The following is a 55,680-nucleotide window of genomic DNA, read 5'->3' on the forward strand; positions in this document are numbered from 1 at the left end:
AGGAGCGGGCCACGCCCGCGAGCCGGCCGACAGGCCGGTGTTGTTGAATGGCACCGCTATCGCGGTGATCGCGGGCATGGCCCGCTCCTACAGGGGGCGGATCGGCGCGTAGCGTCGATCAGAACGAATAATCCGCACTCAGCACCGCGCCGCGGCCCGCGCCCGGCACGCCGTAGCCGCGGCCGTTGTACTGGCTCCAGTAGTGCTTGTCGAACAGGTTGTTGACGTTCAGGCGCAGTTGCACGTCCTGGGTCGCCTGCCAGCTGAGCATGGCGTCATGCACCACGTAGCCGGGCACGGTGGTCTGGCCGGCGCGGGTCATGGTCGAGCCGAGGCCGGGGTAGATTTTCACGTCGTCCACGTACTGCACGCCATAGCTCAGCGCCAGGTCGTCCGGCAGCTGCCAGGTGCTCCACAGGCTCAGGGCGTTCTGCGGGGTGTTGGCCAGTTGCACGCCCTTGTCCGAGCCGTTGTAGGGCTTCACCAGCTTGCTGTTCTGGTGCACGTAGGCGGCGTACAGCGACCAGTTGCGAGTGATGTTGCCGCTGGCGGACAGCTCGATGCCGCGCACGCGCTCCTCGCCGCCGGTGTAGGCGGAAAGCTCCTCGTCGTCGATGTAGGTCAACTGGCGCTTGGTCTCGAACACGTCGCCGTTGAGGGCCAGCTGGCCGTCGAGGAATTCCCATTTGCTGCCCACTTCATAGGTCTTGCCGCGGTCGCCCTGGGTCGAAGCGATGCTGCCGGTCTGCGCCACCGCGAGCACGCCCGAAGGTTGCTTGGCGTTGGCGTAACTGACGTAGAGGCTGCCGTTCTCCACCGGCTTGTAGGTCAGCGCGGTGTGCACGCTGGTGAGCTTCTCGTTCTGCGAGGAGCTGCCCTTGTCGACCCAGGCGGCGCTCTGGCTGGCGCGGGTTTCGCTGTCCAGCACGCGGGTGTCGAAATGGTCCTGGCGGACGGCCAGGTGCAGCTGCCAGTGCTCGTCGAACTTCAGGGTGTCGAGCAGGTAGAAGGCCTTGTCGACCTGCTCCACCGACTGCTTGGCGGAGGTGTAGGTGTCCAGCGCATAGGGGTACTTCGACCAGTCGTTGCTGGCCACCGGCAGGTTGCCCATGGCGGTGCGGCTGGCGGCGGTGAGCGCGCCGGTCTTCGAGTCCAGCGTCTGCTTGCTCAGGTCGACGCCGCCGACCAGGGTATGGCCGATGCCGAAGGTATCGACGCGCCAGGTCAGGTTGGTCTGGTTGCTGTAGGTGTCGTTGGTCTGCTCGCGCAGCGGCGTGTTGATGTTGCGCCGGTAGATGCCCTTGCCGGCCTGGATGCCCGGCGCGCCGGCGTTCGCATCGCCACCGGGGGTGGTGACGAAGAAGTCGTGATCGAGGTGGAACCAGGTGAAGCGGCTGTCCAGGCTCAGGGCATCGTTGAAGTCGTGGGCGAACTTCAGGTTCACGCGGTGCGATTCGTTGTTCTCGTAATCGAGGTTGCGCCAGCCCCAGTAGCTGCTCCAGCTGGCGCCGCCGGCGCGGTGCGGCGAGCTGCCGTTGCTGCCGTTGACGGTGGGGATGCCGTAGTCCGGCGTGGCGTTGTCGTGCAGGTATTCGTAGGCCAGGGTGACGCGGGTGTCGGTGCCCAGGCCCAGTGCCAGGGACGGGGCGAAGCCGTAGCGTTCGTCGCCGACCCAGTCGCGGCCGTCGGTGCCGGTATTGGCGCCCATCACGTTGACACGGAACGCCGCGCCTTCGCCGAGGCCGTCGATGCGGTGGTTGACGTCCAGCGTGCCGCGCTTGAAGTTGGCCGTGCCGACGCCGCCGCTGAGCAGGTTGAAGTCATCCAGCTGCGGGGTCTTGGTCACCAGGTTGACTGCGCCGCCGACGGCGCCGACGCCCCAGACCGCGGTGCTGGAGCCCTTGAAGACCTCCACGCCCTCGGTGTTGAAGAAGTCGTCGCGGGAGTACTTGGCCGGGTCGCGCACGCCGTCGCGGTAGATGTTGCCGTCGGCGTTGAAGCCGCGGATGGTCAGGCTGTCGCCCACGCCACCGCCGCCCTCGCCGGAGTTGAAGGTGATGCCCGGCACGTTGCGCAGGGCGTCCTTCAGGCTCTGGGCGTTCTGCTCCTTGAGCAGCGATTCGGACAGCACGGTCACGCTCTGCGGGGTATCGCGCAGCGGTTCGCTGTACTTCGCCGAACTGGCGCGGTCGACCTTGTAGGGCGATTCCCGGGTGGCCTGCACGGTGCTGTCGGGCAGGGCCAGGGCGTCCTGGTCATCGGCAATGGACGGTTGGTCGGCCCAGGCGCTCAGTGGGATCGCCATGAAGGTGGCGAGGCCGACGATGGGAGCAAGGGTGAGAGGTGCATCGGAACGGATAACGGGAGTGAGGTTCAAGCGGGACGACATGGACGGAAAGCCCTCCGGCAAATGCGAGTTATTTGCATTGCGGAAAGGCTAACAGTGATGGCCCGTGGCCCAGGCGGCGCAAATGTATCGCCGGCGAGGCTCGGGGCGCTTTACAACAATCCATTACATTTGCCCGCGCACGAACGGCCGGGCGAAGGGTCTGCCGCCGGCTCGGGGCCGGCGGCAGCGGTCGGTCAGGCCTTCTTCGCGGCCGGCTTTGTCGACGGCAGCAGGATGGTGATGCAGCCCATCAGGGGCAGGAACGAGCACAGCGTGTAGACGTACTCGATGCCGTGGATGTCGGCCAGGTGGCCGAGGAAGGCCGCGCCGATGCCGCCGAAGCCGAACATCAGGCCGAAGAACACCCCGGCGATCATGCCGACGTTGCCCGGTACCAGTTCCTGGGCGTAGACCACGATGGCGGAGAACGCCGAGGCGAGGATGAAGCCGATCACCAGGCTCAGCACGCTGGTCCAGAACAGGTCGACGTAGGGCAGCGCCAGGGTGAAGGGCGCGACGCCGAGGATGGAGAACCAGATCACCGCCTTGCGGCCGATGCGATCGCCCACCGGGCCGCCGAAGAAGGTGCCGGCGGCCACCGCGCCGAGGAAGCCGAACAGGTAGAGCTGCGAGCTGGCCACCGAGAGGTCGAACTTCTCGATCAGGTAGAAGGTGTAGTAGCTGGTGAAGCTGGCCATGTAGAAGTACTTGGAGAACACCAGCAGCGCCAGCACCACCAGCGAGGCGGTTACCCGGCCCTTGGACAGGCCATGGGTGGCCACGCCGCCGGCCTTGAGCTTGAACAGGCTGAGGTGGTTGCGGTACCAGCGGCTCAGGCCCCAGAGCACGCCGACCAGGAACACCGCGAACAGGCCGAAGTACGCCACGTTGCCCTGGCCGTACGGAATGATGATGGCCGCTGCCAATAGCGGGCCGAAGGCGCTGCCGGCATTGCCGCCGACCTGGAAGGTGGACTGCGCCAGCCCGTAGCGCCCGCCGGAGGCCAGGCGTGCGATGCGCGAGGTTTCCGGGTGGAAGGTCGAGGAGCCGATGCCCACCAGCGCCGAGGCCAGCAGGATGGCGTGGAAGCTGCCGACGAAGGCCAGCATGAGGATGCCGATCAGCGTGCAGACGCTGCCCAGCGGCGCGAGCCAGGGCTTGGGATGGCGGTCGGTGTGGTAGCCGACCCAGGGCTGCAGCAGCGAGGCGGTGAGCTGGAAGGTCAGGGTGATCAGGCCGACCTGGGTGAAGCTCAGGCCGTAGTTGGCCTTCAGCACCGGGTAGATCGACGGCAGCACGGCCTGGATCAGGTCGTTGGTCAGGTGGGCGAGGGCGCACGCGCCGATCACGCGCATGACCAGCGGGCTGGCCTGGCTGGCCACGGACGGCGTGGCCAGGGGGGAAGCGGTGGTAGACATGGGACTCCGGGGCAGCAGGGTGTGGCGCGCGGGCAGGGCGCGCCGGGTTCTAAGTATTGGGAGGCCTATGCTAGGCGCGCTGCTGGCAGCTGTCTCACGCGATCCGGACGACGAATATCGCGAAACGGCCAAATCGGCCCGCCGCGCGCCGGATCGGCTATGCTCGCAGCCCTTCCGGAAATCCATCCCTGCGGGTCTGTTGCATGTCGCCAAGCGTCGCTTTACGCGTGCCCTTCGAGGGGCGCGAACTCCAGGCCGATACCCTGCGGGGCGACTCGCCCCTGCACCTGTTCGGCATCCACGGTGGCGGTGCCAGCAACCGTTCGGTGTGGGATGGCCTGCGTCAGTCGTTGTGGCAACGCGGCGTGGGTTCGACGGCGCTGGACTGCGTCGGCCACGGCGAGACCGGCGGGGTCTTCGCCGAGTCCTCCCTGCAGCGTCGCAGCCACCAGACCCGCTCGGTCATCGAGAGCGCCGGGGTACGTCCCACTGCGCTGGCCGGCATCAGCATGGGCGCCTACAACGCCCTGCGCCTGAGCGAGGAACTGGACGTGCAGGCGCTGATCCTCATCGTCCCCGGCATCTACACCCCCGAAGCGCACGAGGTGCCGTTCGGGCCGGACTTCTCGGCGATCATCCGTCGACCGCGCAGCTGGGTGGACAGCGACGCCTGGGACATCCTCGGGCGCTTCCGTGGCCGCCTGCTGGTGGTCGCCGGTGCCGCGGACAGCGTGATTCCCCTGGAAATCCCCGAGCGCCTGCACGCCGCCGCGACCCATGCCAGCCGGCGCGAGCTGCTGGTGGTGCCGGGCGCCGGCCACAGCGGCTTGCTGCCGGTGCTGCTGGACAACCCGCAATGGCATGCTTCACTGCTGGCCTGCGTCGGTCTGGAGGACTGAACGCCCCGCGGATGACAGCGTCACAATCATCCCAGCCTTGCGAGGAGGTGCAGCATGGACAAGGTTACCGGCGGTTGCCTGTGCGGCAATCTGCGGATCGAAGCCACGGGCCAGCCCTATCGGGTCGGCATCTGCCATTGCCTGGATTGCCGCAAGCACCATGGCGCGCTGTTTCATTCGTCGGCGATCTTCCCCGAGCGCGCGGTGAGGATCGACGGTGAGTCCCGTGAGTACGCCGGGCGCTGCTTCTGCCCGCGCTGCGGCTCCTCGGTGTTCGGTCGCAGCGGCGACGAAGTGGAAGTGAGCCTCGGCGCGCTGGACGAGCCAGACCGCTTCCAGCCCACCTATGAGCTGTGGACCTGCCGCCGCGAAGCCTGGCTTCCGGCATTCCCCCTGCGCCATCGTTATGAGCGCGACCGCGAGTCCGGCGGGCGCAGCGAAGACTAGCCGCACGGACAGAAAACGCAGCTCACGGACAGATCGCGCGCCCATTTGCGCCGGGCGCGGAACTGTCACATTCGAGTCCCGAGCGCCCCCGATAGTAGCCCCGCCAACAAAGCTCAAAGAGGCTACACCGTGTTCCATCGCGCTCTGCTTTCCGCATCCACCCTCGGCCTGTCCCTGCTCAGTCTGTCCATCGCCTGCGCCAATGCGGCCGAGACCTATACCCTGGACACTCCGCACCTGGCCGGCATCGACAACTTCCGTGATATCGCCGGCACCACCACCGCGTACTTGACCAGTACAGCGGGCACGTCCAATGACGGTGTGATGCGCTCCGGGGTGTTCTACCGCTCCAACGCGCTGACCCCCAAGGGCACGGACCTGGCGGTACTCGACAGCCTGGGCATCAGCAATGTGTTCGACCTGCGCACCCCGAGCGAAATCGCCGGCACGCCGGACACCCTGCCGGCCGGCGCGACCTACCAGAACATCGACATCATCGGCAGTACCACCTCCGGCGCCAACGTCACCAACATCTCCTTCACCAGCGCCGCCCAGGCCATCGAGATGATGGAGGAGACCAACCGCGCCTTCGTCAACGACGCCGGCATGCGCGGCCAGTTCACCACGCTGTTCAACGAACTGGCTGCCGCCGACGGCGCCGCGCTGTTCCACTGCACCGCGGGCAAGGACCGCACCGGCTGGACCGCCGCGGTGCTGCTGAGCATCGCCGGGGTGGACAGCCAGACCATCATGGAAAACTACCTGGCCACCAACGACTACACCGCCGCGCGGGTCAAGGCGACCCTGGCGATGCTGCCGGCGAGCATGGCGGCCATCTACGAACCGTTGCTGGGCGTGCAGGCCAGCTACCTGCAGGCCGGTCTGGACGAGGTGACCGCCGAGTACGGCACGATGGACAACTACCTGAAGGAAGGCCTCGGCCTGTCCCAGGAAACCATCTACGTGCTGCGCGGCAAGATGGTCTACTACAGCACCCTGCCGGGCGTTGCAGGCCTCTCCGGCAACGCGGCCGCCGGCGCGCAGCTGCTGACCCAGTTGCAGAACAGCAGCCTTTCCGGCGACTACACCGCCTACAACTACTACCTGCAATCGGCCATCGACGCCGGCACCCTCGGCGGCGTCGAGTCCACCGTGGGCGGCCAGGTGCATGCCGATGCGGCCAGCTACCTGCTGCGCCAGGATGCGCTGATCGACAAGGCCGCCGCGCCCTATGCCAGCGGCGTCGACCTGAAGACCGGGCAGGCCCGTCTGTGGACCACCGCGCTGGCCGGCTACCAGGGCAACTCCTCGACATCGAACGCCGAAAGCAGCAACGAGCACACCCAGGGCATGATGATCGGCGTCACCCAGCGCTTCTCCGAGCAGCTCAGCGGCAACGCCGGCTTCGGCTACAGCAAGGGCAGCGTCGGCGGTGCCGGTGGTGACGTGGACACCGACCTGACCTTCGTCCGTGGCGGTGCGCGTTTCGCCCTCGACAGCCTGCAGCAGGGCCTGTTCGTCGATGCCGACCTCAGCTACGGCTGGCTCGACTACGACAGCAAGCGCGACATCGGCGGCGGCCTGGGCAAAGCCAAGGGCGACACCAGCGGCAACCTCAGTGGTGGAAGCATCGCGCTGGGCTATCGCACGGCAGTGTCCACGGTCAACCTGGAACCGAGCATCGGCCTGCGCTACAGCCACCTGGACCTGGACGGCTTCCAGGAGAAGGGCAGCGAGCTCGCGCTGGACGTCGACGATATCAGCGAGAACCGCCGCAGCGCCTACGCCAACCTCAAGGCTTCCTTCGCTCCCGTGGCGCTGGGCAGCGGCTGGCAGATGGTGCCGGGCCTGGAAGTGGGCTACGACCACGCGCTGGGCGACTACAAGGTCGACAGCGAAGGCCACCTGCTGGGCCTGGACGTTTCCCAGCGCGCCGCCTTCGACAACCGCGACCAGTTCAGCGGCGCGTTCAGCCTGACCGCCAGCCAGGGTGACTTCAGTGTCGGCGCCGAAGTCGGTGCACTGGGCGGCAGCGGCAGCCATGGCGCCAGTGGCAGCCTGAAGGCCAGCTATCAGTTCTGATCGCACCGCCATGTGCAGACGGCCCGCCGCGTTCCGCGCGCCGGGCCGTCTGCTTTCAGAGCGCAGGCCGTGGTGGCGCGGAAATAGGACGTTTCGTAGGAGCGGACTCTGTCCGCGATGTGTCACCGGCCAGCTCGGAGCCGCCGGAAATCGATCGCGGACGGAGTCCGCTCCCACGCCGCTGGATGCTTGGGAGCTGTCTTGTAGGAGCGAGCTTGCTCGCGAACCGAGCTGCCTGGAAACTTGCCGGCGAGCGTTGAGAGCAGGGTGCGGTGGCTTCCCTACGCAGGCGTCGACAGGTTCCTGCGCAGGTCCGCCGGGCTCATGCCATAGGCGTTCTGGAAGTACTGGCAGAAGCGGCCGACGTTGCTGAAGCCCAGGGCCAGGGAGATTTCGCTGACCGACAGTGCGTTGTCCTGCTGCAGCGCGTCGTAGGCACGCTGCAGGCGCACTTCGCGCTGGTAGGCGACGATGGAGCTGCCGACGAAACGGCGGAAGCCCTCCTGCAGGGCTCGCAGGCTGACGTTGGTCAGTTCGGCCAGGTCGCTGCCGCTGACCAGGGCGTCCGGATGCTCCTGGATATAGTCCATGGCCAGTTTCACGTGGCGCGGGGCAATCTGCGGGGCAGGGCGCCTGAGCGCATCGCTGTAGTTGTGCGGCCAGATTTCCAGCACCGAATCCACCAGCATTTCCTGCAGGCGGGCCGGCATCAGCGCGCTGGAATGGATCAGCAGGTCGAACTCGTTGCCGGTGGCCATGGCGACGATGGCCTTGATACCCTGGAAGGCTTCGTTGCTCAGGTCCACCCGTGGCTGGAAACGCACCTTGTGGTTGATCGGCCGGCCGAGCAGGGTCGCCAGGCGGCGGGCGAACAGCGAGCGGCGCACCGACAGACCGTGGTGCGCGTGGCCGTCGATGAAACCGACCGAGCGCACCGAGGCCTTCTCCATGGCCAGGCCGACGCTGGGCAGGCCGACGCTGTCGCTGCACTGGTTGAAGACCACGCGGCCGGCGCTGGGGAAGATGAAGGTGATCTCGTCGTCCAGGTCCGGCATCTCGGCCAGCAGGTCGCCGCGAAAGCTCAGGCGGCGGAAGCTCACGCCTTCGTAGCGGCCGTAGACCCCGCCGATGGCGATGGGCTTTTCGGGCCGTGGCATCCCCGAATAAAGGTTGCCGAACATCCGCGTGTACAGCTCGCCGAAATCGTCGGCGGTCATGTTCTCGGAACGGATCAGGAACTGCTTGCGGGAGGTGCTCGTGTCTACCGTCATGGTCCGTCTTCTGGCAGCGCCGTGGGAGCCGCTCCGGCCTGGGGCCGGCGTGCGGAATGTGGGCGAGCAAGTTAGCGGCCGCGGGTTACAAATCCGTGATGCCGGTGCGGTGCCCGCCCGCCGTTTCCACCGAGGGACGTTATCCGCCCCAAGGGGCGTGCCTGTGTCACTCGGGCAGGCCCGCCTTGCGGAAGCCTTCGACGAAGTGCTCGCGCACGGCCACGTCCCGCAGTGGCTCGGTCGCCACCCAGTGACGGATGCTGAAGTCGGGGTTGGTGACCAGGAAGAACGCGGTTTCCGCGCGGGCTTCGTCCAGCCGCCCCAGCTGCGCGAGGCTGGCGGCGAGGAAACGCCGCGAGCTGCTGCGGTAGGTCTCGTCGCGGCGCAGGGTCTGGATCGCGCCCTGGTAATCGCGCGCCGCGTACTGCGCCTGGCCCAGCGTCAGGTAGTACCAGCCGGCGGGGAAAGGGTTGAGGCGAAAGGCCCGGCGGATGTGCTCCAGGCCTTCGTCGATGCGCCCGGCCAACACCGCGACATCGGACCGTGCGGTCCAGGCGTCGGCATCGTTGGGGTCCAGTTCGAGCGCGAGCTGGAACTGTGCGTCCGCTTCGGCGTACTGGCGCTCGTAGCTCAGCAGGTAGGCCAGGCTCCAGCGGCAGCCGGCATCGTTGGGGTCGATGGCCACTGCCTCGCGCGCCTGCGCCAGGGCGGTTTCGCGCTCCAGCGGGGTCGGGCCGCCGCTGTGTATCCAGCCCATCCAGTGGTTCATCGCCAGCCAGCGTCGCGCCTCGGCGTACTGCGGGTCGAGGGCGATGGCGCGGCTCAGCATCAAGTGTGCTTCCCTCGCGGCCAGCGGCGAATCGTCCATCAGTTGGCGGGCGCGCACGCAGAGTTCGTAGGCTTCCAGGCTCCGGGGCCGGTTGCGCGGCAGCGGCGTGCGCAGGTGGCCGAGCAGGGCCTGGATGATCTGCCCGGTGAGCTGGTCCTGCAGGTCGAAGAGGTCTTCCACGCGGCTCTCGAAGCGTTCGGCCCAGACATGTTCGCCGGTGCTGGCGTCCACCAGTTGGGCGTTGATCCGCACGCGCGCGTCGGCGCGCCGGGCGCTGCCTTCGAGCAGGTAGCGCACGCCGAGTTCGCGGGCGATCTCGCGCACGTCCATGGCCTTGCCCTTGTAGGCGAAGGCCGAGGTGCGGGCGATGACGAACAGCCCGCCGACCCGCGAAAGCTCGGTGGTCAGGTCTTCGCTGAGGCCGTCGGCAAAGAGCGCCTGCTGCGGGTCGTCGCCGAGGTTGACGAAGGGCAGCACGGCTATGGACGGCTCCTCCGGCAGGGCTGGCAGCGCGCGAGGCGCGTCTGCGAGGCGTTGCACGGCAGCGCTGAAGCGGTAGCCGACACGGGGCACGGTGGTGATCCACGGGGTGCCGTCCGGCGCGGCGCCGAGCACCTTGCGCAGTTGCGCGATCTGCACCGTGAGGTTGCCTTCCTCGACCACCAGGCCCGGCCAGGTAGCGTCCATCAGCTCGGCCTTGGTGCGAATCTCGCCCGGCCGCTCCAGCAGCGTCAGCAGCAGGTTGAAGGCACGGAAGCCGATGGCGATGGGCCGGTCGTCGCGCTTGAGCAGGCCGGCAGGGCCATCGAGTACGAAGGGGCCGAAAGCCAGACGCGATTGCAGCATGACGCCCCCTTTGCAAGTTTTTGGAAGTGTTTGGCGCCGCTTGAGGACGGCGCTGCGGGTGACCGCCATGCTCGGCCCCATGAGGCACGAGTCGAACGGAGGCTGTCATGAACGATACTCCCCGCCTGCTGCTGTCGGAAGCTTTCCCCCGGTCGTTCAGCCTGCCGGCCTTGGTGCAATTGCTTTCGCTCTGGCAAGGGCGATCCCGGCTGCGCCGCCAGCTCGCCGACATGGCCAGGGCCAATCCACACCTGATCGAGGATATCGGCCTGACGCGCCGCCAGGTGGCGCAGGAGATCGCCAAGCCGTTCTGGCGTGCCTGACGCTCACGGCGCCAGGCCGAGCCGCTGATGCCACTGGGCGATGGACTCCTGCGGGTAGTCGTCGAATTGCAGGTCGCGCGGCCCGGCCTGCACCTCGACCCAGCCGGCCTTCGAGCGCAGCAGCAGATGGGTGTGTTCGGGCGGCACCGGCAGCGGTGTGTCGATGGCCGAGGCGAAAGGGTGGATCAGCTCCGGCCAGCGTGAATCGTAGAGCCACAGCCCGCTGCCGCACTGGCTGCAGAAATGCCGTTCGGCGCCGCTGGTGTGGGTGCGCTGGCCTTCCTCGCGGATCTTCGCGTGGTAGATGCTGATGTGCTTGCGCCCTCGCACCTTGAGGCTGGCCGCTTCTCCGCCGAGGTTGATCGCATAGCCACCGCCACCCTGGGTCTTGCGGCAGATCGAGCAGTAGCAGCGCTGATAAGGATAGGGATGGGCGCTATGCAGGCTGAAGTGCACGGCGCCGCAGTGGCAGGAACCTTCGAGCAGCATGGCGTCTCTCCATCAGGAATGCCTGAACAGGGACTCGCGGGCGCGCCGGGGATTCCATCGGATCGCACCTGCGGGACTGGCCCTGCCCTGTGCAGTAGACTAGCCGCCCGCCCAGCGCCGGACTCTGCCCATGCTCAGGAATTTCACCGACCTGGATCTGCGCCTGCTGCGTATCTTCGCCTCCGTGGTGAAGTGCGGCGGCTTCACGGCGGCGCAGGCCGAGCTGAACATGAGCCAGTCGAACATCAGCATGCACATCGGCAGCCTGGAAAAGCGCCTGGGCTATCGGTTGTGCGAGCGCGGCAAGGGCGGCTTCCGCCTGACGGCGAAAGGGCAGCGGATTCTCGAAGCGTCCCAGGCGATGTTCGACGCCATCGGCCTGTTCCGCGACCAGGCCCAGGCGCTCTCCGGCCAACTGGTCGGTGAGCTGTACCTGGGGTTGGCGGACAACGTCACGACCCTGCCGCAGGCACGCTTCGACGAGACCCTGGCGGCCTTCCACAGCCGCGAGCAGGACGTGCAGCTGAACCTCTACGTGAACTCGCCGACCGAGCTGGAACTCGCGGTGATCGACGGCCAGCTGGACCTGGCGATCTCCTACTTCAGCCGCACGCGGCCAACCCTGGATTACCTGCCGCTGTACACCGAGGAGATCGGCGTGTTCTGTGGCGAGCGGCACCCACTGTTCAGCGCGCGCAAGCCAACGCTGAAGCAGATCGCCGATTACAACTGGGTGCGCCATGGCTTCCTGCCGGCGGACCAGGAACTGCCGTTCCGCCCCGAACGCAGCAGCGCCACCGCGCACCACATGGAGGCGGTGGCGCATTCGGTGCTGGCCGGCACGCACCTGGGCTACCTGCCGACCCACTACGCGAATATCTGGGTCGAGCGCGGGCGGATGAAGCCGCTGCTACCGGAAAGGCTCTGCTACGAGGTGACCCACAGCATGATCACCTACGCCGGGCGGCCCCGCAGCGAGGCCGCCCGTGCCTTCATCGAGGACCTGTTGAGCGTGCACGGCCTGTCGGCTTAGGCCATGATTCGCTTATTTCGTCCGATGCGTCTTTTTTGGGAAATGGAAGGCGGGGTCGCTCATCTTTCTGTTCGTCGGCCCGTTTCGACAGATTGTCCAGCATGTGAGGGACGAGACGCTCGAAGAAGCCCGCGATGAAAGACCAAACCAGCAACTTCGCAAAAGCAGGCGGGGAGTAGACGATGGTGTAGAAAGGGTCCCAGCTTGGAAAGATGGAGCCGGCTATCAGATTGCCCATGAAAATCAGCGAAAGCACCAGCGCAAAAACAGCGCCAATGGTTTGCACCGATATCAGTTCGTGCACCGTTACGACGGGAAGCAAGGCCTCGCCGTTGCGTACTCTGGAAATCAGGCTGATTGCCGAGCCCAGTGCTCCAAAGCATAAGACTGCACTGAATAACGCCAGCCGGACGATGACTACATAGGTCGTTTCCGACAGCCATCCCGGGATGGTCTTTTCTCCCTGCGGGCCGCTGCTCAATGCTTGTATCAGCAGGAAGATAATGAATGGTAGTGAGATTAACAGGCAGTATCCCAGGGCAACTGATATGAAAGGTGCGGTATTTCCGTTGCCTAGAATGGATGATGGACTGGCTTCGTTGTTAGTCATGGCTGATCTCCCTGTCGAAAACCCGGTCGCTGTTACTGAATGTTGTTCCTGATGTGCACGAGCCATTCAGCAGGGTTCGCAACCAGCCCCTCGGGAGTGAGCTTCACTTCGACCTTGCCCACCGATTGGCCGACGTTGCCACCGATAACGAATGCCTTGCCCTCGCCAGCGTCGACCTCGACGACGACATCCGAATGGCTTTCAAACCAGCCAACATCGAGCACGTTGTCATAGGCAATTCCAGTGGTTCTCGACTTGCCCAGCAGATCGCCGGGTTTCAAGGGGAGTTCCGCGGGACGGTAGCCAACCAGATTTGCAGAGAGCTTGTTGCTTTTTCTGTTCTTGATGGAGCTGTATATCCAGCGGTAGTGCCCTGGCGAGTAAGGAAAGGACGCACCGGCACCGGCCATTTGCATGCAATAGGAAATAAAAGCCGCCGACCAGGCAATGTCGATGGTTCCGTCAAGCCTGCCCTTGTCCTTTGCATAGGTCTTGACCAGGTTCTTGTAATCCTTGCTCTCCACTGCCAGCCAGTAATCGGCGATCCGGCTGGAATAGGGCTCGAAAGTTTCCTTTCTCGGGTTGAGCTTTCCGCCGGTTGACTTCTCTGTGGTCGTGGATTTGTCCGGGGCTATGTATTTATCTTTGCGGCCGGTGTCCTTTCCGAATCTTTCCCATTCAGAAGTTGTACGTTCCAGTAATTCTTCTGTGAACATGCTGGTTTCCTGACGTTGTTTTCATGACAGGGCCGATTGCGTCTTCTGGCTGTTGTGCGGTTACTTCCGAGGGACCGGTTTGTAATTTAATCGAGTCATTCGGAGTGGGTCCTGCAATTTGGATATCGTCATTATTTCCATTGGCGAGCATGGCGCCTGGGGCGACGCGACCGCGCGGTTCCGGCGACGAGCAGGCTTCACTGCTCATCATCCGGAGCCCGAGCGCAGTGCGTCGGTTATCTTCCGCCGTCGTCGATCCAGCGTGGAGGGTTACGCAAGCCGCCCGGCTACCGCATTGAGATAAATGCGCGAGTAGTCCTCGGCCAGCAGCGGCAGGGCGTTGGTCTCGGAGGATGAAATGTCTGCGACTGCCTGCTCGCCGACCCACTGGGCGTCCTCGCCGTCCAGGCCCAGTTCCTTGAGCGTGTGGGGAATGCCCACCGCCGAACGCAGCTCCAGCACCCAGCCAAGCAGACCGTCGAAGCTCGCTTCCGGCAGCTCCAGGTAACGCGCCAGGCGCGTGGCGTCGGCTTCGATGGCGGTGCGGTTGGCCACCAGCAGGTAAGGCAGCAGCACCGCGTTGAGCAGGCCGTGGTGCTTGTGATGCCTGGCGCCCAGCGGGTGGGCCAGCGCGTGCACGCCGCCCAGCCCCTTCTGGAACGCCACGGCGGCGCTGGCGGAGGCCACCAGCATGCCCTCGCGGGCGGCGAGGTTGGTGCCGTTGTGCACGGCGCGCTGCAGGTGCTCCTTGACCAGGCGCACGCCTTCGACGGCGACGCCGGCCGACATGGGGTGATAGAGCGGCGAGAACAGCGACTCCAGGTGGTGGGTCAGGGCGTCCATGCCGGTGGCGGCGGTGAGCGACTTCGGCAGGCCGACGGTCAGCACCGGGTCGAGGATCACCGAGTGGGCCAGCAACTCGCGATGGCCGACGACGATCTTGATGCCGCGCGCCGTATCGGTCAGCACCGCCTCGCGGCCCAGCTCGGAACCGGTGCCGGCGGTGGTGGGAATGGCGATCAGTGGTGGCAGGTCGAGGGCGGGATGGTCGCCCAGGGTCGGGTAACGCTCGATCAGCTGCGACCATTCGAAGTTGCGCAGGCCGTTCGCATCACGGCTGAGCAGGGCAATGCCCTTCGCCGCGTCCAGCGCGCTGCCGCCGCCCAGGGCGATCAGCGAGTCGTGATCGCCTTCGGCCAGGGCCAGGGCGCCGGCGGTGACTTCCTCCAGCGCGGGGTTGCTGGAAAAACCGTGGAACAGCGCGTAGTCGATGCCGGCGGCCTCCAGGCGGTTGCGCACTTCGTGCAGCGGCGGCAATTCGAGCATGCCGGGGTCGGTCACCAGCAGCGGCTTGCGCATGCCGGCGAGGCGACAGCGCTCGGCCAACTGGTCGAGGGCGCCGACGCCGCAGAGGATTTCCGTGGGGTAGTTCCAGTAGTTCAGGGTGGACATGAAAAACTCCGGATTTCAGGCATGACCTGCCCGTGCCGGCTCTTCATGAAGCCAGCGGTGGGAAGGAGGGAAAGGCGGGCGCCGGTCTGGACCGGCGCCGCTGATTCAGCCGAGCTGGATCAGCCGACCGCGCGGCCGGCGAAGCTCAGGCTGGTGGCGATGCGGCGGTGCGGCTTGGCGATGAACAGGTAGGCCAGGCCGAACAGGGCGAGGGCGGAGAACACCACGACCACGGCCCAGACCTGGAACCAGGGCGCGCCGGGCGGAGCGAGCATCTCCCGCGGCCAGGCCACGTTGATTGCCTCGAACACCAGCCAGACCACGGCGATGACGTTGACCAGCAAGCCCTTGCGGCCGAGCTTCAGCGCGCCCTTGTCCGGGTCCCAGCGGCCGGTCAGGCGGGCGTACAGCGCGCTGGCGGCGACGATCAGGAAGACGAAGAAGAAGCCGCCGCTGCCGAAGGCGATCAGTGTGCCGACCGCCGTGGCGTTCAGCCCCAGCGCCAGGCCGAGGCTGGCCAGCAGGGTGCTGCAGACCATCGCCGCCATCGGCACCTTGCGCTTGTCGACGCGGCGCAGCAGGGCGGAGCCGGGAAGGATTTCATCGCGGGCCATGCCGAAGATGGCGCGGCCGATGTAGGTCTGCACCGAGACCACGCAGGCGACGAAGGCGACCAGCACGATGGCCACGAACGGCTGCTCGGCCCAGGCGCCAAAGGCGTCCACCACGGCGGGTGTCACCGGGTCGATGATCTGCCCGCTGACCACGGCGGCCGGGTCCTTGTACGACAGGGTGACGGCGAAGGCGGTGAGCATCACGGTCAGCCCCACCACCAGCATCGAACGCAGGATGGCGCGCGGCGTGGAGACGCGGGCGTCGGTGGTTTCCTCGGAAATCTGCGAGCAGGCATCGAAGCCGAGGAAGGCCCAGCCGCCCACGGCCAGCGCGGTCAGGAAGCCGCTCCAGTAGGTACCGCCGGAGACTTCCAGGGCATTGAGGCTGCTGAACAGCAGCTCGAAGGAGTGGTTGCGGAAGAACAGCAGCAACAGCACGCCGATGCCGATGGAGGCGATGGCTTCGGCGAAGATGCCGGCGTTGACGAAGTACTTCAGCGGGTTGATGCCCAGCAGGTTCACTCCCAGCCCCAGGGCCAGCAGCGCGGCGCCGCAGAGTACCTGGGCGTTGGCCGATGGCGGTTCGCCGATGACCAGCAGGCCGAGCCAGAAGCCGCCCAGGTAGGCAACCGTGGTCAGCGAGGCGAGGGCGGAGGCGAGGTAGAGGAAGCCGGTGAACCAGGCCGCGCGGTCGCCGATCAGCCGGCGCACCCACTGGTAGCAGCCGCCGGCCAGGGGGAACTGCGAAGACAGCTCGGCGTACACCAGCGCCACGGTCAATTGCAGCAGCAGGCACAGGGGCACGATCCACACCCAGGACGGCCCGACGCTCATGGCGCCCAGGGACATCACCGAGTAGATGCCGACGACCGGGGAAATGGTGGCAAAGCCGACGGAGAACGACGACCACAGGTTCAGGCCGCGGTCCAGTTCCTGACGGTAGCCGTGGCTGGCGAGCAGGCTTTCGTCGCCATTGGCGGCGGTGGAACTGCGAAGGTCAGACATGCCGGCCTCCGGTGTACAGGGAAAGGGGGATTCACGGCCAGGCATGACGGGGCGCATGGGAGATCCTCGGGGCAGTTGGAGTTGTTATCGAGAACCCGCGTCTCTAGAGGACGGCTGAGTAACTGGCGCTGTCAGTGCAGCGCGTGGCCAGAGTAGGGCGCTGCCGCATCAGGAAAAATTCATATTTGATTGGGCTGACATCAAGCCGGGCTGATGTTTGTGAGGTAAGTGCCGGAATGATGCCAGGGCAGGCAGGGGATTGCCCGTGCAGGATCGGGCGTCGAGGGATCAGGTTGGGCGGGTGGGCAAGGCGGGAACCGGGAGCGACAGCGCGCTCCCGGTGTGCAGCGGTATCAGCAGTGCTTGTCCTGCCCGGCCTTTTTCTCGGCATCCGGCTGGGCGTTCTGTGCGGTCTGCTGCTCGGCATCGGCCTTGTCGCGAGTGGCCTGCATGGCCTGGTAGTTGGCTGCGGTCAGGCGGTTGGTCATCAGGGCGGATTCTTCGGCCATGGAAGCCTGGCTGGCGAGCAGGGCGGCGAGGGACAGGACACTGGCAGTGAGCAGTTTCATGAGGGAATTCTCGGGTAGTGGACTTCTGATGGGTGTTGCTCGCGAGTGGCCATAGTCTACTGACCGGTCACCGGACGAACCCATGAGGAAAACTGCTGGGAATGATCGAATCGCTGATCGCAAGCCTTCCGAATCGATCCTCGCCGAATGGAAGATCAGCCTGCAGCCGTTGCCGTTTCGGGGCTCAGGGAAAGTAGCCAGCTGCTCATGGCTGATCGAAAAACGATCGACCCTGAAGCCGGGCTAATGAATCCATGCAAGGCGCCTAACGAGTGGGCGAGGGCCTCAGGCCTTCACATAGACCCAAGCCTGCAGGCCTGATTGCAGCCGGACGTTGATCCGCTGGTAGTCGGATACCTCGTAGGCGTCCGCCGCCTGCAGCTCCTGCGGGGTGATCTCGAAGACAGTGCCGGGCACGCGGTCGGCTTCCTCGCCGCTGTACTGGACGATGGGGTGGTGGGTCTTGCCGCTGGTGGCGAGCACGGCCGGGTCGGTGATCTCCACCCAGTCGGTGCGGAAGGCCACCAGCGCGTCGGCGCGGCCCTGCAGTTCGCGGCCGAAGCTGGCCAGTTGCACGGCCTTGTCCTGCAGGGTGCCGTAGGAAAACAGCAGTACGTTTTCACTCATCGCATGGGCTCCGGGTCAGGCCAGCAGGTCTTCGTAGAAGGCGCCATAGGCTTTGCTCGGGTGGGCGAGCTGGATTTCCAGGATCCACAGGCCGCCACGGGGAGGCTCGGCGTAGTCGCCCAGGTCGCCTGCGCGGTAGATGGCATGGGGGAAGTCGCTGACGCGGTGGCCCTTGATGTCCAGGTTGAGTTTCCAACCCATGGCCTCGGCCTGCTGGTGGGCGAAGTCATAGAGCTCGACGCCGCTGCAGCCGGTCTCGCGCCAGCGCGCCTCGACGCGTTCGAACAGCGTCTTCGCCGCTGCCGCGCAGGCGCGCATGTCCGGATCGTCGCCGGTGACGAAGGTGGCCCCGGCATCGCCTTCATGGCCGCGCCAGACCACGCCCATGTCGATGAAGAAAATGTCGTTCTCACCCAGCACCGGGTTGCCCTCGGAGCGCTGCTTGAAGGTCTTCAGGGTATTGGCGCCAAAGCGGATCAGCAGTGGGTGCCAGATGCGCTCCATGTCCAGGTCGGCGAGCACCTGCTTGCCGATGGCGACGGCCTCCAGTTCGGTCATGCCGGGAAGGATCGCGGCGGCGATCGCGTCCACGGCTTCCCAGGTGCGGGCCTGGGCGTATTGCATCGACTCCAGCGCGTAAGTCGCGCCGACGGCTTCCTTGGCGTACACGGCAGTATTCATTGTTCTTCTCCCTGAGCGACAACCTTATCGCCATATATATTTCTACATAGCGGTGGGGAAATTCAATCGCTGGTTCAGCAGCAGGACATCGCGCAGGCGATGAAGGCGGTCGTCAGGGTGGTGATGCTCAGGCCGACCAGGAACAGGGTGTCGGCGATGCGTTCCAGGCGATGGTTGCGCTGCAGCTTGCGGGTGCGCAGACCAAAATAGGCGGCGAGGGTGGTGGCCAGGTAGATCACCGTGTTCACCGCGAGCATGTCCTGGCCGATCAGGTCGACGCGGTGCTGGCCAACGATGATGCGCAGGATGCCGACCACCGTCAGGCACACGCCGACCATGGCGCCGGACGCGGCGAAGATATGCACGCAGATGTCGTCGTCCAGTTGGGCGGTGTGGCTCTTGTGGCTCATGGCGGGGTCTCCCGGGCCGGCCGCTGCGGTTCATCCGCTCGCCTTGCCGGCTTCGTTGTGGCTGCCATGATAGGAAGGACGCGGCGTTTGCTGTACTCGCTTTCCCGGTGGCCCCAGGTGAACCGAAAAACAGCGGAAAATCAGCCAGATAGCCGTCGCCTGCCGAGGCAGGCGCGGGCGCTGGAGAAGGTCGAGCTCATATTGGAGGCGTCCCGGCGCATCCTGGAACGTCACGGCCTGGAGGGATTCACCACCAACCACGTGGCGGAACTGGCCGGCGTCAGCGTCGGCTCGCTGTACCAGTACTTCCCCAACAAGGACCGCATCCTCGACGAGCTGGCCCGGCGCGAGCTGGCGGCGCTGGCCACCGGCATCATGGGCGCGCTCTCCGCCCGGCCGCCGGAGACGCCCGGCGAGCGCATCCGCGCGGTGGTCCATGCGGCCGTCAGTGCCTACGGCGGGCGCACCGGCGCGCACAAGGCGCTGATGCACTACCTGATGACCCGTGGCGGCGGCAGCCCGCTGCCAGCCCTGCGCGGCAGCATCATGACCCACCTGGTGACCCACGGCCTGATCGGCCATGACCAGCAGCTGCGCAAGCTCGACGAGGCCGAGGTGTTCGTCCTCGCCCACGCCGTTGGCGGCGTATTGCGCGCGCTGCTGGATGACCCCGGTGCCCTGGCGCCGGGGCGGCGCGAGGGCATCGAGGAGGCGCTGGTGCAACTGGTGCTGGCGTACTACGGGCGGGGCGCGGCGGGCTGAAGCCGGGCGCCGGTCACAGCCACCAGCGCAGCAGGTAGAACGCACCCATGCTGAGGAGCACGCTGAGCAGCACATTGCGCGTCCACAGCACCAGCGCCACGGCGACGATGGCGCCGAGCAGGTAGGGGTTGTCCACGCGCAGGTTCAACTGGTGCTCGGGAAGGAACACGATCGGGCCGCAGATTGCCGTGAGCATTCCCGGCACGGCGAAGCCGAGGAACTGCCGCACGTTGCTGCTCAGGCGGATCGGCAGGCGCGGTTCGAGGAACACGTAGCGGTTGAAGAACACGATCAAACCCATGCCGAAAATCACTGCCCAGGCCATCATGCGCGCACCCCCGAGAATTTCTGGCAGAGGAAGCCGGCAAACATCCCCGCCAGCCCGGAAAGCACCAGCGCCGAACCGACCTGCCAGTAACTGAGCAGCACCGAGCAGAACAGCGAGACGGCGACACAGACCACGGTCGGAATGTTCTTCACCACCGGCACGATCAAGGCGACGAAGGTAGCGGCGATGGAGAAGTCCAGCCCGAGGTGCTCGAGGCCGGGAATGCTGGTGCCCACCAGCACGCCGGCGAGGGTGAAGAGGTTCCAGGCGATGTAGAACGTCAGGCCCACGCCCAGGGCATACCAGCGGTTGAAAGTCTCGCGGTCATGGCCGCTGGTGAGGGCGAACAGCTCGTCGGTGAGCAGGAAGCCCAGCCCCGCGCGCCAGCGCCCCGGCAGCGGGGAAATCACCGGGCGCATGGTCATCCCGTAGAGCAGGTGCTGCGAGGTCAGCAGCAGGGTGGTGATCATGATCGAGAAGAACCCGGCGCCGCCCTTGAGCATGCCGATCGCTACCAGTTGCGCGGCGCCGGCGAAGACGATGGCTGACAGGCCCTGGCCGTGCAGCGGCGAGAGCCCGGCGTCGATGGCCAGGGAGCCGGCCAGCAGGCCCCAGGGCAGCACGGCGAGCGACAGCGGCATGATGTCGAGGGCGCCCTTGAGGAAGGCGCGGGAGGGAAGCTGATCTTGGGACATGAATGTTTCTTGCAGGCAGGTAAGTGCTTTGAGCGTGGCAGAGAAACAGGTCGCCTGGCTTGAACATTCTTGCTGTTTGCGCCCGCAGCATGCCGCGGCACCGTCAGGGCTGCTGTTCGCTTCCCGCCAGCTGCGTAGGGGAAACCAGTCGCGGATCGGCGCCGCCGAACAGGGTGCGCAGGTAATCCTCCTGGTTTTGCAGCCCGTGGCGCACCAACCAATCGCGGCCACCGGGCAGCGCGCGCAGCAGGCAGTGCAAGAGCAAGCGCGGCGGCGCAGTCAACAGCGGGTACCAGGGCAGGCTGCCGCCGGGCAGGCCGAGGGCGCGACGACCTTGGGCGTCGATGAAGGTGCCGGCAATGCTCAGGTGGATGGCCCGGTTCAGCCGCCCGCGCAGCCAGGCGAAGTTGGCGTAGTGGCGCTGCAGCGGCTCGTCCACCAGCGCGGAGCCGAGGATGCGGCTGCTGTCGTCCGGCGGCGCCTGGGACAGCAGGTTGTGGTAGAGCGCGCGGATCGCATCGTTCTCGCTGGCGCACAGCCAGCGCTCCTCGACGCCCATCAGCCAGGCGATGTAGCGCCAGAGGTGGACGATGGCTTCGCGGTCGCGCCGGCTCAGGGCCACACCCAGCATGCGCTGGCCGATCAGGAAGATCGCCGAGAAGGCCAGGTAGGTCGCGTGCATGTCGCCCTGGTTGATCGGCAGGCCGTAGTGCGCGAAGTCCCAGTCTTGCAGCCGTGAAACCCGCCGTCGCACCAGGGCATGCACCAGACGTACATGCAACGTGCCGCGATAGCCTGCTGCGCCGCGGGACATGCCGCCGGGACGGGTGCAGTCGATCCACCATTTGGTGGTTTCCGCGACGCGCCGCTGCGGGCCTTTCTCCAGCGCGCCGGTGAGCACCAGGGTGCGGTTGATGCCGGACGCCTGATAGCCAGCCAGCAGGCCCAGGTCACGCAGCACGCGCATACCGGTGAGCCCCGACAGACCGCAGGCACGGGCACCCTTGTCGAGGCGTTGCAGGTCGACCCAGGCGGGCAGCGCGTCGACCCGGGCGAAGAAGTGCTTCAGTGCCTCGGGTGCCTCGGGGAGGGCGGCAATGCCCTGGTTCAGCGCCTGTTCGTACAGGCGCATACCGGTGCCGATCCCGACTTCGAACATCCACGCCACCAGCGCGTCCATGGGCGCATCACCCACCGTGAGGGACTCGCCGATGGCCTGCCAGGTGGCAGCGTCCGGTTCGCTCGGGCCCTTGAGGAAGCGCCTTACCGGCGCGGCGGTACGCCGGGCGCGCTGCAGGTCGGCGCCGTGGCGGGTGGGCAGGGCGGTTGCGCTCATCGATTCATACCTTGGTTGGGTGGTCGGGTGGATTCCTCGAATTACGCTATTGCGAGTATTTGCTCGCATTCAACTCGCGTCCGGCTCGCACCAGGAGAGAGGCATGAGGAAGCAACCCCAGCAGCAGCGGGCCAGCGAAATGGTGGCCGTGCTGGTCGAGGCCGCGGCGCTGGAAATCGGCGAGCACGGCCTGGACGGGCTGACCACCAACCACGTGGCACGCCGCGCCGGGGTGAGCGTCGGCTCGCTTTACCAGTACTTCGCCAACAAGGAGATGATCGTCGAGGCCCTGCTGATGCAGCGCGCCGGCACGCTGATGAAGGTGGTGCACGAGCGCGTCACGCCCTTGCTGGGCGCGGACATCGGCAGCGTTACCCGTGCGGTGCTGGAGGGCATCTTCGAGCAGGTCGAGGGCGATGCGGCGCAGCGCGAACTGCTGCGGCATTTGCACCGGCTCAATTCCGCGCCGGTGTTCCAGACCCTGGAGCAGCAGATGATGGAGGTGTGCCGGCAATACCTGATGCGCCACTTTGACGACTACCGCATCGACAACCTGCCGGCGGTGCTTTTCGTGGTGATCAACTCCGTGCAGTACACCACTGCGCGCTACCTGGGCGAGGCACGGCCGCTACTGGGCCGCGAAGAGGTGATCGATACGCTGGCGCGGATGGTCGAGTCGCTCTGCCTGCCGCATGGCAGGCTGCGAGTCTAGGAGTGCCGCGGGCTGGGCATGAAAAAGCCCCGGCAGGCTCGCGCCAACCGGGGCTTGGCTCAACGCATCAGGCCACGACCGGGATCATCGGGTCGGCGGCTGCCAGCGCGGTGGCGCGATCGGCGGCCGGCGGGTAGATCCACACGGTGTTGATCTCGGTCTTGATCTTCTTGCCTTCCTCGCGCTGGAAACGCACCTGACGGTCCCAGCCTTCGGTGAACAGCGCGCCCCAGGCACCCAGGTCCAGGCAGGTCACGTACTTGGGCTGGCTGTAGGGGATGGGGGCTACGCCCAGCAGGTCGGCGGCGGCGTTGTTGCCGGCCGAGCGGCCCAGGGCGATGGCGTGCTGGCAGGTCATCAGCGCGTAGTTGCCGACGTCGTCGGTGGCGGCGTAGGCCGTGTCGCCGGTGGCGAACACCGCGTCCTGGCCGATCACCTGGAGGTTACGGTCCACGTGCAGGCGGCCCTGACGGTCACGTTCGCCAGCGACCTGTTCGGTGAGCGAGCTGGCGCGCACGCCGGCGGTCCAGATCACGGTCTTTGCCTCGATGCGCTCGCCGCTGGAGAGGGTCACGCCGTTCTCGTCGATCGATTCCACCGAAGACTTCAGGCGCCATTCCACGCCCAGTTCGGCGGAGGCTTCGGCCACCACGGACTGCGAGGTCACGCCCAGTGCGCCGCCAATCTCGTTGCCGCGGTCGACGACGATGACGCGCACCTTGGCGTCCGCGCCGAGCACTTCGCGCAGGCGCGCCGGCATCTCAGTGGCGGTCTCGATGCCGGTGAAGCCGCCGCCGGCGACGACGACGGTGTTGCGCGCCGTGGACTCCGGCAACTGGTGCAGCGCGCGGAGGTGCGTTTCAAGGCGTACGGCCTGGTCGATCTCGTCCACGTCGAAGGCGTGCTCGATGCCCGGCAGGGCGGGGCGGGCGACCTTGCTGCCGCTGGCGAGGATCAGGCGGTCGAAGCCCAGGGTGGCGATCTCGCCGGTGTGGCTGCGGTAGTCCAGCTGGCGGCCGTCGACATCGATCTGCTCGGCGCTGCCCTGGATGAAGGTCACGCCCACGGCGCCGAACAGCTCGCCCAGCGGCGCGGCCATCTGGTGCACGTTCGGCTCGTAGAAGCGCGGGCGGATGCGCAGTTCCGCCTGGGGGGCGAGGACCGCGACTTCGACGTCGTCGCGCTGGTGCAGGTCGAGCAGACGCGTGGCGCTCAGGGCGCTCCACATACCTGCGAAACCGGTGCCGACGATCAGGATGCGTTGTTTCATGGGGCTCTCCGACGAAAAGGATCAATCCAGGTGGTTGGGTTCCCGAGTGCCTGATATCGGAGCGGTTCGCTTCCCGGCTCGCCTCGGATAACTACGACTATATTTGTCGTAGTTATCAAGTGCAACCGATTTCTACGACAAACTCCGACCGTTCGTCATGGTCGGCGTGGGAAAATGCCGCTGCTTCTGTTTATGCGTCAGAACGCTCTGAAGCGCTGAAAGCCTTATGCTGTGGATGACAGTTCGTCAGGATGCATGCTTAAGTGCTTGCCGGGTGCCCGGCTGGGCTTGAGAATAGTGCGACTGATATAGTCGGAGTTTGTGATGGCTTTGTACAGTGCAGGGGTGGAGTACGGCATTCACTGCCTGCTCTTTCTGACAGACGAGAAGGGTGACAACCGTGACTCCAGCGTGCGTGCGCTGGCGGAGTTGCAGGGCGTGCCCCAGGAACTGCTCGCCAAGGTCTTCACCAAGCTGGCCAAGGCCGGGCTGGTGGCGGCCACCGAAGGCGTGCGCGGTGGCTTCCGCCTGGCGCGGCCAGCGGACGAAATCACCGTGCTGGATATCGTCAAGGCCATCGACGGCGACAAGCAGATCTTCGAATGCCGCGACATCCGTGGCCGCTGCGCGGTGTTCGAAGGCTCGCCGCCGGAATGGGCGACCTGCGGCACCTGCTCGATCCACGCGGTCATGCTGACCGCGCAGAAGCGCATGGAGGAAGCCCTGGCCCAGCACACCGTGCTGGACCTCGCGCGCCGCGTCGGGCGCAAGGCACCGCCGGAGTTCGGCGAGGCCCTGGTGCGCTGGATGGATGCCCAGCGCGACGGCACCAGCGCCATCAGCTAACGCGCATCACCGCCGCGCGGCTTGTAGAAGACGAACTCGTCGGTCTCTGCCGTGCGGATGTATTCCTTCGCCCAGGACGGCGAGACGTGGCGGTCGTGGAAGTACATCGCGCCGCGGGTGCGGTCGCCCAGTTGCTGGTTCAGCGCCTTGCGGGCGATTTCCTTGGCGATGTCGTAGCGGTTCTTTTCCTCCACCTGGTCAGAGCGGCCGTCGCACCACCAGGAAAACTGGCAGTGTTTCTGCTCCTGGCCCTGCTTGACCACCCCGCACACGGTGTCGGGGAAGCCGCCGTGGCCCATGCGGTTGAGCACGACATTGGCGACCGCCTCCATGTCCGCCTTGCCGCCGCCCTTGGCTTCCCAGTAGATGGTCCGTGACAGGCAGACAACCGCGTCGTCCAGCGGCGCCTTGCCGACCGGGTCGACGGCTTTCACTTCAGCCTTGGTGATGGGGGCGGCGGTGGTGACTGCCGTGGAGGGGTGGGCGACCTGCTGTTCCAGCACTTCGCCCTTGCTCACCGCGGCCTGGGCTTTCTCGTCGGTGGAGGTGCCGATGGACGCGGCGAAGGAAGAGGGCGCCCACAGGGTGAGCAGCAACAACGGAAGGAAAAGGCGGCACATGGTCGAACCTACCTGCGCAACGAAATCAGTCTGGTCGTTGTTCTGGCCCCTTTCGGCACCTGCGCAACGACGCCCTTGAGGCCGCCTCGATCCGTGCAGACGAAGCGAGGCGACTGCGCCTGGTCGTTGCGACTGTGCCGCGCGCAAGCAGATTCAACTTTCCAGCCAGACGGTAGCCGGCGTACCCCGCGAATGTCGGGGCCTAGGACAGATGGCGCGGAAGAAAATCGCTCACTGCCTGCAGTACCGCCGACTGTTGCTCGCGATGCGGAACGTGGCCGCAATCGGGCAGCAGCCTCAGCGTCGTCGGGACGCCGGGGACCGAAGTGAAACGCTCCGGGTGCGCCGCCGAGCCGTATTCGTCCTGTTCGCCATGCAGGCTGAGGATCGGGCACTTCACCTGCGCCAGTTCCGCATCCAGGTTCCAGTCGCTGAAGTCGTCGGACAGCCAGGTATCGACCCAGGCACGCAGCACCCAGAAGGCCTTGTCGCCGTGGTATTTCTGCAAGCGTTCCAGCTGGCCTTCGCGGGCGAACTCCAGTTCCGCGGCGCGGATACCGTCGCGGGTCTGGTGTTCGACGAAAGCCTGGGCCGACTCGGTGATCAGCGCCGTGCAGGCCTGTGCATGCTGTGCCACGCACGTCACCGCCATGGCGCCGCCGACGCTGTGGCCGAATACCACGCAGCGTTCGAAGCCGAAGTGCGATTGCAGCAGGGGGAAGAAGCTGCGCGCTTCGTCCTCGATGAAGTCCAGGGGCAGGGCACCGGGATAGCGGTCGGAACGGCCGAACCCGAGGCGGTCGTAGGCGATGACCTGGCGGCCGGTGGTGCGCGCGAGCTGCTGCGGGAAATCGCGCCACAAGGTCACGCAGCCCAGCGAGTCGTGCAGCAGGAGGATCGGCTCGCCGGTGATCTCGGCGGGCGTCCATGCCTGGGCGAACAGTTGGCCTTTCTCGCTGCTGATCCAGTGCTCGCGGGTGACGATGGCGGACGACATGACGTGTTCCTGATCGGGGTTGAGGCGCATGGTAGGGCCCTGGCACGGCCGGTGCCAAGCATTGGCCGGGCACTAAGGAAACCTTAAGGCTGCTCGGGGATGATGACGACTCGCGGCCGGGGCTGTCCCGGGCAGTGCTCACACCGGGCCCGGTCGCTTTTTTTGAATCAATAGAGGAGTCCTGCCTTGGACACTTGCCCTGGTCGATTGCGACAGGTCTGAACAGCGAGCCGTCCGGCAGAACCCTGCCACTGTCTCGCTGCGTTGCGGACAGTGGCGATACGCATCCCGCCAAGGGATGACGTCTCACCATTCCCCTGCGGGGCCGATCCGGCCCTTCGCTCCCTCGCAATCCATCCCCCGAATGCGCGCCGGCATTGCCCGGCGCATGGAGCGGCCGAGCGCCGCGAACGAGGTGGAACATGGATTGGAAAATCTTCCTGCTGCGGGTCGCCGCGGCACTCATCCTGGGCGCCCTGATCGGCGCCGAACGCCAGCTGCGCCAGCGCCTCACCGGCCTGCGTACCAACGCGCTGGTCAGCACCGGCGCCTGCCTTTTCGTGCTGATGACCCAGGCCATGCCGGGGCTCTCGGCGGACGCCCCGCGCATCGCCGCCTATGTGGTGTCCGGCATCGGCTTCCTCGGCGGCGGCGTGATCATGCGCGATGGCCTGAATGTGCGCGGCCTGAATACCGCCGCCACGCTCTGGTGCACCGCTGCCATCGGTGTGCTGTGCAGCATGGGGTTGTTGCTGGAGGCGGCGCTGGGCAGCGTGGTGGTGCTTTGCGCCAACATCCTGCTGCGCGACATCGCCCAGCGCATCAACCATCAGGACGTGCTGCCGGCCAATGAGGCGGAGCAGCGTTATGGCGTTGCGATCATCTGCCGCGCCGAAGACGAGATCCAGGTGCGCAGCCTGATGTTGCACAGCCTGGACAGCAGCGAACTGCGCCTGCAATCGCTGCACAGCGAGGATCAGCCCAACCCGGCGAAACTGGAAGTGCGCGCCGAATTGCTCGGCGGCCACGGCGCCGCTGGCCAGCTGGAACGCATGGTCAGCCGCATCAGCCTGGAGAAGGGCGTCAGTTCGGTGCGCTGGCAGCTGTTCGAGCTGGCCAGCGACTGAACAGGCGAGCACCCAGGGCTTTTCGTAGGACCGAGGGGGACGCCTAGTCCTGGCTCGCGAACTGGCTGAACTCCGCTGCCAAAGCTGTTCGCGAGCAAGCTCGCTCCTACACGTGCAGGTTTTCGAGTTGGCCAGCGACTGAACAGGCGAGCCCATGGCTTTTTGTAGGACCGAGGGGGCGCCTAGTCCTTGCTTGCGAACTGGCTGAGCTCCGCTACCAGGGCTGTTCGCGAGCAAGCTCGCTCCTACACGTGCAGGCGTTATCCCGTGCGTAGGAGCGGACTCGGTCCGCGATTGGCATCAGGCCACTGCGGACTCAATTCTCGCGGGCGGCACGGCAACCACAGCGCGGCGCCGGTGCGCGAGCCTCCTCGGCCACCACGCCGCGCCACCAGCGCTCGCCCTGGTGCGGAGACTGGATGTCGATGCGCTCGCCCATCATCGGTGTGGTGACGGCGAGCCCGCGTTCACCGGCGATCTCCAGCACGCGCTCGAAGGGTTCGTACCAGGCATGCATGGCCAGGTCGAAGGTGCCGTTGTGGATCGGCAGCAGCCAGCGGCCGTTGAGGTCCTGGTGCGCCTGCACGGTCTGCTGCGGGTGCATGTGCACGTAGGGCCAGTGTTCGTTGTAGGCGCCGGTTTCCATCAGCGTCAGGTCGAAGTGGCCGAAGCGCCGGCCGATCTCGGCGAAGCCGTCGAAGTAGCCGGTGTCGCCGCTGAAGAAAATGCGCAGGCTGTCATCCTCGATCACCCAGGAACACCACAGGGTGCGGTTGCCGTCGCGTACACCACGGCCGGAGAAATGCTGCGCCGGGGTAGCGGTGAGGCACAGGCCGTCCACCGTGGTGCTCTGCCACCAGTCCAGCTGGCGGATCTTCTGGGCCGGTACGCCCCAGTCCAGCAGGCGATCACCTACGCCCAGCGGAGTGAGGAAGACCTCTGCGCGCTCGGCGAGCACGGCGATGGTCGCGCGGTCGAGGTGGTCGTAGTGGTCGTGGGAGAGGATCACGCCGCGGATCGGCGGCAGGTCGCGCAGGGCAATCGGCGGTGCGTGGAAGCGCTTGGGCCCGGCAAAGCTGAACGGCGAGGCGCGTTCGGAAAACACCGGATCGGTCAGCCACCAGCCGCCGCGCAGCTTGAGCAGCAGGGTGGAGTGCCCGAGGCGATACAGACTGCGGTCCGGCGCGGCGTCCAGTTCGTCCGGCATCAGCGCCCGCACGGGCACCGGAGCGCGCGGCACGGTGTTCTTCGGCTTGTTGAACAGGACGTCCCACAGCACTTTCGCGCTGGGCTCTGGCATGTCGGGAGAGCGCGGCTTGAGGTTATGGAAGCGGCCGCCGCGCGATTGCGGCGAATGGTCGTAGTCGCCGATGGGCGCGCGTTGCAGTGGGAGGCGGGGCAAGGCACTGATCCTCTGGTGGCGGAATGCTTCAGCTGAACACGCTACAGGTTCCGCCGCCAGGGATCATTACCGGCGTTTTGATAACGAATATTGCTGGCGCTGATGGAGCGACTCAGGTCCCGGTCTTCACCTTGCTCCAGACCCGGGTGCGGATGCGCTCGGCCTTCAGCGGCAGCGGTTCGACCGGGAACAGGGTGGCCATCACTTCCTTCGAGGGGTAGGCGCCCGGATCATCGCGCAACTTCTTGTCCACCAGCGCGGTGGCGTCGCGGTTGGCATTGGGGTAGCCGACGTAGTCCGAACTCCTGGCCACCACCTCCGGGCGCAGCATGTAGTCGATGAAAGCCAGACCCTGCTCGGGGTGCGGCGCATCCTTGAGCAGCACGAAGTTCTCCACCCAGACCGGTGCGCCTTCGCGGGGGATGCTGTAGGCGATCCTGCGGCCGTTGCCGGCGCGCTCGGCGGTCAGGCGCGCGTCGAACACGCCGCCTTCCCAGCCGACCACCACGCAGGTGTTGCCGTTGGCCAGGTCGGTGATGAATTTCGACGAGTCGAAGTAGCGCACGTAGGGGCGGATCTTCAGCAGCAGTTCCTCGGCCTTGCGGTAGTCGTCGGGGTTCTGGCTGTTGCTGGGCAGGCCGAGGTAGTGCAGGGCGATGGGAATGATCTCCCCCGGCGCGTCGAGCATGGCCACGCCGCACTGGCTGAGTTTGGCGATGTTCTCTTCCTTGAAGATCAGGTCCCAGGTGTTCACCGGCGGGGTATCGCCGAACAGCTGGAGGAGCTTGTCGACGTCGTAGCCGATGCCGGTGGTGCCCCACATGTACGGCGCGCCGTAGCGGTTGCCGGGATCGTTGCGTTGCAGGGTGGCGAGCACCTCCGGGTCCAGGTGTGGCCAATTCGGCAGTTTCGAGCGGTCCAGCTCCTGCAGCACGCCAGCCTTGATCAGGTTGGGCAGCACATCGCCGCTGATCACCACCACGTCGTAGCCGGTGCGTCCGGCCATCAGCTTGCTCTGCATCACTTCGGCGTTGTCGAACACATCCAGCACCGGGTTGATTCCGGTTTCCTGTTGAAAGGCCTTGGGCGTTTCGGGGGCGATGAAGTCGTACCAGTTGTACAGGTGAACGGTGGGGGTTTCAGCGGCCGAGGCGGCGCCGAACAGACTGGCAAGTGCCAGCAAGGGTGCGAGGAGGAAGGGGGCTTTCATGGGGCGCTCCTGGCCGGAGTTCGCAAGGAGCGCCGGCGGTTTTCGTTGTGATTGTTATCGGCAGGTTGCATCCGTAAAAGGGCCGCGGACGGCTCAGGGAATCAGCAGCTCGCGCCGGCCATCGGCATGCTCGATGCGCTGTCCGGGCAGCTGGAAGCGCTTTTCCCGGTGATAGTCGTACAGTGCCCGGGCGGCGGTGATCTGACTGAGGTCCAGTACCACGCTGTGCCGGCATTCGCCGCGGCCGGCCTCGAACAGGGTGTGGCCGAACGGGTCGACGGCGGCGCTGCCGCCCGCGAAGACCAGATCGTCACTGCCGTCGCCGACGCGGTTCACCACCACGGCGAAGAACTGGTTCTCCTGGGCGCGGGCGGCGATGGAGGTGCGGTGCACGTGGCCGTAGGGCTCCATGTTGCCGTCGGTGACCAGCAACAGCTCGGTGCCCAGTTCCGCCACCGCGCGAGCGGTTTCCGGGAACTCGGTGTCGTAGCAGATCAGCAGGCCCATGCGTACGCCGCGCCATTGGAAGCTCACATAGCGGTCGCCGGGCTCGACCAGGCCGGGTTCGCCGACCCACAGGTGAGTCTTGCGGTAGCTCGCCTGGATGCCTTCGGGGGCGATGAACAGCGTGGTGTTGTAGAAGCGCCCGGCATCGTTTTCGATCAGCCCGACCACCACGGCGACTTCGCAGTCGCGGGCGGCTTGCTGGATCGCGCGCACGCTCGGGCCATCCAGCGGCTCGGCGTTGCTGGCGATGTTGTCGGCTTCGAGGAAGCCGGTGATCTGTGCCTCGTGGAAGACCAGCAGATCGGTATCGGGCGCACAGGTGGCGATGGCCTTGAGGATGCGCTGCAGGTTATGCCCGGTGTCGCCGTCACGCGCCGCGAGCTGTACCAGTTCGAGTTTCATGTCTGGACCTTGTTGTTGTTCGTATGGGCCCCACGGGCCAGTGACAAGCTCCCGAAGGCAATGCAAGTATGCGTTTCGCCTAGGAATTTCCTATCACGCCGAATAGTTAACCCCAGGGGGTACGAGCATGAACCTGAGCCTTGCGGACATGGCCTGGCACCGCGCGATAGGGCAGTTGATCGAGGAACTGGACGGCCCCGGTTTCTGGCGTTCGCTGGTACGCGTGCTGGGCGACTATGTGCCGGTGGATTCCTGGGTGGCCGTGATGTTCAGCGATGGCCGGCCCTATCCGTTCGCCGAGAGCCCTTACGAGGGCGATTCGCCCGACCCGCTGTTCCACGACTACATCCAGGGCCTGTACCTGCTCGATCCGTTCTACATCGCCAACCGCGAGAAGCCGGTGGGCGGCCTGTTTCGTCTCGCCGAGGTGGCGCCCGAGCGCTTCACCCAGACGGAGTACTACCGCCTGTACTTCAACCAGAACGTGAAGGAGGACGAGGTGCACTACAACGTGCCGATCGACGAGACGCGCACCCTCTGCCTGTCACTCGGCAGCCCGAGCCGCTTCACCCCGGAGCACCTGGCGCTGCTGGAACTGGCCCGTCCCTGGGTGGCCGGCCTGATGCGCCAGCGGCTGTTCTTCGAGGCCGCGGTGAGCGAGGCGCCGACGCGTCAGCCGCAGCGCTGGCAGGGCGACCTGGAGCAGGCCATGGAACGCCTCGGCACGCCGCTGACCGCCCGCGAACTGGATGTGATCCGCCTGATACTCAGCGGCTGCTCCAACAAGGAGGTGGCGAACAAGCTGGATATCTCGGCCGAGACGGTGAAAGTCCATCGCCGGCACATCTACGCCAAGCTCAATATCAAGTCGCAGCCGGAGTTGTTCGCACTCTTCCTCAAGGCCCAGGCGCAGGCCTGAATCAGTTCAGCCTGGAGAGAATGTCCCAGGCCAGCTTCACCCGCAATTCGTTGGGGTAGTTGCGGTTGGCGAGGATGACGATGCCGCGCTGCTTCGACGGGACGAAGGCGACGTAGGCACCAAAGCCGCCGGTGGCGCCGGTCTTGTTCACCCAGACGTCCTGCTGGGGCGGCAGGGGCTTGCGCAGCGCCTTCACCGGCTGGCTCTCCAGCACCATCGACGGACCGTTGTATTGCTGCAGTTCGGCGAGCTTGGGCGGGTAGGCGTACTGCTCCCAGACCAGGTCCTGGGTCATCGGGCCGACCTGGTAGTAGCCGGTGCGCGTCGCATCCACCGCCGTCCGCAGCTTGTCGCCGAGCTTCACCTCGCCCAGTTGGATCTGCACGAAGCGCAGCAGGTCGCGGCTGCTGGACTTCACGCCGTAGGCCTCGTCGGCGATCTGGTCGGGGTTCACCCGCACGGGAGCGTTGTCCTTGTCGTAGCCCTGGGCATAGACACCCTGGCGGGTCACCGGCACATCGATGTGGGTATTGCTCAGCCCCAGCGGGGCAAAGACATTGCGCTGCATCGCGGTCTTGAACGGCACGTCGAGGGCGCGCGCGGTGGCGATGCCGAGCAGGCCGATGCTGGGGTTGGCGTAGGTCCGCTGGGTGTTGGCGGGGTACTGCGGCTGCCAGGTCCTGTAGTAGTCGGTGAGCTGCTGGGGCGTCTTCACCTCATCGGGCAGTTGCAGCGGGAAACCGCCGGTGACGTGGGTGGCGAGCTGGAGCAGCGTCACCTGGTCCAGGGCGCTGCCGCGCAGCTCCTTCAGGTAGCGCGTCGGGCTGTCCTGCAGCTTGAGCTTGCCGGTGGCCTGGGCGAAGCCGGCGAGGGTGGCGGTGAAGGTCTTGCTCACCGAGCCGATCTCGAACAGCGTGTCGCTGCTCACCGGCTGCTTGCTCTCCATGGACGCCACGCCGAAGTTGTAGAAGCGCTGTTCGCCGCGGTCGGTCACGCCAATGGCGAGGCCGGCGATGTTCTGTTCGCGCATCACCTGCTGGGCGAGCTTGTTCACCTTGGCGTCGAAATCCGGCGGGGCGGCCTGGGCGAGGCTGGTGAACAGAAGCGGGAGGATGGCGAGGGCGAGTGGGGCGTTCCGATGCATGACGACTTCCTGGGCAGTGCAATGGGCTGACCCTAGCACTACTCCCCGCAGGTCTCCAGCCAGACCGGCAGCGCTACGCCGCCGCGCACGGCAGTGGTAGGATTCGCGCCCCATGCGAATCTCCGACCTCGACCAACGCCTTGCCGACCTTGGCGCGCTGCCCCTGCACCGCGCCCGGATGCTGCGCGCCTGGCTGCAGGGCAAGGCGCTGGATGCCGGCACCAAGCGCCAGGCGACCGAGGACTTCCTGCCGCTCAGCGTGCGCAACGGCGTGGCGCAGATCGCCGCCGAGCTGGATGCCCTGGCGACCGTTCATTCCCGTCATCCCGCTGGCGACAACTCCGAGCGCCTGCTGGTGCGCCTGGCCGACGGGCAGATGGTGGAAAGCGTGCTGCTGCCGCGCGGCGGCGTGTGCGTGTCCACCCAGGTCGGCTGTGCCGTGGGCTGCCGCTTCTGCATGACCGGCAAGAGCGGCCTGCTGCGCCAGCTATCCACCACCGAGATCGTCGCCCAGCTGGTGCTGGCGCGGCGCGTGCGGCCGGTGAAGAAGGTGGTGTTCATGGGCATGGGCGAGCCGGCGCACAACCTCGACAACGTGCTCGAAGCCATCGACCGCCTCGGCACCGACGGCGGCATCGGCCACAAGAACCTGGTGTTCTCCACCGTGGGCGACCCACGCGTCTTCGAGCGTCTCCCGCAGCAACGGATCAAGCCGGCCCTGGCGCTATCGCTGCACACCACTGATGCTGAGCTGCGCGAGCACCTGCTGCCGCGTGCACCGAAGCTCACTCCCGAGGAACTGGTGGAGCAGGGCGAGGCCTATGCGCGTGCCACGGATTATCCGATCCAGTACCAGTGGACGCTGCTCAAGGGCATCAACGACAGCCAGGAAGAACTCGACGGCATCCTGCGGCTGCTCAAGGGCAAGTTCGGCGTGCTCAACCTGATCCCGTTCAACGCCCTGGAAGGCGACCAGTACCAGCGCCCGGACAGTGAACGCATCGTCGAGATGGTCCGCTACCTGCACAGCCGCGGCGTGCTGACCAAGGTGCGCAACAGCGCCGGGCAGGATGTCGACGGAGGCTGCGGCCAGCTGCGTGCGCGGGCGAGCGGGCTGATCGCCAGCACCGGGCGGCGCACTCGCCCCGCCTAGCGGCCCCTCAGGCGGCCCTGCCGGAAAGCGCCAGCACGACCAGTACCCACAGGCCGAGCGCGGCGAGGAAGTTGACCGTGAACACCAGGCCGCGCAGTCGCACGTTGCGGGTGAGAATCTGCACGCCGCTGTGGGCCACGCGGCCGGCGATGAACAGCCAGGCCAGCGCGGTAGCGGCGGCGAGGTTCACCTGGTTCTGGATCAGCAGCAGGCAGGCGACGTAGAAGAACAGCGGCCATTCGAACTGGTTGGACAGGTTGGCGCTGATGCGCGGCTCCACCTCGGCCCAGGGGTTGCTGCCGTCCGCTCGCTGGCCGATTCCCCAGACCTTCGGCGCACGGGCCACCGTCAGCAGCACATAGAGGAATGCGGCCCACGCCACCTGGGTGGCCATGGGCAGGATGAGCGGGTGCATGGCGGGTGATCCTTCACGGCGGCCGGATTGGCAGGCCGACTATAGGCGGATCGATGGGCGGCCGTCCAAGGCCGGAAGCGGCGCCCTGCGTGCCCGCTGAAACGCCCTGCAGGGCCGATGGCTGCTGCCTTTGGCTTGCGCCGGCGGGGTTCGGGTTGGTAGCCTTCCCCATCTGAAAAAACCAGCAGGGCTGGGTATGGCGATCCGGGTTGTCGAAGCACAAGAAGTAGATCAGCAGCGCATAGCCATTCCTGGTTGGGAGCAGCAGTACACGCAGATGTCCGCCGGGCGCTTCGCCGGGCGCATCCTGCATGCCGAGGTCGAGGGGATCGAACTCTACGAGGAGCAGATGAACCTGCGCGTGGAGCAGGAATTCCACGCTCCGCCCGGTGCGCTGGTGTTCAGCTTCGACATGTCCGACAACGCCCTCTACCTGCTCGACGGGGAAACCCGCAACGCCTGGGTCACGCCGGAGAACTACCGCGAGGTGGCAGTGGTGATCAAGGAATCGGCGAACTGGGGCCAGCCGGCCGACGCCTTCGCCGACCTGGTGCTGACGCCACTGCGCTCGGGCCACTGCCAGTCGGTGGCAACCTCGCTGAGCAACCTGCTCACCGGTGCCTCGGCCGGCAACGACCCGATGGATGCGCCGGGCGTGGCGCAGAGCATCGTCTCCCACTGTTTCTCGCTGCTCTGCGAAGCGCCCCTGGATGGCGAACGCCGCGCGCGCTCCGTCGTCCAGGCCAAGCGCGTGGTGCAGCGGGTCAAGGAAGTGGTGAACGATTGCCCCGACGAGCAGTTCGGCATGGCCGATCTCGCCGCCAAGGTGGGCGTTTCGCCGCGCACGCTGCAGCAGTCGTTCCTGCATTACGCCGGCATCCCGCCCATCGTCTGGCTGCGCAATCGTCGCCTGAACGCGGCGCGGCGCGACCTGCTGGCCGCCGCCGAGTCCGGCATGACCGTGGCCGAGGTGGCGATGAAGTGGTCGTTCTGGCACCTGGGACGGTTTTCCCAGTCGTATTTCGCGCTGTTCGGCGAGTATCCGAAGACCACCGCCAGGCAGGGCGGCCGGGCCTGATATCGGCGCTCCATCCAAGGCGCGGACGTTGTCCGCGGATCGCAGGCATGGCCCGCTCCTACACCGGAGTTTGCCTGTAGGAGCTGGCCATGCCTGCGACAGCCTGCGCGCCGGAGCATCACGAACGGAGTCCGCTCCCACGTAACCGTTGAGCGTGGGAGCGGACTTTGTCCGCGATCAGCAACCGGCGGCGCCGGGACTGGTTCGCGAGCAAGCTCGCTCCTACAACGTCAGCCAAGCAACTCGTTTCGCGCTGTTCGGCGAGTATCCGAAGACCACGGCCAAACTGGGTGGCCGGGCCTGATATCGGCGCTCCATCCAAGGCGCGGACGTTGTCCGCGGATCGCGGGCATGGCCCGCTCCTACACCGGAGTTTGCCTGTAGGAGCTGGCCATGCCTGCGACAGCCTGCGCGCCGGAGCATCACGAACGCAGTCCGCTCCCACGTAACCGTTGAGCGTAGGAGCGGACTTTGTCCGCGATCGGCAACCGGCGGCGCCGGGACGGGTTCGCGAGCAAGCTCGCTCCTACAACGTCAGCCCAGCAGCTCGCGCACCCGATACCACGCCATGCCCAGTGCCAGCAGCGGCGAACGCAACAGCTTGCCGCCGGGGAAGGTCAGGTGGGGCACGGCGCTGAACAGGTCCAGCCCCTTGCTCTCGCCCTGGTGGATGGCTTCCGCCAGCAGCTTGGCCGACCAGTGCGTGACGTTCAGCCCGTGGCCGGAATAGCCCTGGGCGAAGTACACATTGGGATGGGCCTTGAGCCGTCCGACCTGCGGGAAACGATTGGCGGTGATGCCGATCATGCCGCCCCACTGGTAGTCGAGCTTCACCTGCGCAAGCTGCGGGAACACCTTGAGCACCTTCGGCCGCATGTAGGCGCCGATGTCCGCCGGGTCGCGCCCGGAGTAGTGGCAGGCGCCGCCGAACAGCAGGCGACGGTCGGCCGTCAGGCGGTAGTAGTCCAGCCCCACCTTCTGGTCGCACAGCGCCATGTTCTGCGGGATCAGCTGCGCCGCCAGTTCCGCGGACAGCGGCTCGGTGGCCACTACGTAGCTGCCGGCGGGCAACACCTTGCCCGTCAGCTTCGGTTCCAGCTCCTCCAGATGCGCGTTGCAGCCGAGCACCAGGGTGTTCGCCAGTACGCGGCCCTGGGCGCAGTGAACGACGGCGGTCGCACCGTGCTCGATGCGCAGCACCGGGCTCTGCTCGAAGATCTGCGCGCCGAAGGCCTTGGCCGCGCGGGCCTCGCCCTTCACCAGGTCGAGCGGGTGCAGGTGGCCCGAGCCCATGTCGATGTGCCCGCCCGCATAGCAGTCGCTGGCGACCACTTCGCGCATGCGTTCCGGCGGTACCAGCCGGGTCTCGTGGGGGTAGTCCGAAGTGCTCAGTGACTCCTGCTCGCGGACCATCGCGGCATATTGCGCCGGGGTATTGGCCAGCTCGCAGAAGCCCCAGCGCAGGTCGCACTCGATGGCAAGCTCCTGGATGCGTTCGGCGACCAGGGCCACCGAATCGACACCCGCCTGCTCCAGGTAGCGCACGCCTTCCTCGCCGACGTACTTGGCAAAGCCGCTGACGTCGTGGCCGATGCCACGGATCAGCTGCCCGCCGTTGCGCCCGCTGGCGCCCCAGCCGATGCGCCGGGCCTCCAGCAGCACCACGGAGTGGCCGCGCTGGGCCAGCTCCAGGGCTGCGTTCACGCCGGTGAAGCCGCCGCCGATCACGCAGACGTCCGCCCGCACATCCCCGGTGAGGGAAGGGTACTGCTGACGGTCGCGGGCGGTCGCGGCGTAGTAGGACGCGGCGTGCTCCTCGGTGTGCTTCATGGGAGTTTCTCGACTCATTGGTTGAACTTGATCTTGCTCCAGCTGCGGGTCATCAGGCGCATGATCTTGGGCGGCGGCGCCTTGGCGATGTACAGCTTGTCGAGCACGGCCTGGCTCGGGAAGACCTCGGGGTTGTTCTGCATCTCCTCGGGCAGCAGCGTCTTGGCGTCAGCGTTGGCGCTGGGGTAGCCGACGTACTCGCTGATGCCGGCGATCACCTTTGGATCGAGGACGTAGTTGATGAACGCCAGCGCCTGCTCCGGATGGCCGGCATCCGAGGGGATCGCCATCAGGTCGAACCACAGGTTCGCGCCTTCCTTGGGAATGCTGTAGGCGATCTCGATGCCGTTCTTCGCTTCCTTGGCCCGCGCGGCGGCCTGGAACACGTCGCCGGAGTAGCCGAAGGCCACGCAGATGTTGCCGTTGGCCAGGTCCGAGATGTACTTCGAGGAGTGGAAGTAGGTGACGTACGGACGCACCGCCACCAGCTTCGCCTCGGCCTTGGGATAGTCCGCCGGGTTGGTGCTGTTGGGGTCCAGGCCCAGGTAGTTGAGCACCGAGGGGATCATCTCGTCGGGCGAGTCCATGAAGGCCACGCCGCACGCCTGGAGCTTCTTGATGTTCTCCGGCTCGAACAGCACGGCCCACGAATCGATCTTGTCGACGCCCAGCACCTGCTTGACCTTGGCGACGTTGTAGCCGATGCCGTTGGTGCCCCACAGGTAGGGCACCGAGTGCTTGTTGCCCGGGTCGTTCTGTTCCAGCAGCTTGAGCAGCGTCGGGTCCAGGTGCTTCCAGTTCGGCAGCTGGCTGCGGTCGAGTTCGAGGAACACGCCGGCCTGCACCTGGCGGGTCAGGAAGTGGTTGGACGGCACCACCACGTCGTAGCCGGAACGGCCCGCCAGCAGCTTGCCTTCCAGGGTCTCGTTGGAATCGAAGACGTCGTACACCGGCTTGACCCCGGTGGTCTTCTGGAAGCCGGCGAGGGTGTCCGGGGCGATGTAGTCGGTCCAGTTGTAGATGCTGACCGTCGGTTCAGCGTGAGCGGCCATGGCCATCGTGGCCAGGGCGAAGGGCGCAAGGGTGCGCAGCAGTCTCATGACGACTCCCGAATTGTTGTTGTGAATGGAGTAGTGCGGTTGATCAGACGCTCAGCAGCAGGAACTCGCGCTCCCAGGAACTGATCACCCGCTTGAAGTTCTCGTGCTCGGTGCGCTTCACCGCGACGTAGCCCTGCACGAATTTCTCGCCGAGGAATTCCTTGAGCACGGCGCAGTCTTCCATCTGCTGCAGCGCGTCCTCGATGGTGATCGGCAGGCGCAGGTTGCGGCGCTCGTAGGCACGGCCCTGGACGGCAGCGCTGGGGTTGATCTGCTCGATCATGCCCAGGTAACCGCAGAGCAGGCTGGCGGCCAGCGCCAGGTACGGGTTGGCGTCGGCGCCCGGCAGGCGGTTTTCCACGCGCATGGCGATCGGCGGCGCGGCGGGCACGCGCAGGCCCACGGTGCGGTTCTCTTCGCCCCATTCGACGTTCACCGGCGCGGAGGTATCCGGCAGGAAGCGGCGGAAGGAGTTCACGTTCGGCGCGAACATCGGCAGCACTTTCGGGATGTACTTCTGCAGGCCTCCGATGTAGTGCAGGAACAGCTGGCTCATGGAGCCGTCTTCGGCGGCGAAGATGTTCTTGCCGGTGGCGATGTCCAGCACGCTCTGGTGGATGTGCATGGCGCTGCCGGGCTCGTCGGTGATCGGCTTGGCCATGAAGGTGGCGCTGACGTCATGCTTGAGCGCGGCTTCGCGCATGGTGCGCTTGAACACGATGATCTGGTCGGCCAGGCTCAGCGCGTCGCCATGACGGAAGTTGATCTCCATCTGCGCCGGGCCGTCCTCGTGGATCAGCGTGTCCAGGTCCAGGCCCTGCAGCTCGCACCAGTCGTAGACGTCCTCGAACAGCGGGTCGAATTCGTTGGCGGCGTCGATGGAGAAGCTCTGGCGGCCGCTTTCCGGGCGGCCCGAGCGGCCCACGGGGGCTTCCAGCGGGAAGTCCGGGTCGCTGCTGCGCTTGGTCAGGTAGAACTCCATCTCCGGCGCCACCACCGGGCTCCAGCCCTTGTCGGCATAGAGCTTGAGCACGCGCTTGAGCACGTTGCGCGGCGACAGTTCGATGGGGTTGCCGACCTTGTCGAAGGTGTCGTGGATGACCATCGCGGTCGGTTCCAGCGCCCAGGGCACCAGGAAGATGGCGTCCGGGTCGGGACGGCAGACCATGTCGATGTCCGCTTCGTCCAGCAGGTCGTAGTAGACGTCGTCATCGACGAAATCGCCGGTGACCGTCTGCAGCAGAACACTTTCGGGGAGACGCATGCCCCCCTCGCCGAGGAACTTGTTGGTGGGGGAAATCTTGCCGCGGGCGATGCCGGTGAGGTCGCTCACCACGCATTCGACTTCGGTGATTTTCTGTTGCTTCAGCCGTTGCTCCAGTTGCTCGGCGGGGGTGGTCATACAAGCCTCGGTTTTTTTGGTTTTGTAGTGAATGCACACGCAGCAGGGGTGCTGCCAGGCGAGGCTAGTGTCGGCGCGGGAGCGGCGGTGTTCTATCCACTTTGCGCAAAGCTGCGTTTGCCGTGCAAGAGAACACGCCAGCGAGGGGGCTTGCACAGGGGGCGAGTGGGCGACCGAGGTGATTGTCCGTTGCCGGGATGGCGGCAGCACCTTGGCCGAGGCGATTGCCGTGCGCTTTGTCGGTCCTTCATCCCGCGTGGTTCTTTCAGGGAATCCAGTGTTCGTTTGTCGGACGGCACCCTTATGAAAGTCATCCTAAGAGTTTTCCCACTAGTGAGCAGGAAAATAACTACATGACGACCGATGACGGGTTACTAAAATCGCCGCGACATTTCGCTGGCATTCGCCAGGCGAATGCTGACAGAACTCCCAGGTGTAAACATGAAACTGAAGATATTTGCGCTGTCTGCCCTGGTGGCAGTGGCGGTGGTTGGCTGTGACCAGAATATGCCTGCAGCCAAGAAACCCGATCAGACTCACTGGACCAAGACCCCAGCGCTACCCATCATTCAAGACGCAGTCAGTTCGCTAGTGCCCACCTTCAATGGCCAGCAGGCTCCGGTGCTGGTCAACCAGCTCTGTGCCATGGCCCAGGGCGCGATCACTCAAGCGCAGAACAACGCACAGCTGACGACGCTGGGGATCGACGCCACCAAGCTGACGCCCACCGCCAAGGATGCCGTTGCCTTGCTGGTCAACGGCGACAAGGCGGGCCAGGCCACGGCCTGCGCGGCCTATCAGGCGATGGTGGTGATGTCTCCGCTGAGCCCGGGCGACATCCTGCGTGAGGTCAAGGTACCCGTGGCGCAGGCGGCCAAGGTCGAGAAGGGCGACAAGACCGACAAGGGGCAGAAGAAAGAAACCGTTGCCACCGAGACTCGCCAGGTCATCGACCAGGAAGCCACCAACCGGCTCTTCCGGCTGCGCATCGCCCAGGTTCGTGCCAGCGCCGATACCTATGCCTACATCGCCGAACGCCTGGCGGAAACTCCCGGCCTGACGCTGGCGCAGTATCAGGAAAAGGCCCGCACCCTGTTCAGCTCCATGGCTCCGTCCTATCTGCAACTGGTTCAGCGTTACCTGCCTCCGGCCGCGACCCAGTATCGCCTGGAACAACTCGATGAGCTGGGGACCGCTTTCAGCAGTGATGCAGGCATGCGTTACAAGGTCTCGCGCAGCGACGGTCTGATCTTCACGCAGAACGGCCAGATCTGGCTCGGCGCGGGCTACATCATGGGTAATGACTACCGCGTACAGGCCACCTACTTCGTGCCGGCAGCGCAGAAGAATGCCAGCACCCAGAAATAATCATTGGCATCAGCGCGCCGACAACTAGTTGCCTTTCTTACTGAATCTGCCTGCAGACAAAGTCTGTCAGGCAGGTTTTTCGTTGTTCCTTCCTGGAATAACCAGGGCATTCCGTGACATGCCGCGCCGGTTATCCGCTGCAATCGCTGTTCCCAAGTAATTGTTCTAGCTAGGAATCTGCCCGAAGTTTCCCTTCTATATTGGGAATTATCTTAATTACCCTGGGGGTGATCTTGTTATTAGGGGATTTCCTACAGCCATCAGGGAATATCCTAGGTTCGTCGGATTCGGCCGCTCCTTAGCATCTGCGCATTCTTCCTACAGGCCCAAAAAGCACCAGGAAGAGTCCTCACGATTACTTTGGAGCTACAAGCTTGAACATCATCTATCGCTGTGTCTGGTGCAGCAAAACCGGAACCTATGTGGCGGCGTCCGAATTCGCCAAAGGGCGCGTGAAGTCCGGTCGCTCGGGGATGGGGCGTCTCGCTGCGGCAATTGCTCTGGCAGCAGGGGGGATTGCCGCACCCGAGGCCTTCGCGGGCGCCATCGTCAACTGTAACCCCGCCAATGGCGCGGGCAGCTACTCCAGCGCCGATGGCGCCAGCGGTGGCACCTGGCAGAATGGCGGGGTCGATCTCACCGGTTGTACCGGCGCATCCGGCAGCGATGCCATCATCCTCAACGAAGCCTCGGCATCGGCCCCGCAGGCCGGCAAGGCCTGGATGGCCATCGGCAAGACCAGCACCACCGGTGTGGGCACCATCACCCTGACGGGCCCCAGCGGTATCACGCTCAATGGCGTGACCAGCCTGGCGAACAACAAGATCACCAACCTGGCCAACGGCACCGCCGCCACCGATGCGGCCACCTATGGTCAGTTGCAGGCTGCCACGACCTATTTCCATACCAATTCCTCGCTGGGCGACTCCTCCGCCACCGGTACGAACGCCACGGCGATCGGCCCGCTGGCCGTGGCGTCCAGCGCCTCCACGGTGGCCATTGGCAATGGTGCCACGGCGAACAGCGGACTCAGCATCACAACGGCCTCCCTGGCCCTGGGATCGGGGGCTGTTGCAACCGTTACTTCAAGGCGGGTGGTGCGAATGACGGCACCGACGACGCGAGTGCCGTAGGTGGCGCCACTGCGGCCGGTGCGAAAGCTACGGCCTCGGGGGGCGGTAGTACGGCTGTGGGTCAAAGCGCCACGTCTGCCGGCACTAATTCGGTCGCGCTGGGAAGTAGCTCCGCCGCCGCGGGTTTTACCGCGGTTGCGCTGGGCACCTCGTCTAATGCCGCCGGCTCAGGCTCGGTGGCGATCGGTCAAAACGCCTCGGCTGCCAACACGGTCGATATTGCGATCGGCGCAAATGCAACCGTTGCGGCCAATGCCGCGAATGCACTGGCCATCGGTTCTGGTTCGCAGGCTGGCGGCCAGTCGACCTCGCTGGGCAATGGTGCCGATACCCACCTCACCACCTATTCCGTCGCCATTGGTCATGGCACCACTGTGACAGGCGCTACTGGTGTTGCACTGGGTGCGGGTGCTGTTACGTCGGCCGCCAACTCGGTGGCGTTGGGTACCAATTCCACCACCACGGCCAACCTGGCCGCCGCCGGCTACAACCCGGGTTCGGGCGCGCTGTCGGGCACGGCTTCGGCCGCCAATGGCGAGGTCTCGCTGGGTTCGTCGGGCAAGGAGCGTCGCGTGACCAACGTGGCGGCCGGCTCCAGCGCCACCGACGCGGTCAACGTCAGCCAGCTGCAGTCCGAAGACGCCAAGGTCAATAACAACGGCACCAGCACGGCCTCGGCGCTGGGCGGTGGTGCTGCTTATAGCAGCACCACCGGTTCGATTACCGCGCCCAGCTATGCGCTGGCCAATGCCAACAGCATCGGCGGCACCAGCGGCGCGGCCACCGACGTGGGCAGCGCGTTTGCCAAGGTCGATACCGCACTGGGCAAGGTCAATACCCAGGCCACCAACACCAACCGTTACTTCAAGGCGGTTGGCGCCAATGACGGCACCGATGATGCGTCTGCGGCCGGCGGTTCCGTTGCGAGCGGCATAAAAGCCAATGCCAGCGGATCCGGTAGCGTGGCGATGGGGCAGAGTGCTACCTCTTCCGGCAATTATTCGATTGCGGCGGGTATCAATTCCACGACTTCCGGCCTTAGTGCGGTTGCGCTGGGTAACGCGGCCAATGCTTCAGGCGCAAGCGCGCTGGCGCTTGGGCAGGGAGCTTCAGCTGGTGGCACGGTCGATATTGCGATCGGCGCAAATGCAACCATTGCGGCCACTGCCGCGAATGCACTGGCCATCGGTGCTGGTTCGCAGGCTGGCGGCCAGTCGACCTCGCTGGGTAATGGTGCCGATACGCACCTCACCACCTATTCCGTCGCCATCGGTCATGGCACCACTGTGACAGGCGCCAGCGGTGTTGCGCTGGGTGGCCGACTCGTCGGCTGGCGGCACCAACGACATCGCCATTGGCGGTGCGGCAGCCTCCAGTGGCGGCTCGAACAATATCGCCATGGGTACTTCGGCTCAGGCGCTCAATGGTTTATCGATCGCGATAGGTAATACGGCCGCTGCCAAGATGTCGGGCGACGTGGCCCTGGGTTCCGGTGCATTGGCACAGAGCTCTATCAGCGGCGGCTATTACGCCACCGCTATTGGTACCAGTGCCACGGCAACTTCGCAGCGCGCGACGGCGCTGGGCGGTTCGTCCAAGGCAACCGGCAACTACACCACGGCCGTGGGCGCCGGTGCGACCGCGAGTGCGGATAACAGCGTGGCGCTCGGCGAGAACGCACTGGCTGACCGGACCAATACGGTGTCGGTGGGCAACGCCTCCGCCAGCAGAACGCGCCAGGTCGTGAACATGGCCGCCGGTACGCAGAGCACCGACGCGGTGAACGTATCGCAGCTCACCCCGCTTGTAACCGCACTGGGCGGCGCTGCGGCGTTCAACAGCACCACCGGCGCGGTTACCGGCCCGAGCTATGCGCTGACCAATGCCAACAGCATCGGTGGCAGCAGCGGCGCGGCCACCGACGTGGGCACGGGCTTCGGCAAGGTTGATGCCGCCCTGGGCGTGCTCAACACCACCGCCAACAAGGGTTGGAACCTGAGCACCGACGGCGGCGCCACCTCGCAGAACATCGCTCCGGGCGGTACTGCCAACTTCGCTGCGGGCACCAACGCTACCGTCACGCGCAGTGGCAACACCGTGACCGTGGGCGTGGTCAACAACCCGACCTTCAGCGGCATGCTGACCGCCAACGGCGGCCTCACCGTCGGCGCCGGCCAGACCGTCAGCATGGGCGGCAACAAAGTCACCAACGTGGCCGACGGCAACGTGGCTTCGGGCAGCAAGGACGCCGTGGATGGCGGCCAGCTGTACAACACTGTCAGCACCACGGCGACCGCACTGGGGACCACCCTGGGCGCCAATGGTGCAATCACCGCCCCGAGCTATGCGCTGACCCATGCCAACAGCATTAACGGCACCAGCGGCGCGGCCACCGATGTGGGCAGCGCGTTCGGCAAGGTCGACGATGCACTGGGCAGCCTTAGCGCCCAGCTCAATGACGGCGGCATCGGCCTGGTCCAGCAGTCCGCTGCTGGCGAAAACCTGACCGTGGGCAAGGACACCGATGGCGCTGCCGTCGACTTCCTGGGCACTGCCGGTGCTCGCAAGCTGATCAACGTGGCTGATGGCGCCGTGGCGGCCGACAGCAAGGAAGCCGTCAACGGTTCCCAGCTGTTCGCAACCAACCAGAACGTGGCTCAGAACGCCACCGACATCAGCAACCTCGATGGCCGTGTGACTCAGAACACCACCGACATTGCGGGTAACACCACGTCGATCAACAACCTCGACGCCCGTGTCACCACCAACGAAGGCGACATCTCCACCATCAACAACTCCATCACCAACCTCAGCGGTCTGATGGGCGATGCGGTGATGTACGACTCGGCCGCGCATGACAAGGTGACCCTGGGCAACGCGGATACTCCGGTCCAGCTGACCAACATCAAGGCCGGTGATCTGTCCGCAGACAGCAAGGACGCCGTCAATGGCTCGCAGCTGTTCGCGACCAACCAGGATGTAGCGCAGAACACCGCCGACATCGCTGGCAACACCACCGCGATCACCAACCTCGACGGTCGCGTGACCAACGTGGAAGGCGACGTCAGCAACATCAACACCCAGATCAGCAACGGCACCATCGGCCTGGTCCAGCAGTCCGCTGCTGGCGAAAACCTGACCGTGGGCAAGGACACCGATGGCGCTGCCGTCGACTTCCTGGGCACCGCCGGGGCTCGCAAGCTGATCAACGTGGCTGATGGCGCCGTGGCGGCCGACAGCAAGGAAGCCGTCAATGGTTCCCAGCTGTTCGCCACCAACCAGAACGTGGCTCAGAACACCACCGACATCAGCAACCTCGATGGCCGCGTGACTCAGAACACCACCGACATTGCGGGTAACACCACGTCGATCACCAACCTCGATGGTCGCGTCACTACCAACGAAGGCAACATCAGCAACCTCGACGCCCGTGTGACCACCAACGAAGGCGACATCTCCACCATCAACAACTCCATCACCAACCTCAGCGGTCTGATGGGCGATGCGGTGATGTACGACTCGGCCGCACACGACAAGGTGACCCTGGGCAACGCGGATACTCCGGTCCAGCTGACCAACATCAAGGCCGGTGATCTGTCCGCCGACAGCAAAGACGCCGTCAATGGCTCGCAGCTGTTCGCGACCAACCAGGATGTAGCGCAGAAGGCAGCATTACCAACATCTCCAACATTGCCGGTAACTCCAAGTACTTCCGCGCGAACTCGACCAAGGCCGAGTCCGTTGCCAGTGGTGCTGATTCGGTGGCCGTTGGCGGCGCCGCCAAGGCATCGGGTGACGGTGCGGTTGCCGTGGGCGACGGTGCCGAAGCTTCGGCCAAGGGCAGCGTAGCTCTGGGTCAGGGCTCCAGCGACAACGGCCGTGGTGCCGAGGTTGCCTACACCGGCAAATACTCGGGCGCAACCAACGATAACGTCGTTGGCACCGTGTCCGTCGGTAATGCGGCCACTGGCGAAACCCGCACCATCAGCAACGTTGCTGACGGCAAGGATGCCAACGATGCGGTCAACGTGCGTCAGCTGGACGGCGCCGTGGCGGAGTCCAAGGCTTACACCGATGACTCGATCAAGGGGCTGAACAGTTCGGTCGCCGACGTGGACAATCGTGTGACCACGATCGACAACCGCGTGACCAAGACCGAAGGTGACGTCAGCAATCTGCAGAACGGTACCGATGGTATGATTCAGGTTCAGAACACCTCGAATCTGCCGAAGCCGAAAGCGACTGGCACCGACTCGGTAGCTGCTGGTGCTGGTGCGGAAGCCTCGGGTGCGAACAGCACCGCGATGGGTTCCGGCGCCAAGGCCTCGGGCAAGAACTCGGTGGCTGTCGGTGCGAACTCGGTGGCCGACCGCGACAACAGCATGTCTGTTGGCAGCGTCGGTAACGAGCGTCAGATCACCAACGTGGCCAGCGGTACCGAGCGTACCGATGCGGTCAACGTCGGCCAGGTGGAAGATGCGCTGAACGCCCTCTCGGGTCAGAGCAACGCCCAGTACAACAGCCTGAAGCGCGATCTGCAGAAGACCGACGACACCCTCAGTGCCGGTATTGCCGGCGCCCTGGCCGCCGCCAGCCTGCCGCAGCCGTATGTTCCGGGCGCCAGTATGGCCTCGGCGGCAGCGGGTACCCCTGTCGTCGCTCGCGGTGACAGGGGTTTTTCTTTTTCAGCCTCGCGTCTCCCAGCGCCGTTGCGCGCCGCCTTCCTGCACCGGTCGAACCGGCGTGTGGAGCCGTGGGGCCGGGGTGGTGTGGAGCGCAGCGATAGCCATCAATTGCGATTGGCGGGTTCCATTGGCTGCGACGGAGCTAGCTTAAGGACATCGCGGACGGAGTCCGCTCCTACGCTCGCCGGTGACGCAGGAGCGGACTCCGTCCGCGATTGGCATCCGGCAGCGCCGATGCCGGGACGGGTTCGCGAGCAAGCTCTGCCAGTGTGAGGGTATTGACGGCATCGATGCCCCATCTTCCCTGGTGGGGCGTCTTCTTCTACCCCTGTCGTCGCTCGCGGTGACAGGGGTTTTTCTTTTTCAGCCTCGTGTCTCCCAGCGCCGTTGCGCGTCGCCTCCCTGCACCGGTCGAATCGGCGCTTGGAGCAGCGGGGCCGGGTTGGTGTGGAGCGCAGCGATACCCATCAATCGCGATTGGCGGGTTCCATTGCTTGTGACGGAGCGGGCTTAAGGACATCGCGGACGGAGTCCGCTCCTACACTCGCCGGTGACGTAGGAGCGGACTCCGTCCGCGATTGGCATCCGGCAGCGCCGATGCCGGGTTCGGTCAGAGGACCGCGTCGAGCAGCCGGTACCAGGCGATACCGACGCCGAGGTAGAGGCGCTGCAATCCGTGGAAGGGGATTGGTCGCACCGGCGTGAGCGGGAAGGGGAAGTTCTTCTCGCGGTCCAGCAGGCGCTCGGCCAGGTGCCGGCCGAGGGTGGAAGCCATGGCGATGCCGCGTCCGTTGTAGCCCAGCAGGATGCTCAGGTTCGGTGCCGGTTCGTGCAGCCGCGGCATGAAGTCCGGCGTCAGCGCCACGCGGCCGCTCCACTGGTATTCGAACTCGACCTCGGCCAGTTGCGGGAACAGTCCCAGCAGCGAACGCTTCAGATGCAGCCAATCACCAGGCGAACGCGGCTCGGCGAACGGGCCGCGGCCACCCAGCAGCAGCCGGCCGCGCGCGTCCTGCTTGAAGTACAGCAGCAGGCGACGCGCATCCGAGCAGACCTCGCCACCCGGCAGCACGCTGCGCCGCAGGTTCTCTGGCAAGGGTTTGGTGGCGACGATGAAGCTGTTGGCGGCGATCACCGTCTGCCGCAGCTTCGGCCACAGGTCGTCGGTATAACCGTTGGTGGCGAGGATCACGCGCTCGGCGGTGACCCTGTGCCGAGTATCCGTGGTGAGCTGCCAGCCGCTGCCATGGCGGCGCAGGTCGGTCACACGGTTGTGGCCGTGGATGTCCGCGCCTTCGCTCAGCGCGGCGCGGGCCAGGCCGCGCACGTAGCTCAGCGGCTGCACGCTGCCGGCGCGCGGGTCGACCCAGGCGCCGAGATAATCATTGCTGCCGATGCGCTGGGCGACGCTGCTCTTGTCGAGCATCTCCACCGGCACGCCGTGCTGACGCCATTGCTCGGCGCGTTTTTCGATGGCGCGCAGCGCGGCCGGAGAAGCGGCCGGTTGAATCCAGCCCTTGCGGGTGGCTTCGCAGTCGATGTCGTAGCGGCGGATCAGCTCGAAGACTTCATCGGCAGCGCCCCCGGCAACTTCGATCAGGCGCTCGGCCTGGTCGCCGCCGAACATGCGGCGAAGGTCATCGGGATCATGCTTGAGGCCGGGAATCACCTGCCCGCCGTTGCGCCCGGAAGCGCCCCAGCCGGGCTCGCCGGCGTCCAGTACGCAGACGCGCACGCCATTGCGGGCCAGGTGCAGCGCGGTGACCAATCCGGTGTAGCCGGCGCCGACGATGGCGACGTCGACCTGCTTGTCTTCAGCCAGTGCCGGTGTTGCCGGGCCGGCGCTCGCGGTGGCCGCCCAGAGCGAGGGTGGCAGTGCCAGGGGCTGGGCGTTCATGCCTGGCCCCCGTCGGTGTTGAGCAGGCGGCGGAGGAATTCCTGGGTGCGCGGCTGGCTCGGCGCGCCGAGCACGTCCTTGGCAGCGCCTTCCTCGACGATGCGCCCGCCATAGAGGAAGCACACCTTGTCCGCCACTTCGCGGGCGAAGCCCATCTCGTGGGTGACCACCACCATGGTCATGCCTTCGTCGGCGAGCTTGCGCATCACTGCCAGCACTTCACCGACCAGTTCCGGGTCCAGCGCCGAGGTCGGCTCGTCGAAGAGGATCGCCTTGGGCCGCATCGCCAGCGCACGGGCGATGGCAACGCGCTGCTGCTGGCCGCCGGAGAGCTCGTCCGGATAGGCGTCCATGCGGTGGCTCAGGCCGACCTTTTCCAGCAGGGCGCGGGCGTGCTCGCGGGCTGCTTCCGGGCGTTCCTTCTTCACGTACACCGGGCCTTCCATCACGTTCTGCAGGGCGGTGCGGTGGGGGAACAGGTTGAAGCGCTGGAACACCATCGCCACCTGGGTGCGGATCTCGTGGATGGAGTTGGCGTGACGGTCGACGCGCTCCTGGCCGACCAGGATGTCGCCACCCTCGTAGGTCTCCAGGCCGTTGATGCAGCGCAGCAGGGTGGACTTGCCCGAGCCGGACGGGCCGATCAGGCACACCACCTGGCCGCTCTCCACCGACAGGTCGATGCCTTCGAGAACGCGGGTGCTGCCGTAGCTTTTGTGCAGCGACTGGATGCGGATCATGCTTTCTTCCTCGTGGCGATGCGCGCTTCGAGGCGGCGCAGGGCGTACGACAGCGGCAGGCTCAGGGCCAGGTAGAGCAGGGCCACCAGGGTGTAGACGGTCATGTTCTCGAAGGTCGAGGAGGCGATCAGCTGGCCGGCGCGGGTCATCTCGGCCACGGTGATGGTGGACACCAGCGAGGAGTCCTTGAGCATCATCACCAGGGTGTTGCCGTAGGGCGGCAGGGCGATGCGGAAGGCCTGCGGCAGCACGACCCGGCGCATGATCATCGGGCCGCGCATGCCGAGGGATTCGGCGGCTTCGATCTGCCCCTGCTGGATGGCCTGGATGCCGGCGCGGAAGTTCTCCGCCTGGTACGCCGAGTAGGCGATGCCCAGGCCGATGATGCCGGCCTGCATGGCGCTGAGCTGCACGCCGAAGTCCGGCAGCACGAAGTAGATGTAGAACAGTTGCACGATGATCGGCAGGCCGCGGATCACGTTGACCACGGAGATGCCGAACAGCGCCACGGCGCGAATCTTCGACACCATCATCAGGGCGAAGGCCAGGCCGATGAGCGAGCTGAGCAGGAACGACGCAATCGTGACCTGCACGGTGACCACCGCGCCACTCAGGAGAATGGGCAGGAAGTCCAGAGCATTCTGGAGAAACATAGGGGTGTCCGTGAGCGGAAATCAGAGAGCGCCCGTGGCCGGGCGCAGGAGGCGCGCGAGAAGGGCGACCGTCAGTCCAGGTGCCACTTGTCGATGATGCCGGCGAGGGTGCCGTCGGCCTTGATGCTGGCGATGCCCTTGTTCACCTGGGCGAGCAGAGCCGGGTCGCCCTGGCGCAGGATCAGGCAGACCTCGCCCTTGATCTGCGGCTGGTAGCTGTCCACCAGGCGCACCTTCTTCAGGCTGCCCTTGGCCATCTGGTAGGCGAGGATCGGGTGGTCGCCGAAGCCGGCCTTGATGCGCCCCAGGGCCAGGTCGCGGGTGAGGTCGGCGAGGGAGTCGTAGCCGCGCACTTCCTTGAAGATGCCGCGCTGGTTGAGCTTGTCGATGAAGATGGTGCCGACCTGGGCGCCAACGATCTCGCCCTTGAAGTCATCCATGCTGGTGTAGGCCTTGTCGTCGTCGGCGCGCACCACCAGGCCTTCGCCGTACTCGAACACCGGGTCGGAGTACTGCACCACTTTCTCCCGCTCGGGGGTGCGCAGCATGGCGGCGGAGATCAGGTCGATCTTCTTCGCGGTGAGCGAGGGGATCAGTGCGGCGAAGGTGGTCTGGGCGATTTCCACGTCGAAGCCGCCGGCCTTGGCCACGGCCTGTGCGGAGTCGACCATCATGCCCTGGATGCTGTTGGTCTTGACGTCGAGGAAGGTGAAGGGCACGCCGGTGGCGGTGGCGCCGACCTTCAGAGGTTCGGCCTGGGCGGCCAGGGATGCGGCGCAGCTGGCGACGAGCGCGAGGGCGCAGGAAAACACGCGGAGGCGAGGATGCATTGGTGAACTCCCATTTGACGCGGATTGTTGTCTTTATGCGTTATGGATAGCCTCGAGTATCGGCAGGAGGCGTTGGTCGCAATATAAATGATTTACAAGAATCGTAAAGAGATTTATAAATATCGCATATCGATATTTACGGTCTAATAAGAATCTGATCCTTCGCAAGGACGAGACATGAGCGACAACGAAAACAGCCTGTTCAACCAGTCGCTGGAAAAGGGCCTGGCCGTGCTGCGCGCCTTCAACGCGCGCAGCCGCACCATGAACCTGGCGGAAGTGGCGGAGGCCGCCGACATCACCAAGAGCTCCGCGCAGCGGATGATCCACACGCTCGAAGCGCTGGGGTACGTCAGCAAGCACCCGCAGACCAAGCGCTTCCAGCTGACGCCACAGGTGATGGAGATCGGCTACAACTACCTCGCCGCCGACACCCTGGTGGACGTCGCCAACCCCTTCCTCGCGGAACTGGCGCAGACCACCGGCGAGACCACCAACCTCACCGAGCCGGTGCGCACCGACATGCTCTACGTGGCGCGTTTCGTGGGGCCGAAGTTCATCCCGATCCACCTGCCCATCGGCAGCCGCATCCCCATGTATTGCACCGCCTCGGGCCGCGCCTTCCTGAGTGCGCTGAGCGACGACGAGGTGCTGGAGTTGCTGCAGGGCAGCGATCTGTCCAGCCATACCCAGTACACCCGCACCTCGCTGGAGGAAATCCTCGCGGAGATCGCCGACATCCGCCGCAAGGGTTATGCGATCAACAGCGAGGAACTGTTCCTGGGGGACATGGCGGTGGCCGCGCCGGTGCGCAACAGCCAGGGGCGCCCGGTGGCGTCGGTGCACGTGGTGGCGCCCACCAGCCGCTGGACCCGCGAGGACGCCGAACGCCGCCTGGCGCCGGCGGCCATCGAGTGTGCACGGGCGATCAGTACTTCGATCCGGACGCTCTGAAACAGCACGCTCAGGCTTGCGGCTGCAGACGCTCGGGCGATGCCTCCAGCAGCCGTTGCAGCTGCGCCAGGGCTCGTTCGAAGTCGAAGCCATCGATGGCTTCGGTTATCTCCTGCAGCAGCCCCGCCCGTGGCGAATCCGCGAAAGCGCTGCCCAGCCGGCCGACCAGCTCGCCGGCGCTGGTGTCGCTGTCTTCGAGCAAGGCGTGCAGCTGCTGGAGGAGGGCTTTGACCTGCTCCTCCGGCATGGCGGCGGCAGGCGGCTGCGCCGTTGGCGCGGCACCGAGAGTCGCCAGGCTCGTCAGCACCGTCTCCAGTTGCGCCTGCACATCGAATAGCAGGCGCGAGATGAGCTCTTCCGGGGATGGCCCCTGGCAGGCGTCCTCCAGCACCGTGGCCGCCCGGGCCAGCGCCAGGGCACCGATATTGGCAGCCGCGCCGCGCAGGGTGTGGGCCGCGCGGCGACGGGCCGTCGGGTCGGCCGCCGAGTCGAGTGCGCGAAACTCGCCGATGAAGTCTCGGTAGCTGGTGCGGAAGCGCTGCAGCAGACGTTCGTAGAGCGCCGCCTTGCCGGCGCAGGTGGCCAGCCCCGCGCGGCTGTCGATGCCCGGCAGGTCGAACTGGCTGGCGGGCGGTGCAGCCGGCGGCTCGCTCGTGGTGGCCGGGCGCTGCCGTGGCTTGATCCAGCGTGACAGGGTGAGGAACATGGCGGGCGGGTCGATGGGCTTGGCGATGTGGTCGTTCATGCCGGCGGCCAGGGCCAGTTCGCGGTCCCCGGCCATGTTGTTGGCAGTCATGGCGATGATCGGCAACTGCGCCAGTTCCGGGCGCAGGCGCAGCGCCCGGGTGGCGGCGTAACCGTCGAGCACGGGCATCTGGCAGTCCATCAGCACGCAGTCGAATTGCCTGTCGACGGCCAGCCGGTCCAGCGCTTCCTGGCCGTTGCAGGCCAGCACGATCTCGATGCCGGCGTCGCCCAGCAACTCCATCGCCAGCTCCTGGTTCAACTCGTTGTCTTCCACCAGCAATACCCGGCTGCCGGCGACGCGGGCCAAGGCCTCGTCGGTGGCGCTCTGGCGTTCCCGGCTACGCGGCTCGACGGCGCTCTGCTTGCCCAGGGCGATGTTGATCGACTCCAGCAGGGTGGAAGGGGTCACCGGTTTGGTCAGCACCGTGCCCAGTTCGACGCCGCGTTGCCGGGCGGCATCCAGTGCTTCATCTCGGCCGAAGGCGGTGACCATGATCACCGCCGGTACGTTCTCGCAGTGGCCGTCGTGCAACCGCGCGACGACCTCGATGCCGTCGATCCCCGGCATCTGCCAGTCGACCAGCACCAGCTGGTAGGGCAACTGCCGTTGTTCCGCCTCGTTGATCCACTCCAGGGCCTCGTTGCCGTTGCGCGCGACGTCGACTTCCAGCCCGTAGCTCAGCGCCATGCCGGAGAGAATTTCGCGTGCCGCGGCGTTGTCGTCGACCACCAGCGCGCGTACGCCGAGCAGTTCGTCCGCCCTCAGCATTCGCCGGGGCGCGGCGGTCTCGGGGATGCCGAAGCGCGCATGGAAGTGGAAGACGGAGCCCTTGCCCGGCTCGCTGTCCACCCAGATTTTCCCCCCCATGAGTTCCACCAGGCTCCTGGAGATCGACAGCCCCAGCCCGGTGCCGCCATAGCGGCGCGACGTGGAGGAATCGGCCTGGATGAACGACTGGAACATGCGCCCGCACTGCTCGGCGGTCATGCCGATACCGGTATCGCGCAGCCAGAAGTGCAGTTCCGCGTCCCGCGGGCCGAGCGCCACGGGCTCGATGCCGAGGACGATCTCCCCGCGTTCGGTGAACTTCACCGCGTTGTTGCCCAGGTTGAGCAGGATCTGCCCCAGGCGCAGCGGGTCGCCGACCAGCGAGGTCGGCAGCTCCTGGCCGAGCTGGAACAGCAGCTCCAGGGATTTCTCCTCGGCCTTGAAGCCGACCAGGGCGGAAAACTGTTCGAGCACGTCTTCCAGGCGGAACTCGACGCGCTCCACGCTCATCATCCCGGCCTCGATCTTGGAGAAGTCGAGGATGTCGTTGATGATGCCGAGCAACCCCTCGGCAGAGCGGTTCACCTTCTGCACGTAGTTGTGCTGCCGCGCGTCGAGACCGCTTTTCAGGGCGAGGCTGCTCATGCCGATGATCACGTTCATCGGTGTGCGGATCTCGTGGCTCATGTTGGCCAGGAATTCGCTCTTGGCCCGCGTCGCTTCCTCGGCCAGCTCCTTGGCCCGGCGCATCTGTTGCTCGACCAGCTTGCGCTCGGTGATGTCGTACAGCCAGGCCAGCATGGCGGGTTCGCCGTGATGGAGCATTGGCAGGTAGGTGGCGAGGATGTCGCGCACATTGCCCTGGCTGTCGTAGAAGCGGACCTCGCGCTCGAGCATCCGGTTGCCGGCCGCGAGTTCGTTCCAGATGGCCTCTCGCTCCGTAGCGTCGACGTAGAGCCCGGCAGCCTCGTCGCCGGCCCTGAGGCCGAAGCTCGTGGCGAACGCCGGGTTGACCAGGTGCAGGTGGCCATGGGTGGAAATGGCGACGCTGACCGGGCTGCAGTCGAGGATGTATTGCAGCTGCCTTTCACTTTCCTGCAGGGCCGAGGCCTGGCATTCCATCTGCTGGGCCTGGGTGCGGGTTTCCTTGAGCAGTTGTTCGGTGCGCGAGGTGCGTTCGAGAATTTCCAGGTTCATGGCCAGCAGCGGGACGAATTCGTCGAGCAGGACCCGCTGGCTCGGGCCGAATTCCTGCAGGCCCTCCAATGCCAGCACGCCGACCAGGCGTTCGCCGTGGATCAGTGGCAACACGTCGAGCACCAATGGCGGGGAGCACTCGCCGTCTGCCTGGCGTTCGGGCAGGGGCAGGTGGATCGCGGAGCGCTGTTTCGCGCACTGGCCGATCAGCCCCTGGCCCACGGGCAGGCGCGAGGGCGCGCCCGGCCCCGGTGCGTAGCTGCCCAGCAGCACCATCTCGGCATGCTTCTCATCGTGAACATGCAGGGTGGCGCGCCGCAGCGCCAGGAGCGGGGCCAGCGTCTCGAGGGTACGGTCGCCCAGTTCGCTGGAGCCGGCGACGGATTGCATGGCGGTGCTGAGGGTGGCGACCTGGGTCTTCACCCAGCGCTGGTCCGCCATCTGGCGGGCTTCGGATTGCAGGGCAGTGATCGCCCGCGCCATCTCGCCGATTTCATTGGGGTAATCCTGGAAGGGAACCACCACGTCCAGTTCGCCCTTGCTCAGGGTGTCGACCGAGTGCCTGAGCTTTTCGGCGGGGCGGCGAATGGACAGGCTGATGAGAATCCCGAAGAGGAACCCGCCGCCCAGGCACAGCGCGAGCAGCCAGATGGTCAGCTCGACACTGCGCAGGAAATGCTCGGAGGCGCGATTGACCTCCAGGTCCGCCCCGGCGCGCTTGATCTGCCCAACCTCGGCCAGG

Annotated in this window: 49 protein-coding genes and 1 pseudogene (1 of these 50 only partly in view); 18 read left to right on the forward strand and 32 right to left on the reverse strand. The window is 65.9% G+C overall.

Features of this window, described 5'->3' with window-relative positions:
• Positions 1–118: 118 nt before the first annotated feature.
• Both UB43_RS20120 and UB43_RS20125 read right to left on the reverse strand, forming a co-directional pair.
• Positions 119–2,389 carry a TonB-dependent siderophore receptor gene (locus UB43_RS20120; protein ID WP_045214485.1) on the reverse strand — a complete coding sequence of 757 codons (2,271 nt, stop codon included), beginning with the start codon at positions 2,387–2,389 and terminating at the stop codon, positions 119–121.
• Between the two features lie 194 nt (positions 2,390–2,583).
• Positions 2,584–3,807 (reverse strand): MFS transporter, encoded by a 1,224-nt coding sequence (locus UB43_RS20125; RefSeq protein ID WP_045214487.1) that lies wholly within the window; start codon positions 3,805–3,807, stop codon positions 2,584–2,586.
• A 203-nt stretch (positions 3,808–4,010) separates the two neighbouring features.
• Between UB43_RS20125 and UB43_RS20130 the strand changes: the two genes are divergently transcribed.
• The 3 genes from UB43_RS20130 (at position 4,011) to UB43_RS20140 (ending at position 7,235) form a co-directional block, all read left to right on the forward strand.
• Complete coding sequence (locus UB43_RS20130) at positions 4,011–4,706, forward strand: alpha/beta fold hydrolase (RefSeq protein ID WP_045214488.1); 696 nt, start codon at positions 4,011–4,013, stop codon at positions 4,704–4,706.
• Positions 4,707–4,760: 54 nt separating this feature from the next.
• A complete protein-coding gene (locus tag UB43_RS20135; RefSeq protein WP_045214492.1) occupies positions 4,761–5,153 on the forward strand; it encodes a GFA family protein in 393 nt (130 codons plus the stop codon).
• Between the two features lie 129 nt (positions 5,154–5,282).
• On the forward strand, positions 5,283–7,235 hold the full coding sequence (locus tag UB43_RS20140; protein WP_256205193.1) for a tyrosine-protein phosphatase: 1,953 nt from the start codon (positions 5,283–5,285) through the stop codon (positions 7,233–7,235).
• Positions 7,236–7,516: 281 nt separating this feature from the next.
• Here UB43_RS20140 and UB43_RS20145 read toward each other — a convergent pair whose 3' ends face one another.
• Together UB43_RS20145 and UB43_RS20150 are read right to left on the reverse strand one after the other, a co-directional pair.
• Entirely contained in the window at positions 7,517–8,506 is a 990-nt protein-coding gene (locus tag UB43_RS20145) for an AraC family transcriptional regulator (RefSeq protein ID WP_045214493.1), read from the reverse strand.
• Between the two features lie 166 nt (positions 8,507–8,672).
• Complete coding sequence (locus tag UB43_RS20150; RefSeq protein WP_045214494.1) at positions 8,673–10,181, reverse strand: FlgO family outer membrane protein; 1,509 nt, start codon at positions 10,179–10,181, stop codon at positions 8,673–8,675.
• A 107-nt stretch (positions 10,182–10,288) separates the two neighbouring features.
• Between UB43_RS20150 and UB43_RS20155 the strand changes: the two genes are divergently transcribed.
• Entirely contained in the window at positions 10,289–10,504 is a 216-nt protein-coding gene (locus tag UB43_RS20155) for a DUF1127 domain-containing protein (protein ID WP_045214495.1), read from the forward strand.
• A 3-nt stretch (positions 10,505–10,507) separates the two neighbouring features.
• Here UB43_RS20155 and UB43_RS20160 read toward each other — a convergent pair whose 3' ends face one another.
• Positions 10,508–10,993, reverse strand: a complete 486-nt coding sequence (locus tag UB43_RS20160) for a GFA family protein (RefSeq protein WP_045214498.1) — start codon at positions 10,991–10,993, stop codon at positions 10,508–10,510.
• Positions 10,994–11,123: 130 nt separating this feature from the next.
• Here UB43_RS20160 and UB43_RS20165 point away from each other — a divergent pair, with 130 nt between their 5' ends.
• On the forward strand, positions 11,124–12,026 hold the full coding sequence (locus UB43_RS20165; protein ID WP_045214499.1) for a LysR family transcriptional regulator: 903 nt from the start codon (positions 11,124–11,126) through the stop codon (positions 12,024–12,026).
• Here UB43_RS20165 and UB43_RS29615 read toward each other — a convergent pair.
• The 8 genes from UB43_RS29615 to UB43_RS20200 all read right to left on the reverse strand — a co-directional run bounded on the left by UB43_RS29615 (position 11,986) and on the right by UB43_RS20200 (position 18,710).
• Positions 11,986–12,636, reverse strand: a complete 651-nt coding sequence (locus UB43_RS29615; protein ID WP_156160456.1) for a hypothetical protein — start codon at positions 12,634–12,636, stop codon at positions 11,986–11,988. The genes UB43_RS20165 and UB43_RS29615 overlap by 41 nt on opposite strands.
• Positions 12,637–12,668: 32 nt before the next feature.
• Positions 12,669–13,352, reverse strand: coding sequence for a DUF2272 domain-containing protein (locus UB43_RS20170; RefSeq protein WP_045214500.1), 684 nt, complete (start codon positions 13,350–13,352; stop codon positions 12,669–12,671).
• Between the two features lie 270 nt (positions 13,353–13,622).
• Positions 13,623–14,804: an iron-containing alcohol dehydrogenase gene (locus UB43_RS20175; RefSeq protein WP_045214501.1), complete on the reverse strand. Its 1,182-nt coding sequence runs from the start codon at positions 14,802–14,804 to the stop codon at positions 13,623–13,625.
• Positions 14,805–14,923: 119 nt separating this feature from the next.
• Complete coding sequence (locus UB43_RS20180; protein WP_045214503.1) at positions 14,924–16,423, reverse strand: APC family permease; 1,500 nt, start codon at positions 16,421–16,423, stop codon at positions 14,924–14,926.
• Positions 16,424–16,776: 353 nt separating this feature from the next.
• A complete protein-coding gene (locus tag UB43_RS20185; protein ID WP_045214504.1) occupies positions 16,777–16,992 on the reverse strand; it encodes a hypothetical protein in 216 nt (71 codons plus the stop codon).
• A gap of 285 nt (positions 16,993–17,277) precedes the next feature.
• Positions 17,278–17,619 (reverse strand): gamma-glutamylcyclotransferase family protein, encoded by a 342-nt coding sequence (locus UB43_RS20190; RefSeq protein ID WP_045214505.1) that lies wholly within the window; start codon positions 17,617–17,619, stop codon positions 17,278–17,280.
• Between the two features lie 15 nt (positions 17,620–17,634).
• Entirely contained in the window at positions 17,635–18,300 is a 666-nt protein-coding gene (locus UB43_RS20195) for a M24 family metallopeptidase (protein ID WP_045214506.1), read from the reverse strand.
• 74 nt (positions 18,301–18,374) lie between these two features.
• Positions 18,375–18,710: a hypothetical protein gene (locus UB43_RS20200; RefSeq protein ID WP_045214508.1), complete on the reverse strand. Its 336-nt coding sequence runs from the start codon at positions 18,708–18,710 to the stop codon at positions 18,375–18,377.
• A 201-nt stretch (positions 18,711–18,911) separates the two neighbouring features.
• Here UB43_RS20200 and UB43_RS28870 point away from each other — a divergent pair, with 201 nt between their 5' ends.
• A complete protein-coding gene (locus UB43_RS28870) occupies positions 18,912–19,472 on the forward strand; it encodes a TetR/AcrR family transcriptional regulator (RefSeq protein WP_052969580.1) in 561 nt (186 codons plus the stop codon).
• 13 nt (positions 19,473–19,485) lie between these two features.
• On the opposite strand, the gene UB43_RS20210 is transcribed toward UB43_RS28870, so the two are convergent.
• The 3 genes from UB43_RS20210 to UB43_RS20220 form a co-directional block, all read right to left on the reverse strand.
• On the reverse strand, positions 19,486–19,800 hold the full coding sequence (locus tag UB43_RS20210; RefSeq protein WP_045214509.1) for an AzlD domain-containing protein: 315 nt from the start codon (positions 19,798–19,800) through the stop codon (positions 19,486–19,488).
• Positions 19,797–20,495, reverse strand: a complete 699-nt coding sequence (locus tag UB43_RS20215) for an AzlC family ABC transporter permease (protein WP_045214511.1) — start codon at positions 20,493–20,495, stop codon at positions 19,797–19,799. The genes UB43_RS20210 and UB43_RS20215 overlap by 4 nt, the downstream gene beginning before the upstream one ends.
• 103 nt (positions 20,496–20,598) lie before the next feature.
• Complete coding sequence (locus tag UB43_RS20220) at positions 20,599–21,831, reverse strand: oxygenase MpaB family protein (RefSeq protein WP_052969581.1); 1,233 nt, start codon at positions 21,829–21,831, stop codon at positions 20,599–20,601.
• A gap of 103 nt (positions 21,832–21,934) precedes the next feature.
• Here UB43_RS20220 and UB43_RS20225 point away from each other — a divergent pair, with 103 nt between their 5' ends.
• Positions 21,935–22,543: a TetR/AcrR family transcriptional regulator gene (locus UB43_RS20225; RefSeq protein ID WP_045214513.1), complete on the forward strand. Its 609-nt coding sequence runs from the start codon at positions 21,935–21,937 to the stop codon at positions 22,541–22,543.
• Positions 22,544–22,610: 67 nt separating this feature from the next.
• Here UB43_RS20225 and UB43_RS20230 read toward each other — a convergent pair whose 3' ends face one another.
• Entirely contained in the window at positions 22,611–23,813 is a 1,203-nt protein-coding gene (locus UB43_RS20230) for an NAD(P)/FAD-dependent oxidoreductase (protein ID WP_045214515.1), read from the reverse strand.
• Between the two features lie 324 nt (positions 23,814–24,137).
• Between UB43_RS20230 and UB43_RS20235 the strand changes: the two genes are divergently transcribed.
• On the forward strand, positions 24,138–24,659 hold the full coding sequence (locus UB43_RS20235; protein WP_045214517.1) for an Rrf2 family transcriptional regulator: 522 nt from the start codon (positions 24,138–24,140) through the stop codon (positions 24,657–24,659).
• Here the strand turns inward: UB43_RS20235 and UB43_RS20240 are convergent.
• Both UB43_RS20240 and UB43_RS20245 read right to left on the reverse strand, forming a co-directional pair.
• Positions 24,656–25,279, reverse strand: a complete 624-nt coding sequence (locus UB43_RS20240; protein WP_052969582.1) for a cell wall hydrolase — start codon at positions 25,277–25,279, stop codon at positions 24,656–24,658. The genes UB43_RS20235 and UB43_RS20240 overlap by 4 nt on opposite strands.
• Before the next feature lie 202 nt (positions 25,280–25,481).
• Positions 25,482–26,276: an alpha/beta fold hydrolase gene (locus tag UB43_RS20245; RefSeq protein ID WP_045214522.1), complete on the reverse strand. Its 795-nt coding sequence runs from the start codon at positions 26,274–26,276 to the stop codon at positions 25,482–25,484.
• A gap of 422 nt (positions 26,277–26,698) precedes the next feature.
• Between UB43_RS20245 and UB43_RS20250 the strand changes: the two genes are divergently transcribed.
• The gene (locus UB43_RS20250) at positions 26,699–27,403 is read left to right on the forward strand and encodes an MgtC/SapB family protein (RefSeq protein ID WP_045214523.1); all 705 of its coding nucleotides are present in this window, start codon (positions 26,699–26,701) and stop codon (positions 27,401–27,403) included.
• A 316-nt stretch (positions 27,404–27,719) separates the two neighbouring features.
• Here UB43_RS20250 and UB43_RS20255 read toward each other — a convergent pair whose 3' ends face one another.
• The 3 genes from UB43_RS20255 to UB43_RS20265 all read right to left on the reverse strand — a co-directional run bounded on the left by UB43_RS20255 (position 27,720) and on the right by UB43_RS20265 (position 30,924).
• A complete protein-coding gene (locus tag UB43_RS20255) occupies positions 27,720–28,790 on the reverse strand; it encodes an MBL fold metallo-hydrolase (RefSeq protein WP_371318991.1) in 1,071 nt (356 codons plus the stop codon).
• A 127-nt stretch (positions 28,791–28,917) separates the two neighbouring features.
• Positions 28,918–30,015, reverse strand: a complete 1,098-nt coding sequence (locus tag UB43_RS20260; protein ID WP_045214526.1) for a polyamine ABC transporter substrate-binding protein — start codon at positions 30,013–30,015, stop codon at positions 28,918–28,920.
• Positions 30,016–30,108: 93 nt separating this feature from the next.
• On the reverse strand, positions 30,109–30,924 hold the full coding sequence (locus UB43_RS20265) for a carbon-nitrogen hydrolase family protein (protein WP_045214529.1): 816 nt from the start codon (positions 30,922–30,924) through the stop codon (positions 30,109–30,111).
• 127 nt (positions 30,925–31,051) lie between these two features.
• Between UB43_RS20265 and UB43_RS20270 the strand changes: the two genes are divergently transcribed.
• Positions 31,052–31,843 carry a LuxR C-terminal-related transcriptional regulator gene (locus UB43_RS20270; RefSeq protein WP_045214530.1) on the forward strand — a complete coding sequence of 264 codons (792 nt, stop codon included), beginning with the start codon at positions 31,052–31,054 and terminating at the stop codon, positions 31,841–31,843.
• 1 nt (position 31,844) lies between these two features.
• Here UB43_RS20270 and ampC read toward each other — a convergent pair whose 3' ends face one another.
• On the reverse strand, positions 31,845–32,987 hold the full coding sequence (gene ampC, locus UB43_RS20275) for a class C beta-lactamase (protein WP_045214532.1): 1,143 nt from the start codon (positions 32,985–32,987) through the stop codon (positions 31,845–31,847).
• A gap of 112 nt (positions 32,988–33,099) precedes the next feature.
• Here ampC and UB43_RS20280 point away from each other — a divergent pair, with 112 nt between their 5' ends.
• A complete protein-coding gene (locus UB43_RS20280) occupies positions 33,100–34,140 on the forward strand; it encodes an RNA methyltransferase (protein ID WP_045214533.1) in 1,041 nt (346 codons plus the stop codon).
• Between the two features lie 7 nt (positions 34,141–34,147).
• On the opposite strand, the gene UB43_RS20285 is transcribed toward UB43_RS20280, so the two are convergent.
• On the reverse strand, positions 34,148–34,555 hold the full coding sequence (locus tag UB43_RS20285) for an MAPEG family protein (RefSeq protein ID WP_045214536.1): 408 nt from the start codon (positions 34,553–34,555) through the stop codon (positions 34,148–34,150).
• A gap of 277 nt (positions 34,556–34,832) precedes the next feature.
• On the opposite strand from UB43_RS20285, the gene UB43_RS20290 reads away from it, so the two are divergent.
• Positions 34,833–35,633, forward strand: coding sequence for a helix-turn-helix domain-containing protein (locus tag UB43_RS20290; RefSeq protein WP_256205194.1), 801 nt, complete (start codon positions 34,833–34,835; stop codon positions 35,631–35,633).
• A gap of 534 nt (positions 35,634–36,167) precedes the next feature.
• On the opposite strand, the gene UB43_RS20295 is transcribed toward UB43_RS20290, so the two are convergent.
• From UB43_RS20295 to UB43_RS20305, 3 genes are read right to left on the reverse strand one after another with little or no spacing between them, the layout of a single operon-like run.
• On the reverse strand, positions 36,168–37,463 hold the full coding sequence (locus UB43_RS20295; RefSeq protein ID WP_045214539.1) for an FAD-binding oxidoreductase: 1,296 nt from the start codon (positions 37,461–37,463) through the stop codon (positions 36,168–36,170).
• 14 nt (positions 37,464–37,477) lie between these two features.
• Entirely contained in the window at positions 37,478–38,563 is a 1,086-nt protein-coding gene (locus UB43_RS20300; RefSeq protein WP_045214541.1) for a polyamine ABC transporter substrate-binding protein, read from the reverse strand.
• Positions 38,564–38,606: 43 nt separating this feature from the next.
• On the reverse strand, positions 38,607–39,965 hold the full coding sequence (locus UB43_RS20305; protein WP_045214542.1) for a glutamine synthetase family protein: 1,359 nt from the start codon (positions 39,963–39,965) through the stop codon (positions 38,607–38,609).
• 441 nt (positions 39,966–40,406) lie between these two features.
• Between UB43_RS20305 and UB43_RS20310 the strand changes: the two genes are divergently transcribed.
• The 5 genes and pseudogenes from UB43_RS20310 (at position 40,407) to UB43_RS20325 (ending at position 47,424) form a co-directional block, all read left to right on the forward strand.
• Positions 40,407–41,333 (forward strand): hypothetical protein, encoded by a 927-nt coding sequence (locus tag UB43_RS20310; protein ID WP_156160457.1) that lies wholly within the window; start codon positions 40,407–40,409, stop codon positions 41,331–41,333.
• A 374-nt stretch (positions 41,334–41,707) separates the two neighbouring features.
• Positions 41,708–42,466: an ESPR-type extended signal peptide-containing protein gene (locus UB43_RS29620; RefSeq protein ID WP_045214545.1), complete on the forward strand. Its 759-nt coding sequence runs from the start codon at positions 41,708–41,710 to the stop codon at positions 42,464–42,466.
• Positions 42,394–43,755 (forward strand): annotated as a pseudogene (locus tag UB43_RS29955) (hypothetical protein); the annotation flags it as partial. The gene UB43_RS29620 and the pseudogene UB43_RS29955, both read left to right, overlap by 73 nt.
• A 25-nt stretch (positions 43,756–43,780) precedes the next feature.
• On the forward strand, positions 43,781–46,315 hold the full coding sequence (locus tag UB43_RS30110; RefSeq protein WP_306345927.1) for a hypothetical protein: 2,535 nt from the start codon (positions 43,781–43,783) through the stop codon (positions 46,313–46,315).
• Positions 46,228–47,424, forward strand: coding sequence for a hypothetical protein (locus UB43_RS20325; protein WP_306345928.1), 1,197 nt, complete (start codon positions 46,228–46,230; stop codon positions 47,422–47,424). The genes UB43_RS30110 and UB43_RS20325 overlap by 88 nt, the downstream gene beginning before the upstream one ends.
• A gap of 337 nt (positions 47,425–47,761) precedes the next feature.
• Here the strand turns inward: UB43_RS20325 and UB43_RS20330 are convergent, their stop codons facing one another.
• From UB43_RS20330 to UB43_RS20345, 4 genes are all read right to left on the reverse strand, one after another.
• Positions 47,762–49,048, reverse strand: coding sequence for an FAD-binding oxidoreductase (locus UB43_RS20330; RefSeq protein WP_045214549.1), 1,287 nt, complete (start codon positions 49,046–49,048; stop codon positions 47,762–47,764).
• Positions 49,045–49,788, reverse strand: a complete 744-nt coding sequence (locus UB43_RS20335) for an amino acid ABC transporter ATP-binding protein (protein WP_045214550.1) — start codon at positions 49,786–49,788, stop codon at positions 49,045–49,047. The genes UB43_RS20330 and UB43_RS20335 overlap by 4 nt, the downstream gene beginning before the upstream one ends.
• Entirely contained in the window at positions 49,785–50,441 is a 657-nt protein-coding gene (locus UB43_RS20340) for an amino acid ABC transporter permease (protein WP_038803618.1), read from the reverse strand. Before UB43_RS20340 ends, UB43_RS20335 begins: the two co-directional genes overlap by 4 nt.
• Before the next feature lie 71 nt (positions 50,442–50,512).
• The gene (locus tag UB43_RS20345; RefSeq protein ID WP_045214551.1) at positions 50,513–51,271 is read right to left on the reverse strand and encodes an ABC transporter substrate-binding protein; all 759 of its coding nucleotides are present in this window, start codon (positions 51,269–51,271) and stop codon (positions 50,513–50,515) included.
• A gap of 177 nt (positions 51,272–51,448) precedes the next feature.
• Between UB43_RS20345 and UB43_RS20350 the strand changes: the two genes are divergently transcribed.
• Entirely contained in the window at positions 51,449–52,225 is a 777-nt protein-coding gene (locus UB43_RS20350; protein ID WP_045214552.1) for an IclR family transcriptional regulator, read from the forward strand.
• Between the two features lie 10 nt (positions 52,226–52,235).
• Here the strand turns inward: UB43_RS20350 and UB43_RS20355 are convergent, their stop codons facing one another.
• Positions 52,236–55,680, reverse strand: the 3' portion of a protein-coding gene (locus UB43_RS20355; RefSeq protein ID WP_045214555.1) for a response regulator. The gene runs 521 nt beyond the window's last position; the window shows 3,445 of its 3,966 coding nt (coding positions 522–3,966); its start codon lies beyond the right edge, outside the window; it ends in the stop codon at positions 52,236–52,238.

This window comes from Pseudomonas sp. 21, assembly GCF_000955805.1.
GTDB lineage: Bacteria > Pseudomonadota > Gammaproteobacteria > Pseudomonadales > Pseudomonadaceae > Pseudomonas.

What these genes read in the sequence shown, in the direction of transcription:
- UB43_RS20120 (WP_045214485.1), bottom strand. Translation starts at nt 2,389, where the DNA reads ATGTCGTCCCGCTTGAACCTCACTCCCGTTATCCGTTCCGATGCACCT.
- UB43_RS20125 (WP_045214487.1), bottom strand. Translation starts at nt 3,807, where the DNA reads ATGTCTACCACCGCTTCCCCCCTGGCCACGCCGTCCGTGGCCAGCCAG.
- UB43_RS20130 (WP_045214488.1), top strand. Translation starts at nt 4,011, where the DNA reads ATGTCGCCAAGCGTCGCTTTACGCGTGCCCTTCGAGGGGCGCGAACTC.
- UB43_RS20135 (WP_045214492.1), top strand. Translation starts at nt 4,761, where the DNA reads ATGGACAAGGTTACCGGCGGTTGCCTGTGCGGCAATCTGCGGATCGAA.
- UB43_RS20145 (WP_045214493.1), bottom strand. Translation starts at nt 8,506, where the DNA reads ATGACGGTAGACACGAGCACCTCCCGCAAGCAGTTCCTGATCCGTTCC.
- UB43_RS20150 (WP_045214494.1), bottom strand. Translation starts at nt 10,181, where the DNA reads ATGCTGCAATCGCGTCTGGCTTTCGGCCCCTTCGTACTCGATGGCCCT.
- UB43_RS20155 (WP_045214495.1), top strand. Translation starts at nt 10,289, where the DNA reads ATGAACGATACTCCCCGCCTGCTGCTGTCGGAAGCTTTCCCCCGGTCG.
- UB43_RS20160 (WP_045214498.1), bottom strand. Translation starts at nt 10,993, where the DNA reads ATGCTGCTCGAAGGTTCCTGCCACTGCGGCGCCGTGCACTTCAGCCTG.
- UB43_RS20165 (WP_045214499.1), top strand. Translation starts at nt 11,124, where the DNA reads ATGCTCAGGAATTTCACCGACCTGGATCTGCGCCTGCTGCGTATCTTC.
- UB43_RS29615 (WP_156160456.1), bottom strand. Translation starts at nt 12,636, where the DNA reads ATGACTAACAACGAAGCCAGTCCATCATCCATTCTAGGCAACGGAAAT.
- UB43_RS20170 (WP_045214500.1), bottom strand. Translation starts at nt 13,352, where the DNA reads ATGTTCACAGAAGAATTACTGGAACGTACAACTTCTGAATGGGAAAGA.
- UB43_RS20175 (WP_045214501.1), bottom strand. Translation starts at nt 14,804, where the DNA reads ATGTCCACCCTGAACTACTGGAACTACCCCACGGAAATCCTCTGCGGC.
- UB43_RS20180 (WP_045214503.1), bottom strand. Translation starts at nt 16,423, where the DNA reads ATGTCTGACCTTCGCAGTTCCACCGCCGCCAATGGCGACGAAAGCCTG.
- UB43_RS20185 (WP_045214504.1), bottom strand. Translation starts at nt 16,992, where the DNA reads ATGAAACTGCTCACTGCCAGTGTCCTGTCCCTCGCCGCCCTGCTCGCC.
- UB43_RS20190 (WP_045214505.1), bottom strand. Translation starts at nt 17,619, where the DNA reads ATGAGTGAAAACGTACTGCTGTTTTCCTACGGCACCCTGCAGGACAAG.
- UB43_RS20195 (WP_045214506.1), bottom strand. Translation starts at nt 18,300, where the DNA reads ATGAATACTGCCGTGTACGCCAAGGAAGCCGTCGGCGCGACTTACGCG.
- UB43_RS20200 (WP_045214508.1), bottom strand. Translation starts at nt 18,710, where the DNA reads ATGAGCCACAAGAGCCACACCGCCCAACTGGACGACGACATCTGCGTG.
- UB43_RS20210 (WP_045214509.1), bottom strand. Translation starts at nt 19,800, where the DNA reads ATGATGGCCTGGGCAGTGATTTTCGGCATGGGTTTGATCGTGTTCTTC.
- UB43_RS20215 (WP_045214511.1), bottom strand. Translation starts at nt 20,495, where the DNA reads ATGTCCCAAGATCAGCTTCCCTCCCGCGCCTTCCTCAAGGGCGCCCTC.
- UB43_RS20220 (WP_052969581.1), bottom strand. Translation starts at nt 21,831, where the DNA reads ATGAGCGCAACCGCCCTGCCCACCCGCCACGGCGCCGACCTGCAGCGC.
- UB43_RS20225 (WP_045214513.1), top strand. Translation starts at nt 21,935, where the DNA reads ATGAGGAAGCAACCCCAGCAGCAGCGGGCCAGCGAAATGGTGGCCGTG.
- UB43_RS20230 (WP_045214515.1), bottom strand. Translation starts at nt 23,813, where the DNA reads ATGAAACAACGCATCCTGATCGTCGGCACCGGTTTCGCAGGTATGTGG.
- UB43_RS20235 (WP_045214517.1), top strand. Translation starts at nt 24,138, where the DNA reads ATGGCTTTGTACAGTGCAGGGGTGGAGTACGGCATTCACTGCCTGCTC.
- UB43_RS20240 (WP_052969582.1), bottom strand. Translation starts at nt 25,279, where the DNA reads ATGTGCCGCCTTTTCCTTCCGTTGTTGCTGCTCACCCTGTGGGCGCCC.
- UB43_RS20245 (WP_045214522.1), bottom strand. Translation starts at nt 26,276, where the DNA reads ATGTCGTCCGCCATCGTCACCCGCGAGCACTGGATCAGCAGCGAGAAA.
- UB43_RS20250 (WP_045214523.1), top strand. Translation starts at nt 26,699, where the DNA reads ATGGATTGGAAAATCTTCCTGCTGCGGGTCGCCGCGGCACTCATCCTG.
- UB43_RS20260 (WP_045214526.1), bottom strand. Translation starts at nt 30,015, where the DNA reads ATGAAAGCCCCCTTCCTCCTCGCACCCTTGCTGGCACTTGCCAGTCTG.
- UB43_RS20265 (WP_045214529.1), bottom strand. Translation starts at nt 30,924, where the DNA reads ATGAAACTCGAACTGGTACAGCTCGCGGCGCGTGACGGCGACACCGGG.
- UB43_RS20270 (WP_045214530.1), top strand. Translation starts at nt 31,052, where the DNA reads ATGAACCTGAGCCTTGCGGACATGGCCTGGCACCGCGCGATAGGGCAG.
- ampC (WP_045214532.1), bottom strand. Translation starts at nt 32,987, where the DNA reads ATGCATCGGAACGCCCCACTCGCCCTCGCCATCCTCCCGCTTCTGTTC.
- UB43_RS20280 (WP_045214533.1), top strand. Translation starts at nt 33,100, where the DNA reads ATGCGAATCTCCGACCTCGACCAACGCCTTGCCGACCTTGGCGCGCTG.
- UB43_RS20285 (WP_045214536.1), bottom strand. Translation starts at nt 34,555, where the DNA reads ATGCACCCGCTCATCCTGCCCATGGCCACCCAGGTGGCGTGGGCCGCA.
- UB43_RS20290 (WP_256205194.1), top strand. Translation starts at nt 34,833, where the DNA reads ATGTCCGCCGGGCGCTTCGCCGGGCGCATCCTGCATGCCGAGGTCGAG.
- UB43_RS20295 (WP_045214539.1), bottom strand. Translation starts at nt 37,463, where the DNA reads ATGAAGCACACCGAGGAGCACGCCGCGTCCTACTACGCCGCGACCGCC.
- UB43_RS20300 (WP_045214541.1), bottom strand. Translation starts at nt 38,563, where the DNA reads ATGAGACTGCTGCGCACCCTTGCGCCCTTCGCCCTGGCCACGATGGCC.
- UB43_RS20305 (WP_045214542.1), bottom strand. Translation starts at nt 39,965, where the DNA reads ATGACCACCCCCGCCGAGCAACTGGAGCAACGGCTGAAGCAACAGAAA.
- UB43_RS20310 (WP_156160457.1), top strand. Translation starts at nt 40,407, where the DNA reads ATGAAACTGAAGATATTTGCGCTGTCTGCCCTGGTGGCAGTGGCGGTG.
- UB43_RS20330 (WP_045214549.1), bottom strand. Translation starts at nt 49,048, where the DNA reads ATGAACGCCCAGCCCCTGGCACTGCCACCCTCGCTCTGGGCGGCCACC.
- UB43_RS20335 (WP_045214550.1), bottom strand. Translation starts at nt 49,788, where the DNA reads ATGATCCGCATCCAGTCGCTGCACAAAAGCTACGGCAGCACCCGCGTT.
- UB43_RS20340 (WP_038803618.1), bottom strand. Translation starts at nt 50,441, where the DNA reads ATGTTTCTCCAGAATGCTCTGGACTTCCTGCCCATTCTCCTGAGTGGC.
- UB43_RS20345 (WP_045214551.1), bottom strand. Translation starts at nt 51,271, where the DNA reads ATGCATCCTCGCCTCCGCGTGTTTTCCTGCGCCCTCGCGCTCGTCGCC.
- UB43_RS20350 (WP_045214552.1), top strand. Translation starts at nt 51,449, where the DNA reads ATGAGCGACAACGAAAACAGCCTGTTCAACCAGTCGCTGGAAAAGGGC.